The organism is Labrys sp. 22185 (genome assembly GCF_052045555.1).
GTDB lineage: Bacteria > Pseudomonadota > Alphaproteobacteria > Rhizobiales > Labraceae > Labrys > Labrys neptuniae.
In genome coordinates this window covers 1-56559 of the sequence record NZ_JBQEPH010000001.1, presented here as the reverse complement: position 1 = coordinate 56559, position 56559 = coordinate 1, and the positions used below count along the sequence as shown (strand labels likewise).

The following is a 56559-nucleotide window of genomic DNA, read 5'->3' as shown; positions in this document are numbered from 1 at the left end:
GATGGGGCCGAGAGTGATCTCCTCCCGGCTGGGGTGATCGTCCTGGTTGGATATTGCCGCCTCCCTTGCCATCCGCCCCCTGTCGAGAGGGGATCCTGCATTGGTCGATTGCCAATCGAACCGCTTCTAGGTATGAATAATATCATACTTAAATGACATCGCCGACGCGATAATTACCCAAGAAGAGATTTCATCATGACCAGTCTGCAGCCGGCCGTACCGGAACCATGCAGCACGGGAAGCGAGACGACTTGGACCTCCACGGCGGAACCGGCTGGTTCCGGCCTGCGAAGGCCGGTCCGACCGGCGGCCCGCCTGGCCGCTCTCAGCCTTGGCGTCGCGCTGGTGCAGCTTGACGTCAGCATCGTCAATGTCGGGCTCGACCAGATGCGTGGCCTGATGGCGGACGGCGTCGCTGGGCTGCAATGGGTGGTCAACGGCTATACGCTCGCCTTCGCCGGCCTGCTCCTCACCGGCGGTGCGCTCGGGGACCGGTTCGGAGCCAAGCGTCTCTACCTTCTCGGCCTGGCGCTGTTCACCCTGGCCTCGCTGGCCTGCGGCCTTGCGCCGAGCGGCACCGCCCTGATTGCCGCGCGCGTGCTGCAAGGTATCGGCGCCGCTCTGCTGATGCCGCCGTCGCTGGCCCTGGTGGTCCATGCCTATCGCGACCCGTCCGAGCGCGCCAAGGCCATCGGCGTCTGGGGCTCCGTCGGTGGCCTGGCCATGGTGGCAGGCCCCGTGCTCGGCGGCCTGCTGATCGCCCTGTTCGGCTGGCGCAGCATCTTCCTGATCAATCTGCCCGTCGGCCTGCTCGCACTGTGGATGGCACTGCGCTTCACCGAGGAGACGACCGAGCGCCATGCGCGCGCCATCGACCTGCCGGGCCAGATTCTCGGCATCCTTACGGTGGTGGCGCTGACGGCCGCGATCATCGAGGGCGAGCCCCTGGGCTGGAGCCATCCCGCCATTCTCGGCGCCATCGCCGTCTTCCTCCTGGCAGGTGCGCTATTCCTGGCCGTGGAATCCCGGACGGCCGAGCCCATGATGCCACTCAGCCTGTTCCGCAACCCGATCTTCACGGCTGCAGCCCTGATCGGCACCCTGCTCAATGTCAGCTTCTACGGCGCCATCTTCCTGCTCAGCCTGTATTTCCAGGATGGGCTCGGCATGTCTCCCTTGAGCGCTGGACTTGCCTTCCTGCCGATGACCGGCCTGATCGCGATCACCAACATCATGTCCGGACGCGTCGCCGTGCGTTGGGGCAACCGGCTGCCCATCGTGCTCGGCCTCGCCATCGACACCTTCGGCTTCGTCGCCCTGGCGCTGCAGCTGCGGGGGGATGCCGGCTACGCTCATATCTGGTGGCCGCTGCTGCTCATCGGCTTCGGCATGGCGCTCGCCGTGCCTGCCATGATCGGCGCCCTGCTCGCCACCGTGGAGAAAACCCGGGCCGGTATCGCCTCCGGCGTTCTCAACGCCCTCCGCCAGACCGGAGGTGCGGTCGGCGTTGCGGTGTTCGGCGTGATCGGTGCCGGCGGCAGTTCCCTTTCCGGCATGAGCACGGCCATGTGGGTCGCCGCGTTCGGTCTCCTCATCGCCCTGCTGCTCGGCGCGCTGTGCATCAAACGCATGCCGACATCGTAAGGCAGCCTCCAGGCATGTGCGACGGCGAGCGTCCCGCCGCACCGGCAAACCGTGAAAAAAGGGTGGGCAGCCTGGATGAAGCCCACCTCGAATCCGTTGCCAAGAGGCCGTTTGGCCGCAACGCCTATTGTTCTGGGTCTGTGAAAGTGTGACCGTCTCAGCATTGCCATCAGATGGAAATTCGATACCCAACCGGGGATGTTTGGCGTATCCACAACCAGACTCGCCATGATCATGACAATTGCTGACTGATAAGGGATCACCATGAACGACAAGGCTGAAGCCGGACATTCGGCCACACGCGTGGCACGCGGCGGCCTGCTCGTCGCGCCCGAGCTTGTGTCCTTTCTGGAGCAGGAGGCACTGCCCGGCACGGGGGTAGAGGCACAGACTTTCTGGGATGGCTTCTCTGCGCTGGTTCGTGAGTTCGGACCGCGCAACAAGGCGCTCTTGCAGCGGCGCGACGAACTGCAGGCCCAGATCGATGCCTGGCACCTCGCCCGCCGTGGCCAGCCTCATGACCGCAATGCCTACAAGGCTTTCCTCACCGAGATCGGCTATCTCTTGCCCGAGGGCGACAATTTCACCATCGCGACCGAGAATGTGGATCCGGAGATCGCCACGGTCGCAGGTCCCCAGCTCGTGGTGCCGATCACCAATGCACGCTTCGCGCTGAACGCCGCCAATGCGCGCTGGGGCAGCCTCTATGACAGCCTCTACGGCACCGACGCGGGCGGCGGCCCGCCGCCCGCCGGCAGCTACAACCGCGGCCGCGGCGCGCGCGTCGTGGCAAGGGCGCGGGTTTTCCTTGACGAGGCCTTCCCGCTCGAGGGTACGAGCCATGCGGATGCCCGGCGCTATCATATCCGCAACGGCGCACTTCTGGTCGACGACATGCCGCTGCTCGAACCGGAGAAATTCATCGGCTATCGCGGCCATCCGCGCGCGCCCGACGCCGTGCTCCTTCGCAACAACGGATTGCACGTCCAGCTGATCTTCAACCGGGCCCACTCGATCGGCAGCCGCGACCAGGCGGGCCTCGCCGACATCCGGCTGGAAAGCGCCATCTCGGCGATCATGGATTGCGAGGATTCGGTTGCCTGCGTCGATGCCGAGGACAAGGTGGTCGCCTATCGCAACTGGTTGGGACTGATGCAGGGTGGCCTGACGGAGACCTTCCGCAAGGATGGTGTCGAAATGACGCGCAAGCTCAACCCGGACTTGACCTTCACCGCACCGAATGGCGGCGAAGTCTCGATCAAGGGCCGGGCGCTGATGCTGGTGCGCAATGTCGGCCACCTCATGACCAATCCGGCCATCCTCGACCAAGATGGCGGAGAGATCTTCGAAGGCCTGATGGATGCGATGGTGACCACGCTGATCGCCATGCATGACCTGAAGAAGTCCGAGGGCCTGCGCAATTCGGTCACCGGCTCGGTCTATGTGGTCAAGCCCAAGATGCACGGGCCTGCCGAGGTCGCCTTCGCCGACGAGGTCTTCACCCATGTCGAAACGGTGCTCGGCCTGCCTAAGCATACCGTCAAGCTGGGGGTGATGGACGAAGAACGGCGCACCAGCGTCAACCTCAAGGAATGCATCCGGGCGGCGAAGCATCGCATCGTCTTCATCAATACCGGCTTCCTCGATCGTACCGGGGACGAGATCCATACCTCGATGGAGGCCGGCCCGTTCAGCCGCAAGGACTTCATCAAGCGCAAGGATTGGATCGGCGCCTACGAGAACCAGAACGTCGACATCGGCCTGCAATGCGGCTTTTCGGGCAAGGCCCAGATCGGCAAGGGCATGTGGGCGATGCCGGACAAGATGGCGGCCATGCTGGAAACCAAGATCGAGCATCCCAAGGCCGGCGCCAATTGCGCCTGGGTCCCCAGCCCGACGGCGGCCACGCTCCACGCCCTGCATTACCACAAGGTCAACGTCTTCGCGGTGCAGGCCGCGCTGGCGAAAGGCGGCAGGCGAGCCTATGTCGAAACGATCCTCGAAATCCCGGTCGCAAGCTACCAGAAGTGGACGCCCGAGCAGATCCGCCGCGAGGTCGAGAACAATGCGCAGGGTATCCTCGGCTATGTCGTGCGCTGGATCGACCAAGGCATCGGGTGTTCGAAGGTACCCGATATCAACGATGTCGGACTGATGGAGGATCGCGCGACCTGCCGCATCTCGGCGCAGCATGTCGCCAACTGGCTCCACCACGGCATCGTGAGCGAAGACGAGGTCAGGCAGATCATGCGTCGCATGGCGGAGGTCGTGGATCGCCAGAACGCCGGCGATCCCCACTACCGTGCGATGGCTCCTGGTTTCGACGGGATAGCCTTCCGGGCGGCATGCGATCTGGTCTTCGAGGGCCGCTCGCAGCCATCGGGCTATACCGAACCGCTGCTCCACGCGCATCGGCGCGAATTCAAGGCGGCGCAGGCTTAGTTCCGTCGAGCTGTAAAATGAGAACTCACCCTCCCCTGAAAGGGAGGGTGAGGAACGACGATTACCCCAGTTCGGCCAGGCTCCGCCGGGCCTCGTCATGCCCGGGATCGAGCTCGACCAGCTTCTCGAAAATCTTGCGAGCTTCCTCGGTTTTGCCGAGAGCGCGGGCCGAACGGCCGAGGCCGAGAATGGCCTCCAGCGAGAAGGGCCTCAAGGCTACGGCCTGCTGGTAATGGGCGGCAGCCGGCTCGGCCCGTTCGCTGTGCAGGAGGAGGTCGCCCAGGCCAATATGGGCTTCGACATGGTTGGGTTCGAGCTTCAGGCAGGCCAGATAGGCCTGCAGCGCCTCGTCACCGCGCTCGAGCGATGCCAGCAAATTACCATAATTGTAATGGGTATCGGCCGCCTTGGGGTCGAGCTTCAGGGAGGAGCGGAAGCAATATTCCGCACGCGACTCATTGCCGAGGCCACGATTGGCGAGCCCCAGCCGCATCTGAGCGTCGGCGCTGCCGGGATTGACCTCGACTGCCCGGCGAAGCACCTTCTCGGCCTCGTCATTGGCGCCCCGCTGCAGCAGGAGCGTGCCGAGCAGGTTCAGGGCGTTGAAGTCCCCGGCGCGACCGGCCAGGATCTCGCGATAAACGGCCTCAGCGGCATCGAGCCGGCCTGCGCGATGATGCTCGACGGCTTTCTTCAACTTTGCTTCGGCGGCCATGCTGCGTTGTCCGGATGGGGCGGGAGGAATTGCCGGACCTTGTGGCGGATCGGGCTACAAAGGTCAATCCAGGCCCGCATCAAGGCGTTTTGCGATTTGGTAGATTCGCCGAAAATTGCAAAAGGACGGCGAAACAAGAGCTTAGAACAAATGGACGCCAACTATCGAGCGCGTTTCGCTCAGAGGGCGTCGAATGCTTTGTTCAATGCATCCTGCCTGGCATAGAGATCCTTCAGGATGCCTTGCATCTGCGCCAGGATCGCCGGATCGTCGGTGAGCAGACCGCTGCCTTGCACCTGGATCTTGCTCTGGTTCTGTCGCACGAAGGCCACGAGCTTCTTCATCTGGTCGGTCACGCCCGTCCATTGCGGCTCCAGATTTGCCCAGTCGCGACCCCGCTTGGACACGGTACGATCATAGGCCTTGTCATAGACGGCCTTCAAATCATCCGGCAATTGCAACCGGGCCTTGGCCGCATCGGCCGTGTCGACCAAAATCTTGGTTTCCCTAGCCCGTTGCAGGAAGCTCGCGCTGAACCTGTCGAGCAGGCTCGGATCCTCGATCAGCGCCGGCACATCGGGCAGCGACATGGCACTTTTGGCGGCGTTGCGACCGACACCGGTGCGTTCATTCATGCCGTCAAAGAACGTCGCCATGATCTTGAAGCTGTCCACATAGGGGCCGAACGCCTCCTCCTGCCGGCTTGTCATCGCCGGAAACGTCGTTTCGTCCTTGTTGTCGATTATCCGCGATTGCAAAAACTCAATGTAGGCTTTGCGCTGTTCCGGCTCCTTGCTGAAGCAGGCAGCGAGAAACAGGGCAAGTCCGATGGACAGCCACAATGGCGCTTTGCGAAGCATGGTTTTTACAGGATCGTTGATTGGAAACAAACAGGCGAGGCTATGCAACAGCCACACTTGTTTTGGCAATAGGGCCAGCCGTCGGAGCGCTTGTCCAAGTACGGAAGGCGTTTCTTGGGGAACTGCCTTTACGAAATTATCTCATCAATTCTCGGGCATGACACGGAACGCGTGTATCTTTCCTGGTCCCAAAACACGCAACACCGTCAGATGTGCAAAAGCAAATCCACATCCTGCCGAAGCATGCCTTCGTCCGGTAAAGACGGCGTATAATCCATGCGTTTTCCCACGAAATCTGGATGTAACGCGCGTGACTCCACCTTGTCATCCGAGCCGCTAGGATAGTTCACGTCACCACGTCCAACCGCCGGAACACATATTCACTTCTATTGAATTGTGTTGGCATCTCGTTCGTATAGGCTGGCCCCAATGCGTTCCGGATATGGCCGCGAGCAAAGGAACACGCATGTCAGTCTCTTCGCCTTCGACCGATCATTCAGGCCGCGCTCCTCTGGGGATCGGGCAGATCATCGCCGATGCTTTCGGGGTCAGCCTGAGGAATTACGGCTGGGTGTTCCTGCTCCAGTTGGCAATCTTGGCCATTTTCTTCGGCTTGCTCGGCTCGTTCTTCTGGGCGGCCTTGAACGGTGACCAAGTGGCGGCCCAGTTGGCCATCAAAAGAAATTTCGCCCTGTTCTACCTGCTGCTCCTGGCCGCCGGTTTCCTTTCGCTCGCCTTCTATTGTGCGATGATCCGTTTGATCCATGATCGTTACGTCGATCCGGCAAAACCCTTCATGGCAACCTGCATGGCCGGCGCCAAAAGGTTCCTGGCCGTCTTCGGCCTCTTGTTGATCTATCTCCTTGCCTATATCGCGCTCTACCTGGTTGCCGCTTTGCTCGGACTGGTCTTCTTCGGCATTGGCGCCCCTCCCGGCTTCGTCATCGTCGCCATGCTGATCGCCGGTATTTTCGCCCTCTATCTGGTCTTTCCCTATCTGCTTTCCTTCGTCATCTGCATCAACGAGGATATCGGACCGATCCGCGCGCTTGGCCGCAGCCGCTATCTCAGCGCGGGATATCGCTGGCCTCTGTTCGGCATGATGCTGCTGACCTGGGTGATCTGGTTCGCCTACCTTCTGGTCGTGAATGTTCTGGCACGGATATTCGGGCCCAGCGGCGGCATTGCCGCCTTGATCATGATGCTGCTCGTCCTGCCGCTGATGTATGCCTGGCTGATCGGGGTCTATTCCATTGCCGCCTATCGCCTGCGGGTGCTCAAGGATGGCGTCGATTTGACCGGCAGCGTGGCTGATGTGTTCGACTGAGGCCGTACTGAAAAAGCTCTATCCCCGGCGCCGCAAAGCCGTTGCGGCGTTCGCGGCCTCTGCCCTATCCAACGATCTTTCAGGCAGGCTCCATCCGATTCCCGGTGAATGCCGCGCCTGCACGGGAATGACGATGCGCTATCTGCTGACATGGGCCATGGCCGCCGCGATGACGGTGGCGGTCTCTTTCGTGCCGGCCAAGGCCGACAATACGGCCTCGGCCCTGTTCCAGAGCTATCTCGGCAAGGGCCGCATCAGCGAGGCGGACGAACAGATGCTGGCCCTCGCCACCAAGGCCAGCGGCAATGCCGACGCCAGGCTCGGCCTCGGCATGGTACGCACCGCCCGCGCGCTCGAACATCTGTCGCAGGCCCTCTACAAATATGGCTTCGCCACCGAAATACCGGCCATGCGCCTGCTCGGCCTGTCGGGCACCGTCTTCAGCACCAATCCCGAGCCGCAGCCGATCACCTATCAGGACTTTCGCGGCATCCTCGCCACGTTCCTGGCCGATCTGGAAAAGGCCGACCAGACCCTGGCCGAGGTCGGCGATAGCCCTGCCAAGCTGACGGTCGATCTCTCCGTCACCCGTTTCGACTGGAACGGCGACGGCACCATCGACGAACGCGACCATATCGGCGCAGCGATCTCGGACCTCGACGATGCCGGCAAGCCCAAACCCTTCATCGTCGCCTTCGACACGGCCGACGCCAAATGGCTGCGCGGCTATTGCAACTTCCTGATGGCCCTGACCAAGACCCTCTTGTCACACGACATGTCGCGCAGCTGGGACGCCGGCTTCGGCAGCCTGTTTCCGCGCGCCGTCAGCGGCCTTGCCAAGGCCAATGGCGTCGATGGCGACGACGGACTGGGCATGACCCTGTTCGGCACCAGCAAGCGCGACACCGATGCCATCGCCGACCTGATCAGCCTGGTGCACACCATAGACTGGCCGGTGTCCGACAAGGCGATGTGGCTGGAGGTACGCGGTCATTTCAAGACGGTAATCCGGCTCAATCGCGAGACCTGGGCGCTGATCGCCAAGGAAACCGACGACGACCACGAATGGCTTCCCGGCCCACGGCAAAAGAGCGGCGTGCTCCCCTCCCTCGAAGTGACGCAGGAGCGCATCGACTCGTGGCTCGCGCTGCTCGGGCAGGTCGACGAGGTGCTGGACGGTAAGCTCTTGATGCCGCATTGGCGCTTCGCCAAGGGCATCAATCTCGCCAGGGTGTTCGAGCAGCCCGGCAACTTCGACCTGGTGCTGTGGATCACCGGCCCGGGGGCCCTCCCCTTCCTCGACAATGGCAAGGTGATGGATGCCGAGGCCTGGGGACAGGCCACGCGCATCTTCGGCGGCGACGTCGCGAGCTACGCCTTCTATTTCAATTGAGCGAGCGCCCGGCTGCGGCATCCGGCGCGAGCAGGTGCCGCTTCAGGCGAACGATCGCCTCGCGCTGCAAATCGCTGGCCTCGCCATAGGCATTGGCGACCTCGGTCAGCATGTCGATGAGCTGCTGGCGCTCGGGCAAAGACAGGCGGGCGCGGAAAAGCGGCACCAATTCTTCGGCAACCGGCGTGAACACCCGGCCGCGATCCGTCAATTGCAAGGCCTGCTCATAGATACGCTCGCGGTCGCCGATCCCGAGCGGGTCGCTCATCAGGGCGAGGATGGTGTCCCGTTCGGCCCGGGTCAGCAACCCATTGGTGCGGACGAGCTGGATCATCAGGACGACGGCAGCGAGCCTGGGATCATCGATGGCCTTGAGCGAGACACGCTCCAGCGCCTGAGGCCGGACCGTGTCGGCGCCCCGGTCGAGCGGGAGGGGAACCACCTTCGGCACGGCCTCGAGCCGGCGTGCTGCCGCCGGCTTGCGGGCCTTGCCGCGCAACAGCCAGAACAGGCCGACGACGGCGGCCACAAACGCTCCGATCAGGATCGCCCTCGGCCCCTCCAGCAAGACCAGGCTGGTGATCAGCAAAGCAATGATCCAGATCGCATTCTTACGCAGGAAATCCATCGGCCGTCTCATCCGATCGGGACAGTGCGCATCCTGCGCCAGCCATCCTATGAACCTGCATCTCCCATAGCGGCCCGCATGGCGGCGAGCAAGGGATGGCCGGGCTGCCGGCCGTCCCAGCCGTCGAAGCTCAGCACAGCCTCCGGCGGCAGGCGCTGGCGCCAGCCCTTCACCTCCAATTCGGGTCGGGCATAGGCTTCGTGCACATAGCCCAGGCACAGATAGGCAACCGGAACCACCCGCTCGGGAATGCCCAGCGCCTCACGCAGGCGCGCCGGATCGACGATACTGACCCAGCCGACCCCGACCCCCTCGGCCCGTGCAGCCAGCCAGATATTCTGCACCGCGCAGACGGTGGAATAACGGTCCATCGCCATGTCATGGGTGCGGCCAAGCACCACCGGGCCGGCGCGGTCGGGATCGCAGGTGATGCATAGATTGACCGGCGCATCGATGATGCCTTCCAGCTTCAGCGCGCGATATTGCGCCTGCTTTTCAGGCGGGAACATTGCCACGGCCTCGGCATTGGCTTCCTCGAAGAGAGCCTGCACCTTGCGCCGGGTTTCGGGGCAGCGCAGCACGAGAAAACTCCAGGGCTGCATGAAGCCGACCGAGGGCGCGTGATGCCCGGCCGTGAGGATGCGGGCGAGGACATCATCAGGCACAGGCTGCGGGCTGAACTGGCTGCGAACGTCCCGCCGGGTGAAGATAGCGCGATAGACGGCTTCACGTTCGGCCGGCGAGAACGGCCCCGAGGGCGCGAGCGCCTCGTTGGATGGGTCCATCGTCATTCCCCTTGCGATGGCAATCGCCGCGCCGTCCGCGCACGCCGATCTATCGCCTCCGGCCGGTCTTCTGACTCGGGATCCACCCACCCGGACGCCTTCCCCGCAGAGCGAGTGGCTGAAACCTGCCCGGATAGTCCCCCTTACAGCGTTGGGCACGTCGCGGCCTCAAACCGCATTCCCGATTCTCCCGCAAGCGGGCACCGAAGGTCTTACGGATGTAGCATGGGAGACGCCGGCTGCCCAGCCGTGCGGGACGGCCATACCGGTCGACGGGCGGCAAAGTGGACAGGGCACGGGCTTGTGGCCTAGAATCGCCAGCCAGGCCCTCGGGCGATAGGCATCCTGGCAATCTCTGAATGAACAAAATCGATCTCAAACGGCGCGCCGGCGATCAGCCCGATCCCCTGGAACAGGCCAATCCCGTGCGGCTCGGCACCCGCCTTCGCCTGGCCCGGCAGACGAGGGGCTTGACGCTAAAGGCCCTGGCCACGGCCGCGGAGTGCTCGGAAAGCCTGCTGTCCAAGATCGAGAACGGCAAGGCCTCCCCCTCCCTGCCCATGCTGCATCGCCTGGTCGAGGTGCTCGGTACCAATATCGGCTGGATGTTCGAGGAATCAGACAGCGAGGAGGGCATCGTCTTTCGCGCCGGCACGCGCCCGCTGATCTCGCTGGACCCGCTCCGGCGCGGCGAAGGCATTTCGCTGGAACGGGTGATCCCCTATTCGCCCGGCCATCTTCTCCAGTGCAACATCCACCATATCGAAGCCGGCGGCGAGAGCGCCGGGCCGATCCAGCACCAGGGCGAGGAAGTCGGCTATGTGCTGGCCGGAACCGTGGAGCTGATGGTCGGCGAGCGCACCTTCAAGCTCTCCGTCGGCGATACGTTCGTGTTCAAGTCCGAACTGCCGCACTGGTATCGCAACACCGGAACCGAGCGCGCCAGCATCTTCTGGGTCAACACGCCCGCCACCTTCTGAGGAAACCTCGAGGAGCCAATAAAACACCTCTGCCATTCCCGGCGCCGCCGAAGGCGGCGGGAAGAGAATCCAGGGGCAAAAATGGAGCCCCTGGCCCTGGATCCCCTTCCCGGGGCCTTTGGTCCCGCCGGGGATGACATAAGCACTTCTTCTCCAGGCTCTGTGCCGTCGGCTTTTCAAGAATCCCTCAAACCATCATTCAAGTAACTTGACATGAATTCAAGTCTCTTGAATGATGCGGATGTCAGAACTGAGAATGAGCCCGGCACGGGCCATCCATGAAGGGAATTGAAATGCGGCTTTCAAAATATCTCGCCGGCTGCGCGGCGGCGGCAGCCCTGGCGCTGTCCCTCGGATCGGTGTCCGCTTCGGCCGACACTTTCGCCCTGGTCACCATCAACCAGCAGGCCCTGTTCTTCAACCAGATCAACGAAGGCGCAGAGGCCGCCGCCAAGGCGGCCGGCGCCAAGCTCGTCATCTTCAACGCCAACAATGTTCCAAGCGCCCAGAACGACGCGATCGAGAACTACATCACCCAGAAGGTCGACGGCATCATCCTGATCGCCATCGACGTCAACGGCGTGAAGCCCGCCATCACCGCCGCCAAGAAGGCCGGCATTCCCGTCATCGCCATCGATGCCCAGATTCCCGACGGCGACAATGTCTCCTTCGTCGGCGTCGACAATCTCAAGGCGGGCGAGGACATCGGCAAGTTCTATGCCGACTACGTCAAGGCCAAGCTGAATGGCACCGCCAAGATCGGCGTGGTCGGCGCCCTCAATTCCTATATCCAGAACCAGCGGCTGGACGGCTTCAAGAAGGCGGTGACGGCCAGCGGCCTCAAGGTCACCTTCCTCGACACCGTCGACGGCCAGAACGTGCAGGACGTGGCGCTGAGTGCCGCCGAGAACCTGATGACGGCCAACCCCGACATGACCACGCTCTATGCCACCGGCGAACCGGCCCTGCTCGGCACCGTCTCCGCCGTGACCAGTCAGGGGCGCACCGACGGCGTCAAGGTCTTCGGCTGGGACCTGACCAAGCAGGCCATCGAAGGCATCGACCAGGGCTGGGTGACCGGCGTGATCCAGCAGGACCCGGCCGGTGAAGGCAAGGCTGCGGTGGAAGCCCTGACCAAGCTCAAGAAGGGCGAGAAGATCGAGCCGATCATCAACGTTCCCGTGACGATCGTCACCAAGGAGAACGTCGACAAGTTCCGGGGCATGTTCAAGTAACGGGCCGACGGCGATTTCCTGATTAAGGTCGCGCTGCCCCTCACCTTACCTCTCCCCGTAAGAACGGGGCGAGGGGACTGCGATCGCGCATTTCATACCGAAAAGATCTCATCTCGCCCAACCGTTGGGCGAGATGACAGGGCTCAAGAATCGATCACAACGCTTGCGCCCCCTCGCCCCGTTCTTACGGGGAGAGGTAAGGTGAGGGGCAGCGCGAACTTTCGAGATTTGTGAAGTCTCATTCCCGAAGCCTCGGGACGGACTTTTCATTGCCAGGCGGAACCATGATGGACAGTGGCGAACCCTACCGCGTCAAGATGACCGGTATCTCCAAGCGATACAACACGATCCAGACCCTGGACGACGTATCGCTGATGCTCAGGCCCGGCGAGGTGCTGGGACTGGTCGGCGACAACGGTGCCGGCAAATCGACCCTGAGCAAGGTGCTCTCGGGCGCCGTGATCCCCGATTCCGGCACAATCGAGATCGACGGCAAGGTGCAGTCCTTCGCCTCCCCCGCCGATGCCCGCGCCGCGCGGGTGGAGATGGTCTATCAGGACCTGTCGCTGTGCGACAGCGTCGATGTCGCCGGCAATCTCTTCCTCGGCCGCGAGCCCCGGCACCGCATCCTCGGCGTGCCCTTCCTCGACCAGCGCCGCATGCATGGGCAGGCCCGTGACATGCTCGACAAGCTCGGCATCGTCATCGCCGATACCAGGCTGAAGGTCGAGAACCTCTCCGGCGGCCAGCGCCAGTCGATCGCTATCGGCCGCGCCGCTTCCTTCAACCCCTCCGTACTGATCATGGACGAGCCCACGGCTGCCCTGGCCGTCGCCGAAGTCGAGGCGGTGCTCGAACTGATCCGCACCGTCAGTGCCCGCGGCGTCAGCGTCATCCTGATCACCCACCGCCTGCAGGACCTGTTCCTCGTCTGCGACCGCATCCAGGTGATGTATGAGGGCCGCAACGTCGCCGAGCGCCGGATCGAGGCCACCAATATCGAGGAGGTGGTCAACCTCATCGTCGGCCGCAAATTCAACGCCCGCTCCGCCGGAGCCCCCAAGGACAACGCCTCCAAGGACAACGGAGCCCGCGCATGACGGCCTCATCCACCACCCCCGCCCATCGCCCCCGCGTCCACAAAGCCCGCTGGCGCGACAAGGCGATGGCGAACGGCAGCATCATCTCGATCGCCCTGTTCTTCATCTTCGTCTGCCTGGTCTTCTCGATCTGGACCGACGCCTTCCTCACCGCCCCCAACCTCCTCAACATCGTGCGCCAATCGGCGCCACTGCTTATCGTGGCGGCCGCGATGACCTTCGTGATCACCACCGGCGGCATCGATCTTTCGGTCGGCTCGGTGCTGGCGCTGGCGGCGACGCTGTCGGCGGCCTCGCTGCAGGCCGGGATTCCCTGGCCGCTCGTCATCGTGCTGATGCTGGCGATGGGCGGCGTGATCGGTGCCATACAGGGCTTCTTCATCGCCTATGAGCGCATCCCAGCCTTTATCGTCACGCTGGCCGGCCTGTCGGTGATCCGGGGCCTAGCTCTCCTGATCACCGCCGGCTATTCGATCCCGGTCGAAGCGCAAAGCCCCTTCACCGCGATCGGCCGGGCCTGGTTCCTCGGCATGCCCGTGCCGGCCCTGATCGCCCTCGCAGTATTGGTGATCGCCTTTCTCGTCTTCAACCGGACGCCCTTCGGCCGCTATGTCACCGGCGTCGGCGCCAATGCCGAGGCCGTCAGGCGCGCCGGCATCAACACCCGCTTCGTGGTGCTGTGCGTCTACATCCTCTCCAGCATGGCGGCATCCGCCGCCGGCGTCATCCTGGCGGCGCGCCTCGGCTCCGGCTCCTCCAATGCCGGCCAGGGTTTCGAGCTCGACGTCATCGCCGCCGTGGTGCTGGGCGGCACCAGCCTGTTCGGCGGGCGCGGCACCGTTGTCGGCACGGTGCTGGGGGCGCTGACGGTGGCGGTGATCGCCAACGGCCTGGTGCTGGCGCATATGTCGCCCTTCCTGACACCCATCGTCACCGGTTCGATCATCCTGATCGCCATCTGGCTCAATTTCCGCCTGTTCAAAGGCGCCATGAGAAGCCATTGAGCATGGAGCCACTGAGCATGGATCACCTGTTCCAGCCCCGTCCCACTGAGCGCAAGCCGATCGGCATCCGGTCCGGCACCGCCATGACCGTGCTCGGCCCGGTGCCGGTGGGCGACCTCGGCATCACCCTGATGCACGAGCACATCCTGCTCGACGGCGCCCGCACCTGGAAATGCCCGTGCCACCCGGACGAGAAGGCAATCGCCGAGCAGGCGGTGAATATCGAGATCATCGGCGAGCTCAGGATGAATCCGTATATGAACCGCGACAATGTCTCACTCGACGACAGCGACCTCGCTTTGTCCGAGCTCAAGCGCTTCCAGGGGCTCGGCGGCCATACGGTGATCGAAGCCACCAATATCGGCATCGGCCGGGCGCCCGAGAAGCTCGCGCGCATTTCCCGCGCCTCCGGCATGAAGATCATCATGGGCACCGGCTTCTATCTGGAGCCGACCCATCCGGACTGGCTGAAGGCGATGGATGTCGAAGCGGTGACGCAGTTCATCGTCAACGATGTCGGCGGCGGCGAGGAGCAACCGCAGATCATGGCGGGGATCATCGGCGAAGTCGGCGTCAGCAAGGATTTCACGGCCGAAGAGGAAAAGTCGCTGCGCGCCTCGGCGCGCGCGGCCAGGATTACCGGCCTGCCGCTCTCCATCCATCTGCCCGGCTGGGAGCGCCTCGGCCACCGTGTGCTCGACATCGTCGAGGCCGAGGGCGCCGATCTGCGGCACACCGTGCTCTGCCACATGAATCCGAGCCATGCGGACCTCGACTATCAGCGAGCCCTGGCCGAGCGCGGCGCCTTCCTGGAATACGACATGATCGGCATGGACTATTACTTTGCCGACCAGGACGCCCAGTCCCCCTCCGACGAGCAGAACGCCACGGCGATCCGCGCGCTGGTCGACATGGGCTTCACCGACCGCCTGCTGCTTTCGCAGGACGTCTTCCTGAAGATCATGCTCACCCGCTATGGCGGCTTCGGGTACGGCTTCATCCTCAAACATTTCGTGCCCCGCCTCCTGCGCCACGGCGTGGAACAGGCCGCCATCGACCGCATGCTCGTCGACAATCCCAAATCCGTGTTCTCCGCCACTGCGTGAGCCCACGCCTTCCCCCCCTTTCCCCAAGGAGTGACCATGTCCAAGAAGAAGATCCTGCTCGCCGGCGAATCCTGGGTCTCGACCTCGACCCACATCAAGGGCTTCGACCAGTTCCCGACCGCGACCTATCACACCGGCGCCGATGAACTCCTCGCCGCCCTGAAGGACAGTGCCTTCGACATCACGTTCATGCCCGCGCATGAAGCCCAGCGCCATTTTCCGCAAAATATCGAGGCGCTTTCCGCCTATGATGCCGTCGTGCTGTCCGATATCGGCGCCAACACGCTGCTGCTCCATCCCGATACCTGGATCCACTCCAAACCCACCCCGAACCGTCTGCGCCTCCTGCGCGACTATGTGCAGAGCGGCGGCGGCCTGCTGATGTTCGGCGGCTATTTCAGCTTCCAGGGCATCAATGGCGGCGCGCGCTACCGCAAGACGCCCGTGGAAGACGTGCTGCCTGTCGAATGCCTTGCCTTTGACGATCGTGTGGAAGTGCCGGAGGGCTATACCCCCGTCGTCACCGGCACAGCCGATCACCCGATCCTGCAGGGTCTCGGCACGCAATGGCCTATCCTGCTCGGCTATAACGAGGTGACGCTCAAGCCGGGCGCCGAGGTGCTCGCCACCGTCTCCTCTGACTACGGTTCCCAGCCACTGCTGGTGACCGGCACTCATGGCAAGGGCCGCACCGTGGCCTGGACCTCCGATGTCGGCCCGCATTGGCTGCCGCCGGGCTTCATCGCCTGGGACGGCTACAAGAAGCTGTTCGAGCAGATGCTGGCTTGGGCGACAGAGAAGAATTGGGCGACCACAAAGGGCTGAACCATGGCGGTGCATGTCGTCGGCAATGTCTGCGTCGACACGACCTTCCGGCTGGAGCGTTTCCCGGTTCCCGGCGAAACGCTCAATGCCGCCGGTCACGCCGACGGCATCGGCGGCAAGGGCGCCAACCAGGCCATTGCCACTTCACGCACGGGCGCGGACGTGACACTGTGGGCGGCAATTGGCGACGACGCAGCGGCAGGCTGGATCACCGACCGCCTAGCGGCCGAAAGTCTCGCCTGCCGCCTCACGGCCAAGCCCCTGCCCACGGACCGCTCGGCGGTACTGGTCGACACCAGCGGCGAGAACATCATCGTCACCGGAAGCCTGTGTGCGGAAGCCTTCAATCCACTCGCGGAAACGGATATCGCCGAGCAGATTGAGCTCGGCGACATCATGGTAATGCAGGGCAATTTGTCGCCCCGGGCCACCGCGGCCTGCCTGGATCTGGCCCGGCATCGCGGCGCCCGCACCATCATCAACCCCAGCCCGCTACCCGCCGCAGCAGGCCCGGCACTGCCGCCGGCCGATATCGTCATCGTCAATGAGGGGGAAGCCCAGGCGCTGACCCGCTGCGAGGACCCCGATCAAGCCGCCATGGAACTGCTTCGGCAGGGAGCCGGCATCGTTCTCGTCACCCTCGGCCCCCGGGGTTGCCTCATTGCCGAGGGAACGACGGGAAGCAACCGCCGCCTGCCGGCCCCGGTAGTCACCGCCGTCGATACCAGCGGCGCGGGTGATATCTTCTGCGGCATCTTCGCCGGCGGCATCGATCTCGGCATGACGCCAGTAGAGGCCGCCAGCCTTGCCATTGCCGCCGCCGCCATCGCGGTCGGCCGCAGCGGCACCTCGGAATCCTGCCCCAGCAAGGCGGAGATCCGCGACCTCATCAGGACATTGGAAACGGAAAAGCCATGACACCCTCCTCCAAACCCATCGGCCAGGCTGCCGGCGATGCGCTGACCAGCCTCTATGGCAGAACCAAGGTCGTCATCGGCGTGGTGCATCTGGCCCCCCTTCCCGGTTCCCCGCGCTATCAGGGCGAGGCGGTGGAGGCGATCTATCAGCGCGGCCTCGACGATGCGAAGGCCTATCTGCATGGCGGCTGCGACGGCGTGATCGTCGAGAACCACGGCGACATCCCCTTCGCCAAGCCCGACGACATCGGCCCGGAAACCTCGGCCTATATGGCGGTGGTCTCCGACCGCATCCGGCGCAAGCTCGGTCGTCCCATCGGCATCAACGTGCTCGCCAATGCCGCCATCCCGGCCCTTTCCATCGCCAGCGCCGCCGGCGCGGGCTTCATCCGGGTCAATCAATGGGCCAATGCCTATGTCGCCAATGAAGGCTTCATCGAGGGCGAGGCCGCCCGCGCCATGCGCTTTCGGGCCAGATTGCGCGCCCATGGTATCCGCATCTTCGCCGACGCCCATGTCAAGCACGGCGCCCATGCCATCGTCGCCGACAGGCCGGTGGAGGAACTGGTCAAGGACCTCGTCTTCTTCGAAGCCGATGCGATCATCGCCACCGGCCAGCGCACCGGCCATGCCGCGGATCTGAGCTATATCCGCATGATCAAGGAAGCTGCCGGCCTGCCGACTCTGGTGGGCAGCGGCGTCACTCCTGATAATGCCAACGACATCCTCTCCATCGTCGACGGCGTGATCATCGCCAGCGCCCTCAAGCATGACGGCGTGTGGTGGAACCCGGTCGATCCCGCCCGCGTGACCGCCTTCATCGCCGGGCTGGCGCGATGACATCTCCGGCAATCAAGGCTGAGCGGCTGCAGCAACGGCTGGAGGCCTTCGCCCGTATCGGCGCCACGCCGGCGGGTGGCGTCAACCGCCAGGCCCTCAGCCCGGAAGACCGGGAAGCGCGACGCTTGCTCGCCGAACTGGCACTGGCCCGGGGCTTCCAGGTCTTCCAGGACGCCATGGCCAATCTCTTCATCCGCCGCAGCGGCCGCGACGACAGCCTGCCGCCCTTGCTGATCGGCAGCCATCTCGACAGCCAGCCGACCGGCGGCCGCTTTGACGGGGCCCTCGGCACGCTCTCGGCCTTCGAGGTTCTCGAAGCGATGGAGGATGCGGGGTTGCAGACACCGGGACCCATCGAGATGGTGGCCTGGACGAATGAGGAAGGCAGCCGTTTCGCACCTGGCGTGATGGGGTCGATGGCCTTTGCCGGCGCGGCCGATCCGGCGCAATGGCAATCCCTGGCCGGCAGCGACGGCGCCTCCTTCATCGACGAACTCGCCGCAACGCTCTCCGCCCTGCCTGAGGCGGTGATGCGCCCGCTCGGCACACCCGTCTCCGGCTATATGGAGTTGCATATCGAGCAGGGACCGTCCCTGGAAAAGGAAGGCCTCGCCATCGGCGTGGTGACGGGTGTCCAAGGCACGCGCTGGCTCAAGGTGACCGTCACCGGCGAGGCCGGCCATGCCGGCACCACGCCCCTGCCCTATCGCCGCGACCCGATGGTGGCGGCCGTCGGCATGATGCATCAGCTCCAGGCCAGCGTGATGCCCTCCGATGCCGACGCCAGGCTGACGGTGGGGCGGATCGCCACCATCCCGGGTTCTGTCAATGCCATCCCCAAGGCCGTGACCTTCAGCCTTGACCTCCGCCATCCCTCGGCTATCAGGCTCGATGCCATCGAAGGCGAGGTGCGGGCCATCTGCCGCATCGAGGGCGAGAAGCAGGGCTGTTCGGTCGAGATCAGCATGGCCTTCGACATGCCGCCGGGCCTCTTCGCGCCCGGGATGATCGACACCATCGAGGCCGCGGCCGGCCGCCTCTCCTTGCCCAGCAAGAAAATGGTCTCGGGCGCCTTCCACGACGCGCTGTTCCTTGCCCGCGTCGCGCCGACAGCGATGATCTTCGTGCCCTGCCGGGACGGCATCAGCCACAACGAAGCCGAATATGTGGAGCCCGCCAGCATCAGGGATGGCGCCCGGCTCCTGCTCGAAGCGACGGTCGCGGTGGCGTATGGGGCTGCGATGACATCGGGAGGAGAGCGCCCGTAGGATCTAGGGCGTGCCATCGGCTAAGTTTGCGCCTTTGTTAGCATCATGGTAGGAAAAAGTAGCAAGATCCATGATCTTCAACAAAGGGATATGCCCTGATGGCCTCCGTGGAAAAAGTAAGCATCGCCCTGACGGTCAAGCAGATTTCGAGCCTCCGAGGTGCCGTCGAGGCCGGTGAATATGCGTCGACTTCGGAGATCGTGCGGGAAGCCCTGCGCGATTGGGAGGTCAAGCGGGAAATGCGCCGTAACGAGATCGAGCGCCTGCGCCGGGCTTGGGACGAGGGGATTGCCAGCGGACCCGGCCGAAGCATCGACTTTGAGGCTGTAAGGGCCGAAGGCCGTCGCCGCCTCGCAGCAATCAAAGCTAAGCCCTGATGGCCGCCACGCTGATCTGGACACCGCAATCGGAAGAAGATCTGCTCGATATCTACGTAGCCATTGGCCTCGACAGTCTTGCCGCAGCAGACAAGATCTATGATCGCTTGAAGGATGTTGCCCAATTGCTGCGCGATAACCCTCGTCTTGGAACCGCCCGTCCAGAAATCAGGGAATTTGCGAGAGTCCTAGTGATTGCACCCTATCTCGTCGTTTATCGGCTCAAGCCGGACGATGAGATCATGCCGGTAAACGAAGTCGAGGTCATCCGTGTCGTCGACGGAAGGCGCGACCTCACATCCCTCTTCTGATATCCTTGCCGGCGATCTGGCAGCCACGTGTGACGCACCCTTACTCCGCCAGCACCCGCGTCGAGGGGAAAGTAACCTCGACCAGCGTCCCCGAATTCTTGGTGGACTGGATGGTGAAAGCTGCCCGGTTGGCCTCCACCAGCGCCTTGGTCAGCGGCAGGCCGAGGCCGGTGCCACCCAGTGTGGTCGAGGCGACCTGGCGGAAGGGCTCCATGGCGATGGCGAGTTCGCGTTCGGTCATGCCGACGCCGGTGTCGCGCACCCTGAGCACAGCCTCGCCGCGCTCCGACAAGGTGGTGGAGATGATGGCCTGGCCGCCGGCCTGGGTAAACTTGATCGAGTTCGACAAAAGGTTCAGCACGATCTGGCGCATGCTGCGGCCGTCGGCCACCACATTGGGCAGGTTTCCGGCCAGCGCCATGCGGATGATGATGCGGTCGCGGCTGGCCTGGGGCTGCATCAGGCTGACGGACTGCTGCACGACCTCGTTGAGATTGACGCTGGAGAAGCTGAGGTCGAGCTTGCCGGCTTCGATCTTGGAGAGATCGAGCAGATCGTTGACCAGGCTGATGACATGCTCGCCAGAGGTATGGATGTCGCGGGCATAGGAGCGATAGCGCTCATTGCCCATCGGGCCGAAGCGCTCCTCCATCATCACCTCGGCAAAGCCGATGATGGCGTTGAGGGGCGTGCGCACCTCGTGCGAAATCTTGGCGAGGAAGTCGGATTTTTGCGAGGAGGCCTCCTCGGCCTGGCGCTTGGCGGCCGTCAATTCGCTCTCGGCCTTCTTGAAGCTGGTGACGTCGCGCAGCACGGCACAGAAGCGCTTGGCCTCCTCGCCCGTCCTCTCGCTGCCGAGCCGGCCGATGGTCATGAACAGCGGCACCGAACCGCCCTGGCGCACGCGCCCGATTACCTCGCGGCCGTCGTTGAGCAGACTGGCCACACCGTTGGAGCGCAGGCTGTCGAGATAGTCGAAGGCGGCCCGATGGCTCTCCGGCGCAAACAGCAGCAGGAGGTCCTTGCCGATGATCTCGCGCTGCTCATAGCCGAACAATGCCTCGGCGCTGCGGTTGATGCTGACGATGCGGCCCTGCCCGTCGAGAATCACCACGCCGTCCGTGGCGGTATCGAGCACGGCCTGGAGCTCGTCGGCCCGGCGTTCCGCCGCGTGCAGCTTGTCGGCACCGACCTCGCCGAGCGGGCGGCGAACGGAAATGAGCAGGGCGCTCTCCCCATCCCAATGCGTGGTCTGCACACGGCCGTCGACGGCAATCGTCTCGCCCGAAGCCGTTTTCAGGAGCACGCCGGGATTGGCCTCCTCGCCCGGGGGAACGGGGTCGCTGCCCGCAAAGACATGGTCGAGGCCGCCGACCTGGCGGATCGCTTCGACATCGGGATAGCCGAGCAGTTCGAGCATAGTGCGATTGGCGAATTGCAGGTCCTCGCCGCGAGCGATGAAGATACCGATCGGCAGCCGATCGATCAGGGCGACCGGCACCTTGTCGAGACGTCCGAGCTTGACCGGGCGTGCCACCGGTTCCGGCGCGCTTGCGGGCACCGTTTCGCCCGGGCCGGCCTCCGGCTCCGAAGCGGCATCCTCCAGCCAGCGGATCTCGTCGGCACTCAAGGCCGGCGTGACCACGTGTTCGGCGGGCTCGGGATCCGGTTCTACAGGAGGGATCGCCGTGTCAGGCTTTTCGGCGCGCGTTTCCGATTCCGACGCAGTTGCAGCCTTCTCGCGATCGGCATGATCGGGCTCGGCCGCGGGGCGGACCTCCTGCCTTGCCGGCTCCTCGCGGCGCTCACCCTCGATACGAGCGCCGAGAGCCTTGGCGATCTCGTGGAAGGCGATGCGCTCCGTCGGCGTCAGGCTGTGCCGTTCGAGAGGTGAACGCTCCGAGGTGGGTCTTTCAGATACAGGCCGCTCGGAGGCCGGTCTTTCTTGGGAAGGCTTGTTCGGCAGGCGCACCACATTGCTGTCGGTATTCCCTGCGGTCGCGCGAAATGTCGGCTCTTCAGGAACGGACGCTGGCGCCGGTTCCTCTTCCTCCGCCGGATCGGCGTCCTGCCAGACGATCGTGGCTTTCGGCGGCGGTGCTTCGGCCTCGACCGGGGTCGATAGCGGCCGTGGCAGGCCGGCCATGCCGAAGCCACGGAATCCGGCAAACTGCCCCTCGCCCTGGAATTGCGGCGACGCGCTCAAAGTGACCGGCGTTTCCTGGCGCGCGACTGAATCGGGCCACAGGAAGGACAGGCCGGTCCAGGTGCGCTGGCCGGCAAAGGCCCCGATGATGGCCGTGGTGTCTCGCAGGCCATGCGCCGCAGCGATGTCGGCGAAGCGCCGACCAGTCCAGTCCGCAGCCTTCCGGCCCAGGGCCTGCGCCAATTCGGTCGAAACGGAGACGAAACGTCCCTCCGCATCGGTCTGGAAGACAAAGCGCAAAGGCTTGCTGCGAGCCACCGGCGAGGGCTCGGATGCCTGGCTCCGAACGGGCTCCGGTGGCGAAGACAGCGGCGCATCGGGCCTCATCGGTTCCGCACGTTCGCCATCGGCCTCGACCCAACGCCAGGCACCGCTCTGCTCGAAGGGCTTGGCGGCGGGCGATCCACCGGACGGGATCGAGGCCGGCTCCGTGCCCGGCAAAGGCGGCAGCGTATCCGCGACCGAGGGCGGGGCCCAGCTGTGCTGGCGCCGTCCGCGCGGAAGATCGAGCGATTGCACCAGCAGCCCGAGAAATCCTTCCGTACCGTCAAAGGACCGGCAGGCACAGGACAGGGTATCGAGCGCCCCCATGCCGGGCAGGCGCAGGCGGTCGAGCCGCATGGCGCCCGGCCTCGGCAGTTTACGGGCGATGGCCGCGATCTGGGGCGAGAGCGAGACCAGGGCCGGGCTCGATTGCTGGCGCAGGATATCGGCGGGCAGCAGCCCCAGACTCTGGGCTCCGGCGCGATTGGCCCAGGCGAGCGCACGCCCGTCCAGATGCCAGACAAAGGCCGGGCGCGGGTCGTCCATCAGCGCCTGCAGGCGCTGATCGGCCATCAAAGCCGTCCGCAACATCGCCTCGATCATGCCGTTTTCCAAGAACCTGCCGAAATGACTAACAAAGTATGAATACAGATGGAAAACAAAAGGGTAAATCGCCGCTCCCCCGTCATCCCCCGCTGATCTGGGGCATGGTTAAAACGGCAAGCCTGCGCTATCGTCACCCGCACCGTCACCGGCCTGGGGACGGGGGCAACGGAGGAGACGCCTATGACAACCAAGCCGCCGAACTTCGAAATTCCGTCCGAGATGCGCGACCTGGCGGAAAAGAGCGTCGATCAGGCCAAGAAGGCGTTCGACGGTTTCATGGGGGCGGCCTACAAGGCAGCCGGTACCATCGAAGGCACGAGCGATGCCATCCAAACCGGCGGCAAGGATATCGGTCGCAAGGCCCTGACCTATGCCGAGCAGAACGTCGCGGCCGCGCTGGACTTCGCCTCGAGCCTGGTCAAGGCCAAGGACCCCCAGCAAGTGCTGCAACTGCAGAGCGATTTCATCAAGGCGCAGCTCCAGGCTTTCGGCGAGCAGGCCAAGGATATCGGTGCCACGGCCAGCAAGCTGGCTTCTGACGTCACCAAGCCGAAGAAATAGGGCCTCGTCGAATCGCGTTGCCGGGATTGCCCGTAGAGGCAGCCCGGCAAGGCCGTAGCCCGACCTCGACTCCAGGAAATGCGAGGGATTTCTTCCGGCCTCTCGGGGGGAGATGCGGGCAGGACCTCACGCGAGCATTGATTTGGGGCTTTCGGCATGGAAGCTTGCCCGGCGCGAGGTAAAATACTGCTTGAAATCTGCGTGTTAATAATTCCAGACAACTGAACTATTCTTGCCGTCACCGCAAAAAGACAGCCCTGTCTTGCATTCACGGCATATCTCTTCGTCGAGACCGCAAGCAATACTTTCCCTTGCGTAATGCAGGCCTTGCCTTCTGGACGTGAAGAGCACCGATTTGGCGGGGAATTGTCACAAAAATGCCTATTGCAACGCAATATCGAGCAAAACTCCGTCGATCCCCGCGGTTTTGACCACAAACAAAAATTCACCGATAGGCATAATTTTGGGCATGAATCGCTTAAAATTTGTGCTTTTATCGGACGATTGTGCACTGCAACAGAGTTATTGCATCGCACAAGGGCATTTGATATAGATTGTGGCAGGTGAGGTCGCCCCACATCGCGGCATGTCATGCCGAAGGCTCCTCAAGACGTTTCGTTAAGTCCACTGATCCAATTTCACCCTTACTCCCAAGGAGCGTTCTATGGTTGCCGCCAAGAACAAGACTGAAACTGAACTGGCCTTCGAAAATCTCTCCAAGCTGGAAATTCCTGCTTCCGTCCGTGACTTCGCCGAGAAGGGCGCTGCCCAGGCCAAGGACACCTATGCCAAGATCAAGGTTGCTGCCGAAGAAGCTTCCAGCGCTTTCGAAGGCGCCTACAGCACCGCTTCCAAGGGCGTTTCGACCCTCGGCCTGAAGGTCCTGGAGTCCGCCCGCACCAACACCAACGCTTCCTTCGACCATGCCATCGCCCTGTTCGGCGTGAAGACCTTCTCGGACGTGATCGAGCTCAACACCGCTTTCCTGCGCAAGCAGGCCGAGACCTTCTCGGCCCAGGCCAAGGAATATGGCGAGCTCGCCCAGAAGGTCGCCAATGAGACGATCGCTCCGGTCAAGGCTCAGGTCGAGAAGACCTTCAAGAGCGTTGCCTGATTTTTCAGCTCCGCTGACGTTTCGAGGCCCGGACTTGGTCCGGGCCTTTTTCTTTGATTGGGGGCGAATGAAAAAATCCCCTGCCTGCACACTTGAAATAGCGGAACGATCCCGCTAAACGCATGCCCAGATGCAGTTGTAGCTCAGTTGGTTAGAGCGTCGGATTGTGGCTCCGAAGGTCGGTGGTTCGAGTCCACCCAACTGTACCATCGCACGGCCTTGGTGCCGGGATGGTACAGATCTTCATTCCATGCTCCCGGAATGCTGCTCGCCCAGACATTGTCAGGCTGATTGTGCCGACCGGTCATAGGGTTTCTCGAACGCACGATTCGCGGCAGCATCGGACGCGATGCCGAGATATGGCCGCCGGTTCAAATCTTGCCGCTCTCGCGACTCATGTCGATGCCCTGAAGGCCGGCCCGCCTTCCTCGACATCTTCGCTGGCCATCCGGTAAGAATACGGATCTTCATCCTCGGATCATCGAACGGCCCAGCAGCGCCATTTCCGCTGCCATGGTCCCTGTCGCTTGCACCCGTCGAAAACCGCTCCTTGCAGCCCGATACTGGGGAGCCGATTCGATCCAGCGCCCCCTTTCAAACAAAAACGCCCCCGGTGCGACCGGAGGCGTCAAATGGGCTTTCACCCATCCTAACTCAAATTCAGGCGCGTCCCGGGACGCGACCGCAGGACTTAGGAAGCCTGCAGGCGATCAGCTGCCAGCTTGCCGGAACGACGGTCCTCGGTCAGCTCATAGGTGATCTTCTGGCCTTCCTGCAGGTCGCGCAGGCCGGCGCGTTCCACCGCGCTGATGTGAACGAAAACGTCCTTCGAGCCGTCATCTGGCTGAATGAAGCCGTAGCCCTTCTGGGAGTTGAACCACTTAACAGTACCTGTGCTCATGACGAACCTTTCCTATGGGCACGATCGAACTTCCTGCAACCGACCGGCGGCACGAAGCTCCATGGGTCGAAATTGGTAGGAAGGTCATCAGCAAGCGTGGCCATGAGACCACACAGCCAAAACGTCCGGCCGAGATCGATGGGCTTTTATGCTGGCATCGGCGCAGAAATGCAAGCGCAGCCGCGCCCGTCATATTTGACATTGAATTTACGTCGATTTGAGCCGTTTCAGGGTCAAATCGGGTCGAGATAGGGGTGTAACTGCGACGGAGCAAGTGCGGGCAGATCGGCGAGCCGCGCCGGATTGTCGTCCCGCGAGCACCTCAAATGGCTTTCGAGGGCGAGCGCCGCCTCTTCCACCCGCCCCCCGGCAAGGTGCTCGAGCACGGCTTTGTGCATGCCGATCATCTGGGGAATGTCGGTGCGCTCGCCATAACTGCCGAACGACAGATGCACCGAAATCAGCGGCAATTGGCAGCGATAGAGCGTGGCGCGCAACTCCTCATTGGCGCAGCGCAGGACGACATCCTGATGCAGATCGGTTTCGAGCCGGTGCAGCAGCGAGGCATCCGACCGCGCCTCGGCAGTATGGGCCTGTGACACCCGGTCGAGCCTTTCTTCGATGACCGACGGTTCGAGTCCTCGTACCGACTGCCGCAGAGCCGCCGGCTCCAGCAGGATGCGCATTTCGTAGAGCTCGTCGATTCGGGTCGGTGTCAGCGGGCCGGCATACCAGCGTGCATTGACTTCCTGGCGCACCAGACCGACGCGCTCGAGCCTCAGCAGGAGCTCGTGGGCGATGGTCCTGCTGACACCGAAATGCTCGGCGAGCGCCGGGGTGCGGATCTGGAAGCGCCCGAACAGCAGGCAAGAGGCCACCTGGCGCTCCAGGGCGGGATAAATCAGGCTGCGCCAATTGCGCTGCCTGAGTTCGCGCCCAAGGCCCTCGGGCAGGGTGACATGCCCGGCCAGATCGCCCGGCCTCGCCGGCACCGTACGGCTGAGGCCGACGACCACGCCCCGCAACGCCGGCCTGCGATGGACCAGGCGTTCGGCCTCCAGACGGGCCATGGCGACCACGGCCGGCATGCGACCGACACCGAAGAGATCGGTGACCGCCTTTTCCCGAATGACGAAGCCGGCCGGCAGCGCCCCCGAGCGGATATGGGAGGCCAGCGTTTCGCCGACGATCTCGTTCAATCGCCGTCTTGTCGCCGGGATGCCCATGCCGCCCCTCCCCTCGCCTCCAAGCAGACTTTTCCGGCGAGGGTCCACCTTGGCCCTGCCTGAAAAGCCCGCTCATGTTCGACATTTCTACAGCGTCTCCTCGATCGCACTCGTGACGCAACCGGAAGGAAGCCGCCTGGCCTTAGCCCCTCAACGATAGCCCGCTTCCGACAGAACCCGAATCCGGGATGCATTGGCACGGTCGACGATCGCGGCTCCGGCATCGAGGCTTGCCGGCATCAAGCCATAGCGCAAATTGAGCACGAGCTGAATCACCGGATAGAAGCCCTGGGCATAGGGTTGCTGGTCGATGGTGAAGGCAAGATGTCCCGCTTCGACCAGGCGCAATATGCCAGGCGACAGATCGAAGCCGGCGGCATAGAGCGTGCGGCCCGTTCGTTCCACCGCCACCCCGGCGCCCTCGGTGTCGGCCTGGCCGGTGGCCAGGATCGCCGAAATACCGGGCTCGCCGGCCAGGATCGCCTCGACGCGCCGGGCGGCCTCCTCGACCTGATGGCCTGTTATCGTCTCGACCCACGCGATGTCGTGCCCCTCCAGGGCCGCCTTGATGCCGTCGCGGCGTTCCTCCAGCGCCGAGATACCGGCATCGTGGAGGGTAAGCAGCACGCGGCTGCCTGGCGCGATGGCGGTTGCCGCGCGCCGGCCAAGGGTCCGGCCCGCGCCGCCGAAATCCTGCGCGATACCGCTGAGCGTACCGGCACGGCCCTTGCCCTGGTCGATGTTGAAAGCCACCACCGGAATGCCCTTGGCATGGGCCTCGGTCACCACAGGCGCAAAGGCGGCGCCATCAAAGGCAACCAATGCCAGCCCGTCGATGCCATCAGCCATGGCCTGGCGTGCGAGCACGGCCATCTCCCCGGCGTCCACCCCCTTCGTCCCCGTGAATGTAGCCTCGACATCCATCAGTGCGGCAGCATCCGCCATGCCCTTGCGGACCGGACGGAAGAAATCCTCGTCACAGGTCACGGCGATGAATTGCAGCTTGAGCCGCCTTGCCATGACAGTCCTCCCTCCATCAGCGAGCCGTGATGCGCCTGGCCGAGCCCTCCGCCTGCAAGGTGGCGAGCGCCTGTTCGTCCCAATCGATCCCCAGGCCCGGCTCCTGCGATGGCAGCGCATAGCCGCCCTCGATGCGCATTGTATTGCCGGTCACGCCGTCGAGTTGGGGAATATATTCCACCCAGCGCGCATTCGGTACGGCGCAGCACAGGCCGACATGCAGTTCCATCAGGAAATGCGGGCAGACGGCGACATTGAAGCTCTCCGCCATATGCGCCACCTTGAGCCAGGGCGTGATGCCGCCGATGCGAGCGACATCGACCTGCACCACCGAACAGGCGCGCCGCTGCAGATAGTCGCGGAAATGCGAGGGGCTGTAGATGCTCTCGCCGACCGCGATCGGGATCGAGGTGGAGGCGACCAGCCTGACATGCCCGTCGACGTCATCGGCCGGCAGAGGCTCCTCGAACCAGCCGATATCCGCCTCGCGATAATGATGGGCGCGCCGGATCGCCTCGTCCACCGCGAAGGCCTGGTTGGCATCGGTGAAGATCTCGAAGCCCTCGCCGACGGCCTCGCGCACGGCGAGGAGGCGGCCCACATCTTCGCGCACCGGACGGCCGACCTTGATCTTGCAGCCGCCGAAACCATCGGCCTTTGCCTGGAGCGCATCGGCGACGATTGCCGCCGTGTCGAGCTGCAGCCAGCCCCCCTCGGTGGTGTAGAGGCGGACCCTGTCCTGGGCACCACCGGCCATGACATGCAGGGGCAGGCCGGCCTTGCGGCAGCGTAGATCCCACAACGCCGTATCGACCGCGGCAAGCGCAAGCGAGGTGATGGCCCCCACCGAGGTGGCATGGCTGAGGAAGAGCAGGTCGCGCCAGATCTGCTCGATCATGGCGGCCTCACGCCCGATCAGGGCCGGTGCGAAGGTGTGCGCCAGCAATTCCAGCACGGAATGCCCGCCCGTACCGATCGTATAGCTATAGCCGATGCCGACGGCCCCATCGGCATCGAAGATGCGCACGATCGGCGTCTCCTGTGCCACGAAGGACTGGATGGCATCGACGCGCTTCACCTTGGGCTCGAGCACCACCATCGACAATTCGATGCGTTCGATCCTGGCCATGCTGGGCTCCCTGTATCCCGCCAAGGCATGCGCATATTCCTGATCCCGGTCGCGGGGGGCCACGGCAGGAACAGGAATACATCCTGGCTTTCTCTTCAGGTCATCAGAGCGGCCTGCCCGGGCAAAGTCAAGCATAGTGCATGGAATATGCATTATAGAGTTGCCGCCGAGACGAACCCGCAGGATTCGGCGGATTTGCTGGTGCGCGGGCCATGCAACCGGTTCCGTCTCAACAGCCGGCGGCGTATAGTCGTGAGCGCTATCCGATCATCCGATAAGAGAGGGGACTGACGTGATGCATGCTACCCCGATTACCGGTGCGCAGATCCGGGCTGGCCGTGCCCTGCTGCGCTGGACTGCCCAGAAGCTGGCGGATGCCTCCAGCCTCGGCGTGGCGACGATCCGGCGAGCCGATGCCTTTGACGACGTTCCGCAAATCACCAGCGCGAACGCCGCTGCCATCCGCCGGGCGCTCGAGACCGGCGGGGTCGAGTTCATCTCGGAACATGGCCGGGGCGTCGGCGTCCGGCTAGCCCGGCATCGCCTGCTGCAAGGGGCACAATTCGATCATGTCAGCGACGGGAATGAAGGGTGAGTAAGTTCCATCTGATTCTAAACAGGCTCCTCCCGATCGGGTCGGGGACACGACCAGGAGGGGTCTGCAAGCGACCGGACCGTCCTGGAATTGCCCGACAAGGTCCACGCATGAGTCGCGTCGGGGCGCTCTGCCTGGCAGCGGCAGCTGCCTTCATCACCACGTCGTCCGCCCGGGCCTATGACTATATGGCGCTCGGCGTCGGCACGATGCCGTGCAAATATTGGCTCTCCACCACACGCCTCGAAGGCGAGGGCAATAGCTGGATTCTCGGCTGGTGGACCGGGCTCAACAGCCGCAACGACAATCATTGGGTCGGCAGTCGCACGGACGGCAACGGCATCATCCTGGCGGTGAAGGGCGTCTGTCGGCACCAGCCCGACATGCTGCTGATGAACGCCATAGACAGCGTGTTCAGAAAAATGGCCAACCCGAGCAAATAGGCGACCCCTGGCGAGAATTCTAAAAATTTACCACGCATGCCGGCGCATGTGCGCATTTATGCCTGAATAATTGCCACGCATTGACACTTTTCGCCCTCTTCCATATACCCAACGACGTAACATTCCCCTACGTTATGTTGGTTGGCGGGCTGCTAATATTCACCTACGGAGACGGACGGATACTATGTTAAGAATTGTAAAGATCGCTGCCGCACTTGGATTTATTGCTGTGGCATCGGGCGCAGCGCAGGCCATGCCTGCCTCCACCCCGATGACGAAGGGCTCGTTGGTCGTCGACGAAATTGCCTTCCGCTGCGGACCGGGCATGGAACGCAACCGCTTCGGGCGCTGCGAATTCCGCCGCGCAGACCGTTTCCAGCGTCCCGGCCCGGCCTATCGCCGCCCGGCCTGCCCTCGAGGCACGCACCCCGCCTCGTCCGGCCGGCGCTGCGTTCCCAATCGTTTCTGAAAATAGGCGTCGGCTGTCCGACATCGGCATTGCGAGGGGGCATGGCGGACCATGCCCCTTTTTTCATGAATGTTTTCCAGAAGAGCCGAGAGGCTTCTCGACCTGGAAAACGCACCCATGCAAAGCGTTGGAGAGAAAGTGCGACATGTGGAAATCGCACTTTGCCTCAATTACTCGGCGCCGGTGTGCCAAGGGCCGTGATGGGCACCGGGCTGGTCGATGCGCTCAAAGCCGTGGGCGCCGAAGATGTCGCGCTGGGCCTGCACCAGGTCCACGGTGGCCCGGCTGGCACGCAATTGCTGCAGATAATTGAGCGCCGAGGTCAGCGCCGGCACCGGATGGCCATTGGCCACGGCAAGGCCGAGGATTTTCCGCGCAGCCGGCAGGCTCGCCTTGAGCTCGCCGGCGAAATCGGGGTCGAGGATCAGCGATTCGGGCGACGGCGTCGCCGAATAGGCGCGCGACATGGCATCGAGCATGCGCGAACGGATGATGCAGCCGGCGCGCCAGATCTTGGCGATCTCGGCGAGCGGCAGGTTCCAGCCGAATTGCTTGGAGCCGGCCGCCAAAACGTCGAAGCCCTGGGCATAGGCCAGGATCTTGCCGGTGAGCAGCGTCTTCTCGATCTCGGCGATGATCTCGGGCGTCGCCGTACCGATTGCGGCCCGTTCGGCATCGCCGAGGGCGCCGTTCACCGCCTGGCGCAAGCTGCGCATGCTGGACAGGCCACGCGCCTCGACCGCCGCGGCGATGGCGCTCGCCGGCACGCCGAGATCGAGTGCCTCTATGGCCGACCAGCGGCCCGTGCCCTTCTGGCCGGCACTGTCGAGAATGATGTCGACCAACGGCTTGCCGGTCGAGGGATCGGTGCTGCGCAGGGCCTGTACGGTGATCTCGGTGAGATAGGAGGCGAGCGGGCCCCTGGTCCAGCCTTCGAACACATCGGCAATGGCCGACGGCGCCATGCCGAGGCCGGCCCGCATCAGGCCATAGGCTTCGGCGATCATCTGCATGTCGGCATATTCGATGCCGTTGTGCAGCGTCTTGACGAAATGGCCGGCGCCGGCCGGGCCCATATAGGCACAGCAGGATTCGCCCTGATAGCGCGCGGCGATCGCCGTCAGCACGGGCTGGACGCGCTCCCAGGCCTTCTGGCTGCCGCCGACCATGATCGACGGGCCGTGGCGGGCGCCTTCTTCGCCGCCGGAGACGCCGACGCCAAGGAACTCGAAGCCCTCGGCCGACAGGGCCTGGTCATGGGCGACGCTGTCGCGATAATTGGCATTGCCGGCATCGATGATGATGTCGCCCTTGGCCAGATGCGGCTTGAGCTGGGCGATGGTCTCGTCGACGGCGGCGCCCGCCTTCACCATCAGCAGCAACGCGCGCGGCGGCTTGAGGGCGGCGACCAGTTCCTCGATCGAGCGGCAGGCGATCATGTTGCCGGCGAGATCGCCGGCTTCGACCAAGGCTTCGTCGGTACGGGCCGAGGAACGGTTGTAGACGGCGACCTTGAATCCCTTCTCGGCAATGTTCATGGCGAGGTTGCGCCCCATGACTGCCATGCCGATGACTGCGATATCTGCCTGTGCCATTTTTTCGGCTTCTCCCTGTTTGCCCGGGAGTCCCGAGCCCATCGATGCTTTCCCTGCGCTATGCCGCCTTTGGCCCCGGATGTACAGGCCTCCCGTTCTCAGGAAGCGCCTAATATTTGTGCAATCGCGCCGTAAAGTCTTTCCAGCAAACCGACAAGTCGCGTGCCTGTTCGCGAGGCAACTCGAGTGAATTGACAAGATACGGCATTTGCCGCCAGTTCCGGCGTATTGCTACCGGAATGCGGGGCTCACCGCGTGGATCTGACCGCCATCGCCAAAACCCTCGCGCGGGCGCTCGCAGCCCTCGCCGTGATCGTCGTGCTGGCTTCCCTCTCGCTGGGGCTGGCAGACGGCCTGCGCCGACCCGAGGCCATCAAGGAAGCAGTCCGGCAGGCCTTTGCCAGCCAGTCCTTCGGCGATCACGAAGCGTTCGAGCGCATCGGCCGGCACCGGCTCAGCCATTTCAGCGAATGCGTCGGCCTGTCGACGGCAATCGCGCCAGGGGCGACCAACCCGATCACTTTCACGCTGCAGTCCCCGGCCCTGCTGTGGCAGCCGCCGAAGTCAATCTGCGACAGCCTGCGCGACCAACTCGCCGGCTCCGAACAGCCACATTACCCCTATTCGCGCTACTGGCACGGCTATCGCCTCATTACCGAGCCATTCCTGTCGTTCTTCTCCTATCGCAGCCTGCAGCTCTGGGGCGGCGCCCTCCTCTTCCTGTGCGCCTTTGTGGCGCTGGCACCGTTCCTGCCTCCCGTCCTCCGAGGCACGGCGAGCCCGGCGCGGGTCGCCACGCTCCTGGCCGTGACGGCCCTGGGCCTGGTGATGACGGACCTGCCGATATCAGGCCTGACGCCGACCCACACGATTTCCCTCTCGGTCCTCCTGCTGTGCTGGACGGTCGCCTTGCGCAAGCGGGGGCCGATGGAGCTGCTTGGCTTTGCGCCCTGGGCCTTCGCCATGGGCGCGGTCTACAATTTCTTCGACTTTCTCTACAATCCCGACCTGCTGGCCTATGTGCTCGGCTGGACCCTCCTGCTGCGCGCCGTGCTGGCGGAGCAGCGCCCGCTCGGCGCCAGCCTGGTGCAGGCTATCCTCCTGCAGGCCATTGTTATAGCCGGCTATTTCGCCATGTGGGCGACGAAATGGGGCCTGGTGGTCCTCGCCGGACGGATCTTCGGGGAACAGACCTCGGTGCCGAGCCAGGATTTCGCCCGCTGGTTCGGCGGCGGCGACGGGGTCTACCGGCCTTTGCGGGCCCTCTACGAGATGCTGCTGGAAAGCGCGGCCATGCCTCTGGGCTGGTGGCCGATCGCGGCCTGCCTCCTGGCCTGGCTCGTGCTGTTCTCGCTGGCGCTGCGGCGCGGCCGGGCGGCCGGCGCGCTCGCCGTTCTGGCGCTGACGCTCCTGCCGATGCTGGTGGTGGAGCTCAAGGCCAACCACACCATCCAGCACGTCTCCTTCACCTTTCGCCTCATTCCCTTCGCCCTGGTGCTGAGCCTTGCAGGGATGGCAGCGATGCTGGGGCGCAGCGGTCCTGTCACCATATTTGCTCCGGGGCACGCGGGACGGGCTCCGTCCTGAAGCCGAAGAGATGGCGTGTCCTGATCTCCAGGGACTGCGCCAACTGCTCCATGGTATCGAGGGCACGCCGCAGCTCCGTGCCGGTGAAATAGGTGAGGAGACGCCCCGCAAGATCCGTCTCGCCGGCCTGGATCAGCACTGCGGCGCTGCGTGCAATTCGCGCCTGCTCCCCGATGAGCGTCGCCTCGATCGCCTGCCATAGTGCCAGGGCTTCGGGCAGGAAGGTTTCGTGGTGCTGGAAGAGCAGGTTGAGCAGCCGCTTGCCGGCGAGTCCGGCCGAGCGGGTCGATTCGATGCCCTGCGGCACCGCCGACAAGGTTTCGGGGCGCCCCTTCTCGGCATGGCGTGTGTCGAGGAAGCATGCGGCCTCCCCATCGCTGAGATAGCGATGCCGACGATATTCCTCCGGCACGCTCTCGATGCCCAGGAACACCGGCACGAACGGCGCCGCCACCGCACCGACCTGGGTGTGCCAGACGAGGCGCAAGGCTTCGGGCACCGCGCCCAGCAGCGGCACCACCTGGCCATAGCCGGCGGTGTCGCCGGTCAGCCTTTCCGTGCGCACGGCCCAGAAGACGTCCGCCAGGCCGATCTTCTCCGGCCGCCCCGCCCGTGCCGCCATCTCCGCTTCGATCCACTGCACGCCGGCCCAGCGGCCCTTGCCGTCGCCATAGACGGCATTGGCATCGAAGGGCGTGCCAGGCCGATGCCACCCTTGTTCCTGCGCGAAGGAGACGAAGTGCGGCGGATAGAGGAAATCCGCCCGGGTTGGATCCTCGATCGGCACCAGCCCGACATAGCCCGGCCGGGAGGCGCGAATGGCATCCGGCCCGAGCCGCTCCGCCACCCACAGACCCCGGCCACCCGAGAACTCGATCACCACCCAGGCCTCCTCGGCATCGGCGATCAGATGCGAATTGCCGCCATAGTCGGCATAGCCGTGGCGGGCGATCAGGTCGACGATGATATCGACGCCGTCGCGGGCCGTGCACGCCCGCTCCAGGACGAGGCGAGCAAGGTCGCTGTAATTGGGGCCGGTCTGATCCACCGGCGTCATCGCCACCAGGTCGGGGCGCGAAGATGACCAGATGTCGCGCACGGCGACGCCATGTTCGTTGAGGCCGCCATTGGTGAGCGGGCCCGGCACGCCCTTGTAGTAGCTGTAGCTGACGCGCAGATGCCGCGCCGTTTCGGAAACCTGCGGGATCTCGCTCATGCGGCCGGGCAGATCGGCCTGCGGCGTCACGCCGACCGGGATGCGCGCATCCGCCTCATGCCGGCAGCGAGGCAGGAGCTCGAGCCAATGGCTCGAGGGTTCATCGCCATAGCCGGCGAGATAGGCGATGCCGTCAGCCGTATGGTTCCTGCCGATATAAAGTCCGTAGCTCACCGTTTGTCTCCGCGCTGACGCTTGAGGGCCGGTAACAGGCACCGACAAGGTAGGCCGGCCTCTCCCGCGCAGCCGCGTGGCATCGTGCCGCGCATCCTGTGCGCTCGGTCACGGCAAAATAACGAGACATGCGTTAACGTTTGTGCAACCTAATCATCCCTAGCGTAAGGCTACCGGGCGGCGGGGCGCTGTAGGTGAACTGGAGTTCAACCAGGGAATGACAGATATTTCGCAAAACGCTCAGATTTCCAGCGACTGGTTCAGTTATTTTTTTAATTCGACCATGCTCAGCATGATCGTCCTCGATCTTATTGTAGCTCTCGTAATTTTAATTGCTCATCGCTGGTTTGTCTTGAACGAGCGGAAGATTAACGCCACGTCAACCACATCAGCAACTTCAACCGCGCCCGAAAAAATCGAAACTCGCCTTCCCGCCATCGCCATACGTCCTGCCGCGCTCGCCTGAGCGGGCATAGTCGGGCCGTCTCCTGATTCGGGACCGCCCTTCGCCTCGCCGCCATCGCGCCTGGCATCACAGACTTTCCTTGATGCGGCCTCATCATGGCCCCGGGCGAGGCGTACTCCCTCCAGACTAGTTCTTTCGGCGCAGGCCAACGCCTAATTGCTGACTTGGCCGCGCGACGCCTCGCTTTATCATGGCGATATCTGTTTCCCTTTCAGCCAATCGATTGCAATGACTACCGAACAAGCCAATCTTCTTCGCGCCTGCTATCTTTCCGGCCAGATGAGCGAAGCCCAATGGCAGGAGCATATCCGCAACGGCGACGTGACCGAGGAAGTGCCCTCTCCCGCCGCCGGCGCAAAGTCCCTGCCGGACATGCTGGCAGAGCTGGAAGCGATCTACGACCTGCGGCCACCGGCCAAGACACTGGTTCGCCCCGAGATTTGAGGCAGGATCGGCGTTCGCCAAGCCATAGGAAGATGTTTACGGGCCGGATCTCCGGCCCGTTTCTTTTGGCCGTCCTGCCCATCGCCCAAAAACATCGCCAGCGAATCCGCCTGACCGAAAGGTCTCGGATGCAGCGGCGCCCTGCGGCTTTCGGAGAGCCGTATCAAGGACAGATGCTTGAATGCGCAGCGCAAATCGCCGGAACGACGGCTTGAACGATCAGAAATTTCAGGAATTGAGATGGTGCTGCAAGAGAGGATTGAACTCTCGACCTCTCCCTTACCAAGGGAGTGCTCTACCACTGAGCTACTGCAGCTTCTGCCGAAGGACTTGCCCGGCGCGGCGCTCTAGTGCCACAAGGGAGGCGCCGGCGCAAGCCGGTTGCTGCATAAAGTCGTCATTTGATGAAAACACCCGTGAAAACCGAGGCCGAAAAGCGGGCCGAGCGCCTGGCCAAGGCCCTGCGCGCCAATCTCGGCCGACGCAAGAGCCAGTCGCGCGGGCGTGACGCCGGGCGCGGTGCATTATCGGGCGAAGGCCGGGAAAGTGCCGACGGCGATGCGAAAATGCCACAGGACGACAGCGAATAGGCCCTGCCGCGATTCTGCCCGGGCTTCGCCCTTGTCCGGCCTTTGCGCTTCGTTTACTCAAACCGGTTAACCTTATCTCTTACGCTGCTCGACTGCTTGCCTCCCGGCCGCCACTGCGCCGATCACGGGCGAGGCCGAAGCCATTCCGAAGGATCGACCATGGATCGAATCAAGATCACCGGCGGCGCGCCGCTCCACGGCGTCATTCCGATTTCCGGCGCCAAGAACGCTGCCCTGCCGCTGATGATCGCGAGCCTGCTCTCCGAAGACGTGCTCACCCTCACCAATGTGCCACGCCTGGCCGACGTCGCCCTGCTTGCCCGCATCCTCGGCAATCACGGCCTCGACGTCACCATTGCCGGCAAGCGCCCGGGCGAGCTGGAACTGACCGGCCAGACGGTGCGTCTCGATGCGCGCTCCATCGTCGATACCACCGCGCCCTACGAACTGGTCTCGCGCATGCGCGCCAGCTTCTGGGTGCTCGGCCCGCTGCTCGCCCGCATGGGCCATGCCCGCGTCTCCCTGCCCGGCGGCTGCGCCATCGGCACGCGCCCGGTCGACTTCCTGCTGATGGCGATGGAACGGCTCGGTGCCAAGATCGACATCGAGAACGGTTACGCCGTCGCCGAGGCGAAGAACGGCCTGAAGGGCGCCGAGATCGACTTTCCCAAGGTCACCGTGGGCGGTACCCATGTCGCGCTGATGGCCGCGACGCTCGCCGAGGGCACCACCGTCATCCACAATGCGGCGCGCGAGCCCGAGATCGTCGATGTCGCCGACTGCCTGATCAAGATGGGCGCCAAGATCAAGGGCGCCGGCACCTCCACCATCGAGATATCAGGCGTCAGCCGCCTGCAGGGTGCGCATCACCGCGTGATCTCCGACCGTATCGAGGCCGGCACCTATGCCATGTGCGTGGCGATGGCCGGCGGCGACGTCATGCTGGAAGGCGCCCAGCCCGAACTGTTCGAGAATGCGCTCGACGTGCTGCGCGAGGCAGGCGCCGAGATCGCCGCCACCAATGAAGGCATTCGCGTGCGCCGCAACGGCCACGGCATCGATCCCGTGGCCGTGACCACCGAGCCTTTCCCGGGCTTCCCGACCGACCTGCAGGCCCAGTTGATGGGCCTGATGACCAAGGCCAAGGGCAAGTCGCGCATCACCGAAACGATCTTCGAGAACCGTTTCATGCACGTGCAGGAATTGGCCCGCCTCGGCGCCCATATCCATCTCGATGGCCAGACGGCGATCGTCGAGGGGGTCTCGACCCTCAAGGGCGCGCCGGTGATGGCGACCGATCTGCGCGCCTCGGTGTCGCTGGTGATCGCGGGCCTCGCCGCCCAGGGCGATACCGTCGTCAATCGCATCTACCATCTCGACCGCGGTTTCGAGAACCTGGAACGCAAGCTTGCAGCCTGCGGCGCCCAGATCGAGCGAATCTCCGGCGAGGGCTGAGACTTTCCGCCTCGCAAAAGCGTTTTCCAGAAAAGTTGACAGACTTTTCGATTGAGAAAATGCGTAAAAACAGAGAGTTGGATCCGGCTTGCAATCGAATGACGGGGCGCGACCATGCCGGTTCGCGCCCTTTTGACATCAAGGGCTGCCCGGCATGCTGAAGATCTGGGGACGCCGAAATTCCTTCAACGTCCAGAAGGTGATGTGGCTGGTCGGCGAACTCGGCATCGCCCATGACCATATTCCTGCGGGCAGCGATTTCGGCGGCCTCGATACACCCGAATTCCTGGCGCTCAACCCCCATGGCCGGGTGCCGGTCATTGACGATGCCGGCGTCATCGTGTGGGAGTCGCACACGATCCTGCGCTACCTCGCCGCCCGCTTCGGCGCCGGGCGTTTCTGGCCTGACGATGCCGGCAAGCGCTCCCAATTCGAACGCTGGATGGACTGGTCGCAGACGGCGCTGCAGCCCGCCTTCCTCTCCGACGTGTTCTGGGGCTTCTACCGCACGCCGGAAGCCCAAAGGGACTGGCCGCGCATCCGTCGCGGCATCGAATGCTGCAGCACCCATTTCCTCCTGCTCGATCGCTGGCTGGAAGGCAGATGCCATATGCTGGGCGACGATCTCAGCCTGGCAGACATCGCCGTCGGCACCGCGCTCTATCGCTATTTCAACCTCGATATTTCGCGCCCTCACATTCCCAATGTGCAGGCGTGGTACGAGCGTATCATGGCGCGCACGCCATATCGGCAGCATGTGATGATTCCGTTCGACGATCTGCGGGGCCGTCTCGCCTATTGAGAGATGCCGATTGCCCTATCGCTCGGGCTGAAGCATCTCGCCGAGGTGCTCCTTCAGATAAGCATCGAATTCGCTGGCAAAGCGCTCCGCCACCTCGAGACGCACCTGGCTTGCCGAACGGATCATCTGGAAACCGGCATCGATGAAAATGCTGAAGGGGCGAAAGACGATACCCCGCCCCGCGAACTCGCTCGCCGATGCCGGATCGACCAAGACGATGCCCGCACCCTCGGCCACCAAGGTGAGGGCCGTGTAGGAGAGCCTTGTTTCAAGCGCGGCAAGGCGCGGCACGCCGGCCAGCGCCAATTCAACCCGCATCGCAAACAATGTGCCGGGATCCAGGTTGATGACGCGTTCGCCGGCAAAATCGCCGGGTGCGATGACGGTCTTGCCAGCCAGAGGGTGGCGCGCCGGCAGAGCGACAAGCGCGGCGGCAGGATAGGCCTCGACGAGGAAGCCGCTCCTGTCCAGCGGTTCATCCGCATAGCCGATATCGGCCTGGCCGACAGCCAGCGCCTCGATGACCATGGCGGAAGGCAGCGTATCCAGGGACACGTTCAGGCCCGGCTTATCGCGCAGGAAGCGGGCCAGGAAGCGCGGCAACAGTCCATTGCCCAAAGCGGGCATGGCAGCAATCCGCAAGGTTCCGGCCGAATGCCGCCCGATCTCCTGGGCGAGCAAAGCGATCCGGTCCAGGCCGACGAAGGAGCGTTCCACCTCTCGCATCAGATCGATCGCCGCGCGGGTCGGCCTGATCTGATTGCTCCTGCGCTCGAACAATATGAGACCGGTGGCGCGCTCCAGATCGGCGATCAGGCGGCTGACGGCCGGCTGCGTCACCGACATCAACTCCGCCGCCAGGGTCATCCGGCCGGTGCGCATGACGGCCCTGAAAGCCTCGACCTGTCTCAGATTGATCGGAGAAGCCATAACATCTGCTTATTCGCGAGCACGGAATTCGAATTTGCGCGAATACAGCGGCGATGCAAGTCTGCGTCAACCGAACAAGCTGGAGAGAGCGCATGGGCGCCCAGTCGCTTCTGACTTCGCTGTATGGCTACAAGGCCTGGGCCGACGATCTCCTGCTGGATGCGATGATCGAGCTGGAGTGCGCCGGCCCGCCCTCTGATTTCGGCCCGGCGCTGCGCATTCTCAATCACGCTCACATCGTCGATCGCATTTTCATGGCGCATCTTGAGGGGTTCAGCCATGGCTATGACAACAACGAGCCAGATGACCTGCCGTCGCTGAAGCCTCTCTCCGCAGATATTCGCCGGACGGACGGAGCCTATATCGACTATGTCGCCGGCCTGTCGGCGGAGGAGTTGCAGGCACCCATTCGTTTCAGGTTTACGGACGGACAACCCGGACGCATGTCACGCGAGGAAATGCTGGCGCATGTCGTCACGCATGGCGGCTATCACCGCGGCGAGATCGGCCGCCTGCTGCCGCAGATCGCGCGGGCTGCCTCGGTGGACGTTTTCGCGGGTTACCTTCACCGGTTCGATCCGGACCGTCGAACCTAGCGGGGAGTCGGCGCATTCCCCCGATCACGACGATCGATCGACATTCCGTCTCCTCGCCCATGGATGGTCGGCGTCAGGCCTTGCCAGCCCGTGCTCATTTCCCGTCGAGGAAGCCCAGCAGCGCCGCATCGAACAAGGCCGGATCCTGCAGGAAGGCAAAATGGCTGGCATTGGGCAGGATCAGAAGGCCGGCGCCGGGAATGGTGGCGGCGATATATTCGGTATGCTCGCGCTTGATCGCCTCGTCATGATCGCCATCGACCACCAGCACCGGTGTCTTGATCGCCTTGAGCTGCACATCGGTCCAGCTTGGCTGTGTCGCCCACATCTGGCTGATCTGCCCGACAAAGGCCTCATACTCCTTCGGTGTTGGCGACAGCTTGGCATATTCCTTGCCGGCCCGTTCGATATAGGAGGCGAAGGTTGGATTCTTGTCGACTCCGTCCTTGACGCCTGACGTCACGGTATTGGCCGCAAAGGCGAAGACCTTGTTGACACGATCGGGATGGCGGATGGCCAGATCGATACCGAGAATGGCACCGTCACTCCAGCCGACGATGTCGGCTTGTCTGATCTTGAGCTTGTCGAGCAGCGCGACGACGTCGTCGGCCATCAGATCATAGCCGTAGGGCTTGGTGTCCCGGCTCGAGCGGCCATGGCCGCGGCTGTCGACGAGGATCACCTTATGACGGCGTGCCAGGGCCTTGGCCTGCAGGCCCCAATAGTCGGAATTGCCGAGGCCGCCATGCAGCAGCACGACCGGCGCTCCCTTGCCGAGGGTCGCGTAATAAAGCTTGATGCCGTTGATGTCGGCAAAGCTGCCTTTGGCGAGGGGCGCCGGCGTCGGCGGCAGCGTCTCCCAGCGCTCAGCCGCCAGGACCGCGCCGAGCGAGGCGAAAACCAGGAAGCAGGCGGAAAAGGCGGCGAGGATGATGCGCATTGGAAGATCCATCGACTCGAAATCCGATCGAGTCGACGATTCATCATTTGGGCACCGGCGTCAAAGTCTATTGAAATTGTTAGCTATTATCGCGACGCATACCGATCCTGGCCTGCACCACCCCCGTCCGCATTCATCCCGAGCCAGCGATACCAGGCCTCGGCGCTGCCATTGAAGACGTTGAGGTCGATCTTCTCGCCCACGCCCTGCGAAAGGCCCGAGCCGGAATATTGCCAGAACACCCACTTTCTGCCCTCGAACACCTGGGAAGGATGGCGGGCGACGGAGCGCAGCCAGAACGGGTAATCGAGAAAAGCCCCTTCCAGATTGTCGTGGTAGAAGCCGGGCGCCGTGTAGATGATAGGCCGTTGGCCGTAATGTCTTTCGACGATGGTCAGGAAGGCCTGCATGTTATCGCGGATGTTGCTGGGCGAAGGTCGCCGCTTGCAGGCCGAATCCGCGTTCCATTCGACATCGAGCACCGGTGGCAGCGCTCCCGGGATGCGCGGCACGTTACGGATGAACCAGCGTGCCTGCTCGGCGCCGCTGCGGCACCAATAGAAGAAGTGATAAGCGCCGCGACGCAGGCCCGCCTCATGCGCGCCGCGCCAATTGCGCTTGAATAGGGGATCGAGATGGTCGCCACCGTCGGTGGCCTTGATGAAGACGAAGTTGGCGCCCTGCTGGCGCAAAGTCTGCCAGTCGATGTCGCCCTGCCAACGTGAGACGTCGACGCCATGGACCGCAAAGGCGCGCGGCGAAGCCCTGCCGAAATTGATCGGCTTGGCATCCCGGAAGCGGCGGCCATAGATGCGCTCGCGCGGACCCGACCTGACCATTGGCGCCGCCATGACCGCCGCCACCGGCTCGGGGGGTAACGCGACTGGCCGCAGTGGCGGCTTGGAAATCGGCGGCGGCATCATGGCTACCGTGTCCGGCGGCACGCCCTCGGGCAGAGGCTGCTGGATCGGTTCCGGCTCCGGTGGTGCCGGAATGGAGGAAGCGACCGAGCCCGTGGTCTCCGGCGGCCGGATGGGCCGGTCAGGATCGCCGCTGATGGCACTGCAACTCGCAAGAGCGAGACAGGCGACGAGAATGGCTGGCAGGCCCAGTACGCGCATGGATACTCACGTCAACAAACGCCGGAACGATCGGCCCCAGTCCCCCCGGAAGCCGTAACGAAACGTTTGTGCGTAAATCGCCAACAAAGATTGAATCAAAAGGCAGAGCCGTTGATTTCGGGCCACAAGGCGCGCCATTCCCGAAATATGGTAACTTTTCGGCTAGCAATCATGGTTACCGCTGCGGCCTGTTTTGGGCCCCGTCCCGTCTCGGCCCATGCCGCCGTCGCAAGCGCCACCACGCGCCCGCAACACGCCGGCGTGCTTCACGCGGTTCGCATGACGAGAAGCCGAATTTCGGAGACAACGCATTTCACTTGAGGAAGAAACGCTCCGATTTGTCATTGCCGGGCGTGACCCGGCAATCCAGCCCTCGCGGCCGGTTGCGCGTGCGGCTTCTGGATAGCCGGGTCAAGCCCGGCTATGGCAAGGTCGTGCGAACTCGAAGACGCCTCGGCGAACTGCAATTGCGTACCGGAGGCCGGCTTATTCCGCGGCGGCCCGCAGCCGGAAGGGCAGGTCGAGCTTGCGCCACACCGCCACCAGCGCCTTCGTCAGTTCGGCGATCAAGGCTTCGTCATGGAAAGGCGTCGGCGTGATGCGCAGGCGCTCGGTGCCGCGTGGCACGGTGGGGTAGTTGATCGGCTGGATATAGATGCCGTGCTCGGCGAGCAGCATGTCACTGGCGGCCTTGCAGCGTTCGGCATCGCCGACGATCACCGGCACGATATGGGTTTGCGAGATCGTCACCGGCAAGCCGGCATCCGCAAGCGCCGCCTTGGTGCGGGCCGCATTGGCCTGCTGGGCCGCGCGCGCGCTCTGCGAGGTCTTGAGGTGGCGGACCGAGGCCTGGGCCGCCGCCGCCACCGCCGGCGGCAGCGCCGAGGTGAAGATGAAGCCCGGCGCATGCGAGCGCACGGCATCGACGATGGGTGTGTTGGCGGCGATATAGCCGCCCAGCGTGCCGAAAGCCTTGGCGAGCGTGCCTTCGATCACGTCGACGCGTGCCATCTCGCCGTCACGCTCGGCGATGCCGCCGCCCCGCGCGCCATACATGCCGACGGCATGGACTTCGTCGAGATAGGTCATGGCGTTGTAGCGTTCGGCCAGATCGCAGATCCGCCCGATCGGCGCGATGTCGCCATCCATGGAATAGACGCTCTCGAAGGCGATCAGCTTGGGACGCTCCTTGCCGGCCTTGCGCAGGAGCTCCTCGAGATGATCGAGATCGTTGTGGCGGAAGATCACCTTCTCGCGGCCCGATTGCCGCACGCCCTCGATCATCGAATTGTGGTTGAGCTGGTCGGACAGGATCAGGCCGTCGGGCAGCAGCTTGCCGATGGTGGAGATTCCGGTCTGGTTGGACACATAGCCGGAGGTGAAGACGAGGGCCGCCGGCTTGCCGTGGAGATCGGCAAGCTCCTGCTCCAACATCACCACCTGATGGCTGTTGCCCGAGATGTTGCGCGTGCCGCCGGCACCGACGCCGAGTTGCTGGGCCGCCTCGACCATCGCCGCGATCGAGGCCGGATGCTGGCCCATGCCGAGATAGTCGTTGGAGCACCACACCACGATCTCGCGCGGACCATCGGGCGCATGCCAGAGGGCATGGGGAAAGCGCCCCGCGATCCGTTCGATGTCGGCGAAGACACGATAGCGCTTCTCGCGCCGGAGAGCGTCGACAGCCGTTTCGAAAATCGCAGTATAGTTCATCATTTCAACCCAAACTCGCCTTCGGCCGGCCCTGGCCGGCGATGGTCAATATCCGGCGACACCGGCCCCGAGAGACCGTTGCTCGCTTCGAATTCTTCCAATCTGGATCAGTCATAACCCGGATTTCGGGCCGATGCACCATGATGGACAGTAAAGACGGCGATTGGTCGCGGGTCCCTGCGCTTTCGCACGCAACGCAACCTCACGACGCAAAACTAAGGCAAAGGTGCCCGGCCGTCTTCCTCCGATTGCTGGAAAGTGCTTCCGGCAGGAGTGCGAACGGGTCGAGGACAAAGAAATATTTTCGACGCCCGATGGACGATTCACCCCCATCCTTATTAATGAAAGGAAACAAGATTTCCTGATGCACAGCGGCTACCCCGTGTTCCTCCCCGATATCGAGACCCGTGAAGCCCGCGAGAGGGATGGCGCCGCCGCCGGGCCCAGCGCCCCGGCAAAACTCCGAGGGCCGGTGCGGCCATGAGGAACGAGGCTTCGCTGCGCCCCATCCTGATGTCGGGACTGGGGGTGACCTTCCTGGCCTTTCTCGACACCGGCATGAAGGTGATCTCGACCACCTATCCCCTCATGCAGGCCATCACCATGCGCTATGGCGCCGGGGCCGTGATCGCCTTGGCGATCTATCTCCTCTTCGCCAAGGGCTGGCCGAGTCCGGCCGCCTTCAGGCGCAACGCCCTGCGCGCCGTGGTGGTGCTGGCGACGGCGGCCTGCTTCTTCACGGCAATTTCGCGGCTGCCGCTGGTCGAGGCGATCACCCTCACCTTCCTCGCCCCGTTGCTGATGGCACTGCTGGGGCGCATCATCCTGAAGGAGCCGATCGCCGTGCGGGCGCTGGTCGCCATCCTGGTCGGCTTTGCCGGCGTGCTGGTGATCGCCCGTGGCCAGGAGGCCAGCCAGGCCCATGCCTTCGACGTGATCGGCCTGTTGGCCGCGCTCGGCTGCGCCTTCTTCTATGCCCTGTCGATGGTGCTGATGCGCCAGCAGTCGAGCCAGGATTCGACCCTGACCATCGTGATGCTCTCCAATTGTTTCGCCTTCCTGTTCGTATTGCCGGCCGGGGTGTGGCAATGGCAACCAGTCAAGTTCGAGCATTGGGCTATTACGGCCACGGTGGGCCTGTTCGGCACATTCGGGCATCTGTGCCTCGCCTGGGCCTATGCGCGTGGCCATGCCGCGCGGCTCGGCATCATGGAATATACCGCCTTCGTCTGGGCGATGATCTTCGGCTATTACCTCTTCGCCGAAGTGCCGACGAACTGGACGCTCGCGGGCGCTACGCTGATCATGGCAGCCTGTCTCTTCGCCACTTTCAGCGCTCCGCGGGCCCGCCCGGCCTGAGGCCCGGCCGGGATTCGTCCCCGGTCCCATTCACCAAATTCACTTTGGTCGAAATTGTTTGCAGGGGCGCTCCTTGACAGTCCGCAGGGGGCTGACTAAATCCCGGTCAGTCGTTAGCACTCACCATTGCTGAGTGCTAACGGTCTATCATAAAATCCCTTCGATGTGGACCAAGGGGCCCCGCCCCTCGCACAAGAGGAAGACAACCATGAAGTTCCGTCCGCTCCACGACCGTGTGGTCGTCCAGCGCGTCGATGCCGAAGAAAAGACCAAGGGCGGCATCATCATCCCCGACACTGCCAAGGAAAAGCCCCAGGAGGGCAAGGTCATCGCCGTCGGCCCGGGTGGCCGCGACGAAGCCGGCAAGCTCACCCCCCTCGATGTCAAGGCTGGTGATCGCGTCCTGTTCGGCAAGTGGTCCGGCACCGAGATCAAGCTCGATGGTGAGGATTACCTCATCATGAAGGAATCCGACATCATGGGTATCGTTGCCTAATCGGCAGCTACCATTCTCCCCATTCATTCTGAGGACACCCACATGGCTGCCAAGGAAGTCAAATTCTCTACCGACGCGCGCGACAAGATGCTGCGCGGCGTCGACATTCTCGCCAATGCCGTCAAGGTCACGCTAGGCCCGAAGGGTCGCAACGTCGTGATCGAGAAGTCGTTCGGCGCGCCCCGCATCACCAAGGACGGCGTCACCGTCGCCAAGGAAATCGAACTTGCCGACAAGTTCGAGAACATGGGCGCCCAGATGGTGCGTGAGGTCGCTTCCAAGACCAACGACACCGCCGGTGACGGCACCACCACCGCTACGGTTCTCGCCCAGGCCATCGTCCGCGAAGGCGCCAAGGCGGTTGCCGCCGGCATGAACCCGATGGACCTCAAGCGCGGTATCGACCTGGCTGTCCAGGCTGCCGTCAAGGACATCGCCGACCGTTCCAAGAAGGTCGCGAACTCCTCCGAGATCGCCCAGGTCGGCACCATCTCGGCCAATGGCGACGCCTTCATCGGCGGCGAAATCGCCAAGGCCATGCAGAAGGTCGGCAATGAAGGCGTGATCACGGTCGAAGAGGCCAAGAGCCTCGACACCGAAGTCGACATCGTCGAAGGCATGCAGTTCGACCGCGGCTACCTGTCGCCCTACTTCATCACCAATGCCGAGAAGATGATCGCGGACCTCGAGGATCCCTACATCCTCATCCACGAGAAGAAGCTCTCGGGCCTCCAGGCCATGCTGCCGGTGCTCGAAGCCGTCGTGCAGACCGGCAAGCCCCTGCTCATCGTCGCTGAAGACGTCGAAGGCGAAGCCCTCGCCACCCTCGTCGTCAACAAGCTGCGTGGCGGCCTGAAGATCGCTGCCGTCAAGGCTCCGGGCTTCGGCGATCGCCGCAAGGCCATGCTGGAAGACATCGCCATCCTCACGGGCGGCCAGGTGATCTCCGACGACCTCGGCATCAAGCTCGAGACCGTGACCCTCCAGATGCTCGGCCGCGCCAAGAAGGTGTCGATCGAGAAGGAGAAGACCACGATCGTCGACGGCGCCGGCAAGAAGAAGGACATCGAAGGCCGCGTCTCCCAGATCAAGGCTCAGATCGAAGAGACCACCTCCGACTACGACCGCGAGAAGCTCCAGGAGCGTCTGGCCAAGCTCGCCGGCGGCGTTGCCGTCATCCGCGTCGGTGGTTCCACCGAAGTGGAAGTCAAGGAGAAGAAGGATCGCGTTGACGACGCTCTGAACGCCACCCGCGCGGCCGTTCAGGAAGGCATCGTCCCCGGCGGCGGCACGGCTCTGCTCCGCGCCAAGGCTGCGGTCGCCAAGCTCTCCTCCGACAACTCGGACATCCGCGCCGGCATCAAGATCGTCGAGAAGGCTCTCGAAGCCCCGATCCGGCAGATCTGCGAGAACTCGGGCGTCGAAGGCTCGATCGTCGTCGGCAAGATCCTCGAGAACAAGTCGAAGACCTTCGGTTTCGACGCGCAGAACGAGGAATATGTCGACCTGCTCGAGAAGGGCATCGTCGATCCGGCCAAGGTCGTGCGCACCGCGCTGCAGGACGCCGCTTCGGTGGCTTCGCTCCTGATCACCACGGAAGCGATGATCGGCGAGGCGCCGAAGGACAAGGCCGCTGCGGCTCCGGCAATGCCGGGCGGTAGCATGGGCGGCATGGACTTCTAAGAAGTCCCTTCGCCCAAAAGCGAAACATGCTCACGTCCGGCATGCCGGACGTGAGGGGCGGCATGGACTTCTAAGTCCGGTCTCCTCGTGAGAATCTCAAAGGGCGGTGCGCAAGCGCCGCCCTTTTTGTTTGCTTGGATCATGCTTGTCGAAGGGCGCCCTTGAACCGGGCCGCCAGAGCAATAAATCTGGAAGACGCCCGTCTCTTTCCGCGGTCTCCCAGCCCGGCCATTCGCGTTCTCGAGTGCCTGGCGTCCCAAGGGAATTGACCTCGCCGCTCTCCAATTGCATGAAGGCTCATGGAACATTCCAACGCCAGTTTTCTCCCCAGCCTTCTGCTTTTCCTCGGCGCCGCCGTCGTCGCGGTTCCCATCTTCAAGCGCATCGGCTTCGGCGCTATCCTCGGTTACCTGATCGCCGGCTTGGCGATCGGCCCTTCCGGCTTCGCGCTGTTCACCGATACCGTCACCATCCAGCATATCGGCGAGATCGGCATCGTCCTCCTGCTCTTCGTCATCGGGCTCGAGCTGCAGCTCTCGCGCCTGCTGGCGATGCGCAAGGATATTTTCGGCCTCGGCGGCCTGCAGCTCGTGGTCTGCGCCCTGGTGATCGGCGGCATCGCCCATGCACTCGGCCTGTCGGTGATGGGGGCGGCACTCACCGGAATTGCCCTTGCCCTCTCCGCCACCGCCATCGCCCTGCAGGTCCTGGGCGAGCGCGGCGAATTGCAGGCGCCCTATGGCCAGCGCAGCTTCGCGGTCCTGCTGTTCCAGGACATGTCGGTGGTGCCGATCCTGGCCTTGATCCCGCTTTTTGCTGTCGAAGCTACCCATGCGGCCAGTGAGGGCGGCGGCTGGACCCGCACCGGCATCATGATCGGCTCGATCGCCGTGGTGGTGCTGGCGGGGCGTTATCTGCTCAACCCGCTGTTCCGCATCCTCGCCACCACCGACGCCCGCGAGGTGATGACGGCCGCCGCCCTGCTTTTGGTGCTCGGCACTGCCCTCCTGATGCAGTGGGCCGGCATGTCGATGGCCCTTGGTGCCTTCCTCGCCGGCGTGCTGCTGGCCGAATCGAATTTCCGCCACGAGCTCGAGGCCGACATCGAGCCCTTCCGCGGGCTGCTGCTCGGCCTGTTCTTCATGAGCGTTGGCATGGACATCAATGGCGCCCTGGTGCTGCAGCACTGGCTGGCCCTGGTGGTGGCTGCCCTCGGCCTCATCCTGGTCAAGTCCGTCTCGGTCGCCGCCGTCTTCCGCCTCACCGGCTCCACCAAGCTCGATGCCATCCGCTCCGGCATCCTGCTCTCGCCGGCCGGCGAATTCGCTTTCGTGCTGATCCCGCTCGGACTGTCCTACGGCTTCCTCCAGGGCGAGCAGGCCGGCTTCGTCAAGGCATTGGCGGCCTTCACCATGCTGTTCGGCCCCCTGATCGCGGCCGGCTCCGAGCGATTGCTCACCCGCTTCGCCCCGGCCGAGTTGACCCGGGAGGAAGATTATTCCGACGCGCACGGCAAGGCTCTGGTCATCGGCTTCGGCCGCTTCGGCCAGGTCGTCTCGCAGGTCCTGCGCACCGCCGACATCGAGACGACCATCATCGACAAGGATGTCGAGATGATCGACGTCGCCGCCCGCTTCGGTGCCAAGGTCTATTTCGGTGATGGCGGCCGGCTGGACGTGCTGCGCGCGGCCGGTGCCGGCGAGGCCCGCGTGATCTGCGTTGCGATCGACGACCGCGCCACGGCGGTGAAGATCGTCGAGATGGTCAAGGCCGAGTTTCCGCTCACCGAGGTCTATTCCCGCGCCTATGACCGCCAGCACGTGCTGGCGCTGCTGAGTGCCGGCGTCGATTTCCACATGCGCGAGACCTATGAGAGCGCCCTCGCCTTCGGACGATCGACCCTGGAAGCCCTCGGTGTCGACAATGTCGAGGCCGAGGAGATCATCGAGGATGTGCGCGATCGCGACGCAAGGCGCATCGTGGCGCAGCAGCAGGGCGGCATCTATGCCGGCATGGACCTGGTCAATTCCAAGCGCCTGATGAAGCCCGAGCCGCTGGAGCGTCCCGACACCGTCGGCGTCACCCTGAACAAAGAAGCCATCGACGCAGCCGAGGAGGCGAAGGAAGACGAAGAGACCGGCTGACGCAGCTTCATCGCGCTAGAGCATGGTGCCGAAAGGCGGTTACCGGCTTTCGGCGAAGACGATGCATCAACAATCAATGACAGCGTCGTGACCGAGTCGGAGATCGGGCACGATGCCGTAGCCTGACGCCCATCGAAGCGCACAGTCAGGCGGCCAAGCCCATTGCCTTGGCCGCCATATGGGTATCGCAGAATTGCAGGAACTGCTTGATCCTGCCGTCGGCGATCTCCAACAGGTCCAGCGTCTCCGTATCGAAGCGCTGCCCGGTCGGCACGAACAGCATGGTGCCCTTGGCGTGGACGGCGACGCGATCGCCATCCACCAGGATGGCGTCGATCCGATAGTCCTTCCAGTCCCAGGCCGCCACCAATCGGCGCATCGCCTGCCGCAAATTGTCCTGCCCGCGGACCTCGGTCGTCAGGACACCCAGCACCTCATCGCCAGCGAGCCGGAAGCTCGGATCCGACCCGAAACATTGCATGATGCCGTCCAAATCGCCGGCACTGCGCCGCTCATAGGCCCGGCGCACCAGCTCTTCCACGCTTGCCCGATCGCTCATGACGTTTCCCTCCAGCCGCATCGCACCGCGCTGGAGAAGCCGGACGAGGCGGATACCGCTAGAATACGCCTGCGCCGGCATCGGCCAAAGCGGCACTTTCGGTGGTGGGCGATCGACAGGCCGTCGCCCCATGGGCCCTTGAGCTGTTCAAAATTGTTTGTAGACTAACGATCTCAAACCATCGGGAGGAGCACAGCATGGCGCATGAGGAAGCTAGGGACGGCGGGGCCAATGACAAGCTCGTCATTCGCAATATCGGCCTCATCTTGAGCGGCGACATCGCCAATCCCATCCTCGACGCCGATACCATCGTGGCGGTGGGCGGGCGCATCGCCGCCATCGGCCGGGAGAAGGATCTCGACCTTTCCGGTGCCACCCGCGTGATCGACGCTTCCGGCACCGCCGTCACCCCGGGCCTGATCGACAGCCATGTCCATCCCGTCGCCGGCGACTGGACGCCGCGGCAGAACCAGCTCGGCTGGATCGAATCCAACCTCCATGGCGGCGTCACCACCATGATCTCGGCCGGCGAGGTGCACACGCCCGGCCGGCCGCGCGACGTCACCGGCCTCAAGGCGATGGCGATCTACGCCCAGCGTACCTTCTCCGCCTTCCGGCCCAGCGGCGTGAAGGTCCATGCCGGCGCGCCGGTGATCGAACCCGACATGGTGGAGGACGACTTCAAGGAACTCGCCGCCGCCGGCGTCAAGCTGCTCGGCGAGGTCGGTCTCGGCGGCGTCAAGGACGGCCCTACCGCGCGCAGGATGGTGGGCTGGGCCCGCAAATACGGCATCCAGTCGACCATCCACACCGGCGGCCCCTCGATCCCCGGCTCCGGCCTGATCGACAAGGACGTCGTGCTGGAAGCCGACACCGACGTCGTCGGCCACATCAATGGCGGCCATACGGCCCTGCCCCTCGACCAGATCCGCTGCATCTGCGAGGGCTGCGGCCGTGGCCTCGAACTGGTGCACAACGGCAATGAACGCGCCGCCCTCTACACGCTGCGCACCGCGCGCGAGATGAACCAGCTCGAGCGCGTCATCCTCGGCACGGATGCTCCCGCCGGATCGGGCGTGCAGCCGCTCGGCATATTGCGCATGGTCTCGATGCTGTCCTCGCTCGGCGACGTGCCGGCCGAGATCGCCCTGTGCTTTGCCACCGGCAACACCGCCCGCATGCGCTCGCTCGACTGCGGATTGATCGAAGTGGGCCGGGCTGCGGATTTCGTGCTGATGGACAAGGCCCAGCATTCGGCGGGCAAGGACCTTCTGGACAGCATCCAGCTCGGCGACCTGCCCGGCATCGGCATGACGGTCATCGATGGCGTGGTGCGCACCCAGCGCAGCCGCAACACGCCGCCGGCGACGAAGATGCCGGTGATCGTCGGGCCCTGAGGGTCCGCGTCGCGCGCCGGCGGACGAATGCGGATCCTGTCACTGCCATAAGGCACCAGTGATACGGCCCGCCTTAGGGTAACAGCGGCGTATCCGCATCAACAAGGGTGCCCGCAGTCACATAGGCGGTACGCAGGTACTGTGCTTGGCTGGAGGCCCGCGCGCCCTCGATGCCTGTATCCCCTTGCATCCCTGTTCCGGGGTCCCAGCGTGCCGTGTTCGCGCAGCGGATCAAGGACAGGAGAGAGCCTCATCGGCTCCAGGAGGGGTAAAATGAAGCATATCGGCACCATATTCGCCATGGCCGCGCTGCTGGTGGGCGCGGCGGGACCCGCCCTCGCGGCCGATCCGGAAAATTGCAGGGCGGTGCGGTTTTCCGATGTCGGCTGGACCGACATCACCTCGACCACCGCCATCGCCTCGGTCATGCTCAAGGGACTGGGCTATAGGCCCGAGACGACCGTGCTTTCCATTCCGGTCACCTATGCCTCGATGAAGGCCAAGGATATCGACGTCTATCTCGGCGACTGGCAACCGAGCATGGAGAACGACCGTAAGCCCTATCTGGAAGACAAGTCGATCGCGGTCATCGGCGCCAATCTGCCGGTGGGTGCGAAATACACCCTCGCCGTGCCCGAATACACCTATGCCAAGGGACTGCACGACTTCGCCGACATCGCCAAGTTCCGGGATAGCCTGCAAGGCAAGATCTACGGCATCGAACCCGGCAACAACGGCAATCGCCTGGTGCAAGGCCTGATCGACGCGAACAAGAACGGCCTGAAGGGCTTCCAGGTCGTCGAATCCTCGGAGCAGGGCATGCTGGCCCAGCTCCAGGGTGCCGTTGCCCGCCAGGACGACATGGTCTTCCTGGCCTGGGCGCCGCATCCCATGAACGTCAACTTCAAGATCCGCTATCTTACCGGCGGCGACGACACCTTCGGGCCGGACTATGGCAAGGCCGTCGTCAATACCAATGTGCGTGCTGGCTGGGCCGAACAATGCCCGAATGCAGCCCGCTTCATCGCCAATCTGAAATTCACTGTGGAGCTGGAAAACCAGATGATGCAGATGATCACAGGCGACGGCTTGGACGGCCCGGCGGCGGCGGAAAAATACCTCAAGGGCAATCCCGGCGTGCTGGAAACCTGGCTCGCGGGAGTCACGACCTTCGATGGGCAGCCCAGCTTGCCGGCGATCCGCAAAAGCCTTGGCTTGTAAGGCCTGACCCCGGCGGGCGGGCGTCTTGCACCCGCCCTCTCAACCTTCACTTGACAGACTCCGGGACCTCGATAATTTATTAGTACACTAACAATTTCTCACTCCGCGAGGTGGGGATGTATCTGCGCCCCAGAACGGTGGACGAAGCCTGCGAGGCCCTCGCAGTTGAGCCGATGCGCATTCTCGCCGGCGGCACCGACATCTTCCCTGCCCTGGGCGACAAGCCCCTGACCGGCGCCGTGCTCGACCTGTCCGCCATTGAAGGGCTGTCGGGCATCGAATTCGGTGTCGACCTCATCCGCATCGGCGCCCGTACGACCTGGTCGGCCATCGCCAGGGCTGCATTGCCGCCGGCTTTGCATGCCTTGCAGCAGGCCGCCCGCGAGGTCGGCGCCATCCAGATCCAGAATGCGGGAACCATAGCCGGCAATCTGTGCAATGCCTCGCCCGCCGCCGATGGCGTGCCGCCTCTGCTCGCCCTCGATGCGCGCGTGGAACTGCGCTCGGCAAAGGGCACGCGCGAACTGGCCTTGGCCGATTTCATCACGGGCTATCGCAGAACCGCCCGGCGCCCCGACGAATTGGTGAGTGCAGTCCTGGTGCCGCGCAGCATCGAGGCCGGCCGTTCGGCCTTCCTGAAGCTCGGGGCCCGCAAATATCTCGTCATCTCGATTGCGATGGTGGCCGTCATCATCGCTTGCGACGATGAAGGTAGAATCGTCGAGGCGCGTATCGCGGTCGGCGCCTGTTCGGAGGTCGCCCGACGCCTCACCGCTCTGGAGACGGCGCTCGTCGGCACGAAAGCGGGGCCTGGCCTCGGCGCGATGATCGAACCCGAGCATCTCGCAGGCCTTGCGCCGATCGACGACGTCAGGGCCAGTGCCGAGTATCGGCGTGATGCGGTAAGAACCTTGATTGCCCGAACGCTCGATGCGACCTTGCAATAGGGAGGGGTGGATGGACCAGAGGCTGCCCGGCTTCATGCTGAATGGCGAAACCGCCACCGTCGCGGCGGCGCCCGGCACCCGCCTGAGCCAAGTCCTGCGCGAAGGCTTCGGGCTGACGGGTACCAAGGTCGGCTGCGATGCCGGCGACTGCGGGGCCTGCACGGTCCTGCTCGACGGCGAGGCGGCCTGTTCCTGCCTGGTTGCCGCGGCGCAGATCGAGGGGCGCCGGGTCGACACCATCGAAGGGCTCACCCGCAGCAACCCTCTCACCGGGGCCTTGCAGGCCTCCTTCCTGCGGCACGGCGCGGCGCAATGCGGCATCTGCACGCCCGCTATGCTCACGGCCGCCACGGCCTTGCTGCAGAGTGGAACCGAGGTGACGGAAGACAGCGTCGCCGATGCTCTCGGCGGCGTCCTCTGCCGCTGCACCGGCTATCGCAAGATCATCGCCGCCGTGCTGGCTGTGGCTGAAGGCCCTGCAACCGCCCTGCCTTCCAACCCCGAAAGCCCGGTCGGCTCGCGTATCGATCGTCTCGATGGCGCGGCCAAGGTGGAAGGGCGCGACATTTTCGGTGCCGACGAGACACCGCACGATGTCCTGGCCCTGCGTGCCATACGCAGCCCGCACCATCGGGCCGCCTTCGAGATCGGCAACGTCGACGCTTTCCTCGCCGCGTATCCCGGAATCGTCAGGGTCTTCACCGCCCGCGACGTGCCGGGCCGCAATTGCTACGGCGTCATTCCGGCCTTTGCCGATCAGCCGGTGTTCGCCAGTGGCGAAACCCGTTTCCGCGGCGAGGCAATTGCTGCCGTGGTGGGCGAGCCGGAAGCCATCCAGGCCCTCGACCTCTCGGCCTTCCCGGTCGACTGGACCCCGCTCACGGCCCTTACGGCCATGGACGAGGCCCTCGCCTCGACCGATCTCCTCCATTCCGCCCGCCCCGAGAACGTCCTGACCCGAGGCCGCGTCGTGCGTGGTGACGCCGAAGCGGCGCTGGCCGCTGCCGATGCCGTGGTGGAGGGTGAGTTCGAGACCGGCTTCGTCGAGCACGCCTATATCGAACCGGAAGCCGGCTTTGCCCGGCGAGTGGGCGACCGGATCGAGATCCAGGCCTGCACGCAGGCGCCCTATATGGATCGCGACGACGTCGCGGGCCTGCTCGGCATCCCGCCGGAGAATGTGCGCATCATCCCGACCGCCGTGGGCGGCGGTTTCGGCTCCAAGCTCGACCTCTCAGTCCAGCCCTTCATCGCCGTCGCCGCCTGGCAGCTCGACCGCCCAGTTCGCATGGTCTACTCGCGCTCGGAATCGATCTCGACCACCACCAAGCGGCATCCGGCCCACATGAAGCTGCGGGTCGGCGCCTCCAGGGACGGCAAGCTCACCGCCATGGATTTTTCCGGCGACTTCAACACCGGTGCCTATTCTTCCTGGGGGCCGACGGTGGCGAACCGCGTGCCGGTGCACGCCTCCGGCCCTTACTACATCCCGCATTATCGCGCCCTCGCCCGTGCCGTACACACCCATCTGGTACCGGCGGGCGCCTTTCGCGGCTTTGGCGTGCCGCAATCCTCGATCGCCCAGGAACAGCTCTATGACGCGCTTGCCGACAAGCTCGGCATCGACAGGCTGGAATTCCGCATCCTCAACGCCCTCACCAACGACCTGCCGACCGTGACGGGCCAGGTGCTCGGCAAGGGCGTCGGCATCAGGAGATGCCTCGAGGCTCTGCGCGCGCCGTGGCGGCGCGCACGTGAGGAAGCCGCCGCCTTCAATGGCAGCCAGCAAGCATCCCTAAGGCGCGGAGTGGGTGTCGCCGGCATGTGGTATGGCTGCGGCAACACTTCCCTGCCCAATCCGTCCACCATCCGGCTCGGGCTCAAGTCCGATGGGCGCCTGGCGCTGCACCAGGGCGCGGTCGATATCGGCCAGGGTTCCAATACGGTAATCACCCAGATCTGCGCACAGGCGCTCGGCGCCCCGGTGGAGGCCTTCGACCTCGTCTCCGCCGACACCGACCTGTCGCCCGATTGCGGCAAGACCTCGGCCTCGCGCCAGACCTTCGTCACCGGCAAGGCGGCGGAGCTCGCCGGGCGGGACCTGCGCGCGCAGATCCTGCGCCAGACCAATGCCGGCGAAACGGCCACCATCCGCTTCGGCGATGCCGTGCTGACGGTGGAGGACGGCGAAAGGGTGCGCACGCTCAGGCTGGCAGACCTGTCGGCCAACGATCTCGGCTATACTCTTGCGACCGAACAGACCTTCGATCCGCCGACCAGCCCCCTCGATGCGGACGGCCAGGGCGAGCCCTACGCCCTCTACGGCTTCGGCGCCCATATGGCCGAAATCGAGGTCGATTGCGAGCTCGGCACCATCAAGGTCCTGAAGATCACCGCCACGCATGACGTCGGCCGCGCCATCAATCCCACCTTGGTGGAAGGCCAGATCGAAGGCGGCGTCGCCCAGGGCCTCGGGCTTGCCCTGATGGAGGAGTTCCATCCCGGCCGCGGCGAGAACCTGCACGATTATCTCATTCCCACCCTCGGCGACGTGCCGCCGGTGGAGACGATCCTGATCGAGGACGCCTCGCCCGTCGGCCCGTTCGGCGCCAAGGGCGTCGGCGAGCAGGCCCTCATTCCCACCGCGCCGGCCATCCTCAACGCGCTGCATGACGCGGCCGGGATCAGGCTGCGCCGGGTGCCGGCGACGCCGGATCGGGTCCGGGCTGCGATTTTGGCGAAAGCGCGGACCTAGGACGCAGCCTCCCTGGGACCGCTGGCTTCCAGCCGGCTTCTTTTTGGGCCCGATACGGCTGGGATCAAGGAAGAGCCG

Annotated in this window: 52 protein-coding genes, 2 tRNA genes and 1 riboswitch (1 of these 55 only partly in view); of the genes, 36 read left to right on the top strand and 18 right to left on the bottom strand. The window is 64.1% G+C overall.

Features of this window, described 5'->3' with window-relative positions; genetic code table 11:
• Positions 1-72, bottom strand: the start of a protein-coding gene (locus tag ACTJKX_RS00270) for an ArsR/SmtB family transcription factor (RefSeq protein ID WP_440723992.1). Its footprint begins 273 nt before the window's first position; 72 of the gene's 345 nt are visible here — the first part of the coding sequence; its start codon is at positions 70-72; its stop codon lies off the left edge, out of view.
• Positions 73-195: 123 nt separating this feature from the next.
• On the opposite strand from ACTJKX_RS00270, the gene ACTJKX_RS00265 reads away from it, so the two are divergent.
• Positions 196-1644 carry an MFS transporter gene (locus tag ACTJKX_RS00265; protein WP_440723991.1) on the top strand — a complete coding sequence of 483 codons (1449 nt, stop codon included), beginning with the start codon at positions 196-198 and terminating at the stop codon, positions 1642-1644.
• A gap of 264 nt (positions 1645-1908) precedes the next feature.
• Positions 1909-4086 (top strand): malate synthase G, encoded by a 2178-nt coding sequence (locus ACTJKX_RS00260; RefSeq protein ID WP_440723990.1) that lies wholly within the window; start codon positions 1909-1911, stop codon positions 4084-4086.
• A gap of 61 nt (positions 4087-4147) precedes the next feature.
• Here the strand turns inward: ACTJKX_RS00260 and ACTJKX_RS00255 are convergent, their stop codons facing one another.
• Both ACTJKX_RS00255 and ACTJKX_RS00250 read right to left on the bottom strand, forming a co-directional pair.
• Positions 4148-4801 (bottom strand): tetratricopeptide repeat protein, encoded by a 654-nt coding sequence (locus tag ACTJKX_RS00255; RefSeq protein ID WP_440723989.1) that lies wholly within the window; start codon positions 4799-4801, stop codon positions 4148-4150.
• Positions 4802-4980: 179 nt separating this feature from the next.
• Positions 4981-5709, bottom strand: coding sequence for a DUF3053 family protein (locus ACTJKX_RS00250; protein ID WP_440723988.1), 729 nt, complete (start codon positions 5707-5709; stop codon positions 4981-4983).
• A gap of 418 nt (positions 5710-6127) precedes the next feature.
• On the opposite strand from ACTJKX_RS00250, the gene ACTJKX_RS00245 reads away from it, so the two are divergent.
• Positions 6128-6988 carry a DUF975 family protein gene (locus ACTJKX_RS00245; protein ID WP_440723987.1) on the top strand — a complete coding sequence of 287 codons (861 nt, stop codon included), beginning with the start codon at positions 6128-6130 and terminating at the stop codon, positions 6986-6988.
• Positions 6989-7121: 133 nt separating this feature from the next.
• Entirely contained in the window at positions 7122-8381 is a 1260-nt protein-coding gene (locus ACTJKX_RS00240; RefSeq protein WP_440723986.1) for a hypothetical protein, read from the top strand.
• Here the strand turns inward: ACTJKX_RS00240 and ACTJKX_RS00235 are convergent.
• Together ACTJKX_RS00235 and bluB are read right to left on the bottom strand one after the other, a co-directional pair.
• Positions 8374-9009, bottom strand: coding sequence for a TerB family tellurite resistance protein (locus tag ACTJKX_RS00235; RefSeq protein ID WP_415080408.1), 636 nt, complete (start codon positions 9007-9009; stop codon positions 8374-8376). The two genes, ACTJKX_RS00240 and ACTJKX_RS00235, sit on opposite strands and share 8 nt — an antisense overlap.
• 47 nt (positions 9010-9056) lie before the next feature.
• Positions 9057-9794, bottom strand: coding sequence for a 5,6-dimethylbenzimidazole synthase (gene bluB, locus ACTJKX_RS00230; RefSeq protein WP_440723985.1), 738 nt, complete (start codon positions 9792-9794; stop codon positions 9057-9059).
• Positions 9795-9837: 43 nt separating this feature from the next.
• Positions 9838-10017: riboswitch (cobalamin riboswitch) on the bottom strand.
• Between the two features lie 136 nt (positions 10018-10153).
• Between bluB and ACTJKX_RS00225 the strand changes: the two genes are divergently transcribed.
• The 11 genes from ACTJKX_RS00225 to ACTJKX_RS00175 all read left to right on the top strand — a co-directional run bounded on the left by ACTJKX_RS00225 (position 10154) and on the right by ACTJKX_RS00175 (position 19757).
• Complete coding sequence (locus ACTJKX_RS00225) at positions 10154-10774, top strand: cupin domain-containing protein (RefSeq protein ID WP_149253982.1); 621 nt, start codon at positions 10154-10156, stop codon at positions 10772-10774.
• 293 nt (positions 10775-11067) lie between these two features.
• Positions 11068-12009, top strand: a complete 942-nt coding sequence (locus ACTJKX_RS00220; RefSeq protein WP_311942541.1) for an ABC transporter substrate-binding protein — start codon at positions 11068-11070, stop codon at positions 12007-12009.
• 284 nt (positions 12010-12293) lie between these two features.
• Complete coding sequence (locus tag ACTJKX_RS00215; protein WP_440723984.1) at positions 12294-13109, top strand: ATP-binding cassette domain-containing protein; 816 nt, start codon at positions 12294-12296, stop codon at positions 13107-13109.
• On the top strand, positions 13106-14113 hold the full coding sequence (locus tag ACTJKX_RS00210; protein WP_440723983.1) for an ABC transporter permease: 1008 nt from the start codon (positions 13106-13108) through the stop codon (positions 14111-14113). The genes ACTJKX_RS00215 and ACTJKX_RS00210 overlap by 4 nt, the downstream gene beginning before the upstream one ends.
• A 17-nt stretch (positions 14114-14130) precedes the next feature.
• Positions 14131-15219 carry a phosphotriesterase family protein gene (locus ACTJKX_RS00205; protein WP_440723982.1) on the top strand — a complete coding sequence of 363 codons (1089 nt, stop codon included), beginning with the start codon at positions 14131-14133 and terminating at the stop codon, positions 15217-15219.
• A 36-nt stretch (positions 15220-15255) separates the two neighbouring features.
• Positions 15256-16044: a glutamine amidotransferase gene (locus ACTJKX_RS00200; protein WP_440723981.1), complete on the top strand. Its 789-nt coding sequence runs from the start codon at positions 15256-15258 to the stop codon at positions 16042-16044.
• Positions 16045-16047: 3 nt separating this feature from the next.
• Positions 16048-16962: a PfkB family carbohydrate kinase gene (locus ACTJKX_RS00195; protein ID WP_440723980.1), complete on the top strand. Its 915-nt coding sequence runs from the start codon at positions 16048-16050 to the stop codon at positions 16960-16962.
• On the top strand, positions 16959-17801 hold the full coding sequence (locus tag ACTJKX_RS00190; protein WP_440723979.1) for a BtpA/SgcQ family protein: 843 nt from the start codon (positions 16959-16961) through the stop codon (positions 17799-17801). The genes ACTJKX_RS00195 and ACTJKX_RS00190 overlap by 4 nt, the downstream gene beginning before the upstream one ends.
• Positions 17798-19069, top strand: coding sequence for a Zn-dependent hydrolase (locus tag ACTJKX_RS00185; RefSeq protein WP_440723978.1), 1272 nt, complete (start codon positions 17798-17800; stop codon positions 19067-19069). Before ACTJKX_RS00190 ends, ACTJKX_RS00185 begins: the two co-directional genes overlap by 4 nt.
• 98 nt (positions 19070-19167) lie before the next feature.
• Positions 19168-19446 (top strand): ribbon-helix-helix domain-containing protein, encoded by a 279-nt coding sequence (locus tag ACTJKX_RS00180; RefSeq protein ID WP_394310585.1) that lies wholly within the window; start codon positions 19168-19170, stop codon positions 19444-19446.
• Positions 19446-19757, top strand: a complete 312-nt coding sequence (locus ACTJKX_RS00175; RefSeq protein WP_440723977.1) for a type II toxin-antitoxin system RelE/ParE family toxin — start codon at positions 19446-19448, stop codon at positions 19755-19757. The genes ACTJKX_RS00180 and ACTJKX_RS00175 overlap by 1 nt, the downstream gene beginning before the upstream one ends.
• Positions 19758-19797: 40 nt before the next feature.
• Here ACTJKX_RS00175 and ACTJKX_RS00170 read toward each other — a convergent pair whose 3' ends face one another.
• Positions 19798-22830, bottom strand: coding sequence for a PAS domain-containing protein (locus tag ACTJKX_RS00170; RefSeq protein WP_440723976.1), 3033 nt, complete (start codon positions 22828-22830; stop codon positions 19798-19800).
• Between the two features lie 183 nt (positions 22831-23013).
• Between ACTJKX_RS00170 and ACTJKX_RS00165 the strand changes: the two genes are divergently transcribed.
• The 3 genes from ACTJKX_RS00165 (at position 23014) to ACTJKX_RS00155 (ending at position 24717) form a co-directional block, all read left to right on the top strand.
• The gene (locus ACTJKX_RS00165) at positions 23014-23394 is read left to right on the top strand and encodes a phasin (protein WP_311942575.1); all 381 of its coding nucleotides are present in this window, start codon (positions 23014-23016) and stop codon (positions 23392-23394) included.
• 664 nt (positions 23395-24058) lie between these two features.
• Positions 24059-24508 carry a phasin gene (locus ACTJKX_RS00160; protein ID WP_068286655.1) on the top strand — a complete coding sequence of 150 codons (450 nt, stop codon included), beginning with the start codon at positions 24059-24061 and terminating at the stop codon, positions 24506-24508.
• A gap of 132 nt (positions 24509-24640) precedes the next feature.
• Positions 24641-24717: transfer RNA gene (locus tag ACTJKX_RS00155), tRNA-His, on the top strand.
• Positions 24718-25199: 482 nt separating this feature from the next.
• Here the strand turns inward: ACTJKX_RS00155 and ACTJKX_RS00150 are convergent.
• From ACTJKX_RS00150 to ACTJKX_RS00135, 4 genes are all read right to left on the bottom strand, one after another.
• Positions 25200-25409: a cold-shock protein gene (locus ACTJKX_RS00150; RefSeq protein WP_068286658.1), complete on the bottom strand. Its 210-nt coding sequence runs from the start codon at positions 25407-25409 to the stop codon at positions 25200-25202.
• Positions 25410-25642: 233 nt separating this feature from the next.
• Positions 25643-26635, bottom strand: a complete 993-nt coding sequence (locus ACTJKX_RS00145; protein ID WP_394310590.1) for a GntR family transcriptional regulator — start codon at positions 26633-26635, stop codon at positions 25643-25645.
• A 150-nt stretch (positions 26636-26785) separates the two neighbouring features.
• Positions 26786-27655, bottom strand: coding sequence for a substrate-binding domain-containing protein (locus tag ACTJKX_RS00140; protein ID WP_440723975.1), 870 nt, complete (start codon positions 27653-27655; stop codon positions 26786-26788).
• Positions 27656-27671: 16 nt separating this feature from the next.
• Positions 27672-28784, bottom strand: coding sequence for a mandelate racemase/muconate lactonizing enzyme family protein (locus ACTJKX_RS00135; RefSeq protein WP_367625130.1), 1113 nt, complete (start codon positions 28782-28784; stop codon positions 27672-27674).
• 295 nt (positions 28785-29079) lie between these two features.
• On the opposite strand from ACTJKX_RS00135, the gene ACTJKX_RS00130 reads away from it, so the two are divergent.
• The 3 genes from ACTJKX_RS00130 (at position 29080) to ACTJKX_RS00120 (ending at position 30291) form a co-directional block, all read left to right on the top strand.
• Complete coding sequence (locus tag ACTJKX_RS00130; protein WP_068286669.1) at positions 29080-29379, top strand: hypothetical protein; 300 nt, start codon at positions 29080-29082, stop codon at positions 29377-29379.
• A gap of 110 nt (positions 29380-29489) precedes the next feature.
• Positions 29490-29822, top strand: coding sequence for a hypothetical protein (locus ACTJKX_RS00125; protein ID WP_311942589.1), 333 nt, complete (start codon positions 29490-29492; stop codon positions 29820-29822).
• Between the two features lie 253 nt (positions 29823-30075).
• Complete coding sequence (locus ACTJKX_RS00120; protein WP_311942592.1) at positions 30076-30291, top strand: hypothetical protein; 216 nt, start codon at positions 30076-30078, stop codon at positions 30289-30291.
• Between the two features lie 170 nt (positions 30292-30461).
• Here ACTJKX_RS00120 and gndA read toward each other — a convergent pair whose 3' ends face one another.
• Positions 30462-31886 carry an NADP-dependent phosphogluconate dehydrogenase gene (gene gndA / locus ACTJKX_RS00115; protein ID WP_440723974.1) on the bottom strand — a complete coding sequence of 475 codons (1425 nt, stop codon included), beginning with the start codon at positions 31884-31886 and terminating at the stop codon, positions 30462-30464.
• Between the two features lie 255 nt (positions 31887-32141).
• Here gndA and ACTJKX_RS00110 point away from each other — a divergent pair, with 255 nt between their 5' ends.
• A complete protein-coding gene (locus ACTJKX_RS00110; protein WP_440723973.1) occupies positions 32142-33473 on the top strand; it encodes a hypothetical protein in 1332 nt (443 codons plus the stop codon).
• On the opposite strand, the gene ACTJKX_RS00105 is transcribed toward ACTJKX_RS00110, so the two are convergent.
• On the bottom strand, positions 33430-34863 hold the full coding sequence (locus tag ACTJKX_RS00105) for a C69 family dipeptidase (RefSeq protein WP_440723972.1): 1434 nt from the start codon (positions 34861-34863) through the stop codon (positions 33430-33432). The two genes, ACTJKX_RS00110 and ACTJKX_RS00105, sit on opposite strands and share 44 nt — an antisense overlap.
• Positions 34864-35080: 217 nt before the next feature.
• On the opposite strand from ACTJKX_RS00105, the gene ACTJKX_RS00100 reads away from it, so the two are divergent.
• Positions 35081-35329 carry a hypothetical protein gene (locus ACTJKX_RS00100; RefSeq protein ID WP_311942602.1) on the top strand — a complete coding sequence of 83 codons (249 nt, stop codon included), beginning with the start codon at positions 35081-35083 and terminating at the stop codon, positions 35327-35329.
• Positions 35330-35557: 228 nt separating this feature from the next.
• On the top strand, positions 35558-35773 hold the full coding sequence (locus ACTJKX_RS00095; RefSeq protein ID WP_440723971.1) for a hypothetical protein: 216 nt from the start codon (positions 35558-35560) through the stop codon (positions 35771-35773).
• A gap of 241 nt (positions 35774-36014) precedes the next feature.
• On the opposite strand, the gene ACTJKX_RS00090 is transcribed toward ACTJKX_RS00095, so the two are convergent.
• Positions 36015-36089, bottom strand: a tRNA-Thr gene (locus ACTJKX_RS00090).
• A gap of 100 nt (positions 36090-36189) precedes the next feature.
• Here ACTJKX_RS00090 and ACTJKX_RS00085 point away from each other — a divergent pair.
• From ACTJKX_RS00085 to ACTJKX_RS00075, 3 genes are all read left to right on the top strand, one after another.
• Positions 36190-36363, top strand: coding sequence for a hypothetical protein (locus tag ACTJKX_RS00085; protein WP_440723970.1), 174 nt, complete (start codon positions 36190-36192; stop codon positions 36361-36363).
• 159 nt (positions 36364-36522) lie between these two features.
• On the top strand, positions 36523-37818 hold the full coding sequence (gene murA / locus ACTJKX_RS00080; RefSeq protein ID WP_311942611.1) for a UDP-N-acetylglucosamine 1-carboxyvinyltransferase: 1296 nt from the start codon (positions 36523-36525) through the stop codon (positions 37816-37818).
• Positions 37819-37972: 154 nt separating this feature from the next.
• The gene (locus ACTJKX_RS00075; protein ID WP_440723969.1) at positions 37973-38620 is read left to right on the top strand and encodes a glutathione S-transferase family protein; all 648 of its coding nucleotides are present in this window, start codon (positions 37973-37975) and stop codon (positions 38618-38620) included.
• A gap of 15 nt (positions 38621-38635) precedes the next feature.
• Here ACTJKX_RS00075 and ACTJKX_RS00070 read toward each other — a convergent pair whose 3' ends face one another.
• Complete coding sequence (locus ACTJKX_RS00070; RefSeq protein WP_440723968.1) at positions 38636-39550, bottom strand: LysR substrate-binding domain-containing protein; 915 nt, start codon at positions 39548-39550, stop codon at positions 38636-38638.
• A 92-nt stretch (positions 39551-39642) separates the two neighbouring features.
• On the opposite strand from ACTJKX_RS00070, the gene ACTJKX_RS00065 reads away from it, so the two are divergent.
• Positions 39643-40146 carry a DinB family protein gene (locus ACTJKX_RS00065; protein WP_440723967.1) on the top strand — a complete coding sequence of 168 codons (504 nt, stop codon included), beginning with the start codon at positions 39643-39645 and terminating at the stop codon, positions 40144-40146.
• Positions 40147-40240: 94 nt separating this feature from the next.
• Here the strand turns inward: ACTJKX_RS00065 and ACTJKX_RS00060 are convergent, their stop codons facing one another.
• The 3 genes from ACTJKX_RS00060 to hemA form a co-directional block, all read right to left on the bottom strand.
• Positions 40241-41098: an alpha/beta fold hydrolase gene (locus ACTJKX_RS00060; protein ID WP_440723966.1), complete on the bottom strand. Its 858-nt coding sequence runs from the start codon at positions 41096-41098 to the stop codon at positions 40241-40243.
• 74 nt (positions 41099-41172) lie between these two features.
• Positions 41173-42207 (bottom strand): glycoside hydrolase family 25 protein, encoded by a 1035-nt coding sequence (locus ACTJKX_RS00055; protein ID WP_440723965.1) that lies wholly within the window; start codon positions 42205-42207, stop codon positions 41173-41175.
• Positions 42208-42693: 486 nt separating this feature from the next.
• Positions 42694-43920: a 5-aminolevulinate synthase gene (hemA, locus tag ACTJKX_RS00050; protein WP_440724489.1), complete on the bottom strand. Its 1227-nt coding sequence runs from the start codon at positions 43918-43920 to the stop codon at positions 42694-42696.
• Positions 43921-44400: 480 nt separating this feature from the next.
• Between hemA and ACTJKX_RS00045 the strand changes: the two genes are divergently transcribed.
• The 4 genes from ACTJKX_RS00045 to ACTJKX_RS00030 all read left to right on the top strand — a co-directional run bounded on the left by ACTJKX_RS00045 (position 44401) and on the right by ACTJKX_RS00030 (position 49602).
• Complete coding sequence (locus ACTJKX_RS00045) at positions 44401-45279, top strand: DMT family transporter (protein WP_440723964.1); 879 nt, start codon at positions 44401-44403, stop codon at positions 45277-45279.
• Positions 45280-45487: 208 nt separating this feature from the next.
• On the top strand, positions 45488-45775 hold the full coding sequence (groES, locus tag ACTJKX_RS00040) for a co-chaperone GroES (RefSeq protein ID WP_311942632.1): 288 nt from the start codon (positions 45488-45490) through the stop codon (positions 45773-45775).
• Positions 45776-45817: 42 nt separating this feature from the next.
• Positions 45818-47458 carry a chaperonin GroEL gene (groL, locus tag ACTJKX_RS00035; RefSeq protein WP_440723963.1) on the top strand — a complete coding sequence of 547 codons (1641 nt, stop codon included), beginning with the start codon at positions 45818-45820 and terminating at the stop codon, positions 47456-47458.
• 299 nt (positions 47459-47757) lie between these two features.
• Positions 47758-49602 carry a monovalent cation:proton antiporter-2 (CPA2) family protein gene (locus tag ACTJKX_RS00030; RefSeq protein WP_311942637.1) on the top strand — a complete coding sequence of 615 codons (1845 nt, stop codon included), beginning with the start codon at positions 47758-47760 and terminating at the stop codon, positions 49600-49602.
• Positions 49603-49747: 145 nt separating this feature from the next.
• Here the strand turns inward: ACTJKX_RS00030 and ACTJKX_RS00025 are convergent, their stop codons facing one another.
• Complete coding sequence (locus ACTJKX_RS00025; protein ID WP_440723962.1) at positions 49748-50161, bottom strand: nuclear transport factor 2 family protein; 414 nt, start codon at positions 50159-50161, stop codon at positions 49748-49750.
• Between the two features lie 197 nt (positions 50162-50358).
• Between ACTJKX_RS00025 and ACTJKX_RS00020 the strand changes: the two genes are divergently transcribed.
• From ACTJKX_RS00020 to ACTJKX_RS00005, 4 genes are all read left to right on the top strand, one after another.
• Positions 50359-51558, top strand: a complete 1200-nt coding sequence (locus ACTJKX_RS00020) for an amidohydrolase family protein (RefSeq protein WP_440723961.1) — start codon at positions 50359-50361, stop codon at positions 51556-51558.
• A gap of 273 nt (positions 51559-51831) precedes the next feature.
• The gene (locus ACTJKX_RS00015; RefSeq protein WP_440723960.1) at positions 51832-52779 is read left to right on the top strand and encodes a choline ABC transporter substrate-binding protein; all 948 of its coding nucleotides are present in this window, start codon (positions 51832-51834) and stop codon (positions 52777-52779) included.
• 116 nt (positions 52780-52895) lie between these two features.
• Positions 52896-53726 (top strand): FAD binding domain-containing protein, encoded by an 831-nt coding sequence (locus ACTJKX_RS00010; RefSeq protein ID WP_440723959.1) that lies wholly within the window; start codon positions 52896-52898, stop codon positions 53724-53726.
• Between the two features lie 10 nt (positions 53727-53736).
• On the top strand, positions 53737-56481 hold the full coding sequence (locus ACTJKX_RS00005; protein ID WP_440723958.1) for a molybdopterin-dependent oxidoreductase: 2745 nt from the start codon (positions 53737-53739) through the stop codon (positions 56479-56481).
• Positions 56482-56559: the final 78 nt, after the last annotated feature.

Coding starts and splice junctions, on each gene's coding strand:
- ACTJKX_RS00265 (WP_440723991.1), top strand. CDS start 196: ATGACCAGTCTGCAGCCGGCCGTACCGGAACCATGCAGCACGGGAAGC.
- ACTJKX_RS00260 (WP_440723990.1), top strand. CDS start 1,909: ATGAACGACAAGGCTGAAGCCGGACATTCGGCCACACGCGTGGCACGC.
- ACTJKX_RS00255 (WP_440723989.1), bottom strand. CDS start 4,801: ATGGCCGCCGAAGCAAAGTTGAAGAAAGCCGTCGAGCATCATCGCGCA.
- ACTJKX_RS00245 (WP_440723987.1), top strand. CDS start 6,128: ATGTCAGTCTCTTCGCCTTCGACCGATCATTCAGGCCGCGCTCCTCTG.
- ACTJKX_RS00240 (WP_440723986.1), top strand. CDS start 7,122: ATGCGCTATCTGCTGACATGGGCCATGGCCGCCGCGATGACGGTGGCG.
- ACTJKX_RS00235 (WP_415080408.1), bottom strand. CDS start 9,009: ATGGATTTCCTGCGTAAGAATGCGATCTGGATCATTGCTTTGCTGATC.
- bluB (WP_440723985.1), bottom strand. CDS start 9,794: ATGGACCCATCCAACGAGGCGCTCGCGCCCTCGGGGCCGTTCTCGCCG.
- ACTJKX_RS00225 (WP_149253982.1), top strand. CDS start 10,154: ATGAACAAAATCGATCTCAAACGGCGCGCCGGCGATCAGCCCGATCCC.
- ACTJKX_RS00220 (WP_311942541.1), top strand. CDS start 11,068: ATGCGGCTTTCAAAATATCTCGCCGGCTGCGCGGCGGCGGCAGCCCTG.
- ACTJKX_RS00215 (WP_440723984.1), top strand. CDS start 12,294: ATGATGGACAGTGGCGAACCCTACCGCGTCAAGATGACCGGTATCTCC.
- ACTJKX_RS00210 (WP_440723983.1), top strand. CDS start 13,106: ATGACGGCCTCATCCACCACCCCCGCCCATCGCCCCCGCGTCCACAAA.
- ACTJKX_RS00205 (WP_440723982.1), top strand. CDS start 14,131: ATGGATCACCTGTTCCAGCCCCGTCCCACTGAGCGCAAGCCGATCGGC.
- ACTJKX_RS00200 (WP_440723981.1), top strand. CDS start 15,256: ATGTCCAAGAAGAAGATCCTGCTCGCCGGCGAATCCTGGGTCTCGACC.
- ACTJKX_RS00195 (WP_440723980.1), top strand. CDS start 16,048: ATGGCGGTGCATGTCGTCGGCAATGTCTGCGTCGACACGACCTTCCGG.
- ACTJKX_RS00190 (WP_440723979.1), top strand. CDS start 16,959: ATGACACCCTCCTCCAAACCCATCGGCCAGGCTGCCGGCGATGCGCTG.
- ACTJKX_RS00185 (WP_440723978.1), top strand. CDS start 17,798: ATGACATCTCCGGCAATCAAGGCTGAGCGGCTGCAGCAACGGCTGGAG.
- ACTJKX_RS00180 (WP_394310585.1), top strand. CDS start 19,168: ATGGCCTCCGTGGAAAAAGTAAGCATCGCCCTGACGGTCAAGCAGATT.
- ACTJKX_RS00175 (WP_440723977.1), top strand. CDS start 19,446: ATGGCCGCCACGCTGATCTGGACACCGCAATCGGAAGAAGATCTGCTC.
- ACTJKX_RS00170 (WP_440723976.1), bottom strand. CDS start 22,830: ATGATCGAGGCGATGTTGCGGACGGCTTTGATGGCCGATCAGCGCCTG.
- ACTJKX_RS00165 (WP_311942575.1), top strand. CDS start 23,014: ATGACAACCAAGCCGCCGAACTTCGAAATTCCGTCCGAGATGCGCGAC.
- ACTJKX_RS00160 (WP_068286655.1), top strand. CDS start 24,059: ATGGTTGCCGCCAAGAACAAGACTGAAACTGAACTGGCCTTCGAAAAT.
- ACTJKX_RS00150 (WP_068286658.1), bottom strand. CDS start 25,409: ATGAGCACAGGTACTGTTAAGTGGTTCAACTCCCAGAAGGGCTACGGC.
- ACTJKX_RS00145 (WP_394310590.1), bottom strand. CDS start 26,635: ATGGGCATCCCGGCGACAAGACGGCGATTGAACGAGATCGTCGGCGAA.
- ACTJKX_RS00140 (WP_440723975.1), bottom strand. CDS start 27,655: ATGGCAAGGCGGCTCAAGCTGCAATTCATCGCCGTGACCTGTGACGAG.
- ACTJKX_RS00135 (WP_367625130.1), bottom strand. CDS start 28,784: ATGGCCAGGATCGAACGCATCGAATTGTCGATGGTGGTGCTCGAGCCC.
- ACTJKX_RS00130 (WP_068286669.1), top strand. CDS start 29,080: ATGCATGCTACCCCGATTACCGGTGCGCAGATCCGGGCTGGCCGTGCC.
- ACTJKX_RS00125 (WP_311942589.1), top strand. CDS start 29,490: ATGAGTCGCGTCGGGGCGCTCTGCCTGGCAGCGGCAGCTGCCTTCATC.
- ACTJKX_RS00120 (WP_311942592.1), top strand. CDS start 30,076: ATGCCTGCCTCCACCCCGATGACGAAGGGCTCGTTGGTCGTCGACGAA.
- gndA (WP_440723974.1), bottom strand. CDS start 31,886: ATGGCACAGGCAGATATCGCAGTCATCGGCATGGCAGTCATGGGGCGC.
- ACTJKX_RS00100 (WP_311942602.1), top strand. CDS start 35,081: ATGACAGATATTTCGCAAAACGCTCAGATTTCCAGCGACTGGTTCAGT.
- ACTJKX_RS00095 (WP_440723971.1), top strand. CDS start 35,558: ATGACTACCGAACAAGCCAATCTTCTTCGCGCCTGCTATCTTTCCGGC.
- murA (WP_311942611.1), top strand. CDS start 36,523: ATGGATCGAATCAAGATCACCGGCGGCGCGCCGCTCCACGGCGTCATT.
- ACTJKX_RS00075 (WP_440723969.1), top strand. CDS start 37,973: ATGCTGAAGATCTGGGGACGCCGAAATTCCTTCAACGTCCAGAAGGTG.
- ACTJKX_RS00070 (WP_440723968.1), bottom strand. CDS start 39,550: ATGGCTTCTCCGATCAATCTGAGACAGGTCGAGGCTTTCAGGGCCGTC.
- ACTJKX_RS00065 (WP_440723967.1), top strand. CDS start 39,643: ATGGGCGCCCAGTCGCTTCTGACTTCGCTGTATGGCTACAAGGCCTGG.
- ACTJKX_RS00060 (WP_440723966.1), bottom strand. CDS start 41,098: ATGGATCTTCCAATGCGCATCATCCTCGCCGCCTTTTCCGCCTGCTTC.
- ACTJKX_RS00055 (WP_440723965.1), bottom strand. CDS start 42,207: ATGCGCGTACTGGGCCTGCCAGCCATTCTCGTCGCCTGTCTCGCTCTT.
- hemA (WP_440724489.1), bottom strand. CDS start 43,920: ATGAACTATACTGCGATTTTCGAAACGGCTGTCGACGCTCTCCGGCGC.
- ACTJKX_RS00045 (WP_440723964.1), top strand. CDS start 44,401: ATGAGGAACGAGGCTTCGCTGCGCCCCATCCTGATGTCGGGACTGGGG.
- groES (WP_311942632.1), top strand. CDS start 45,488: ATGAAGTTCCGTCCGCTCCACGACCGTGTGGTCGTCCAGCGCGTCGAT.
- groL (WP_440723963.1), top strand. CDS start 45,818: ATGGCTGCCAAGGAAGTCAAATTCTCTACCGACGCGCGCGACAAGATG.
- ACTJKX_RS00030 (WP_311942637.1), top strand. CDS start 47,758: ATGGAACATTCCAACGCCAGTTTTCTCCCCAGCCTTCTGCTTTTCCTC.
- ACTJKX_RS00025 (WP_440723962.1), bottom strand. CDS start 50,161: ATGAGCGATCGGGCAAGCGTGGAAGAGCTGGTGCGCCGGGCCTATGAG.
- ACTJKX_RS00020 (WP_440723961.1), top strand. CDS start 50,359: ATGGCGCATGAGGAAGCTAGGGACGGCGGGGCCAATGACAAGCTCGTC.
- ACTJKX_RS00015 (WP_440723960.1), top strand. CDS start 51,832: ATGAAGCATATCGGCACCATATTCGCCATGGCCGCGCTGCTGGTGGGC.
- ACTJKX_RS00010 (WP_440723959.1), top strand. CDS start 52,896: ATGTATCTGCGCCCCAGAACGGTGGACGAAGCCTGCGAGGCCCTCGCA.
- ACTJKX_RS00005 (WP_440723958.1), top strand. CDS start 53,737: ATGGACCAGAGGCTGCCCGGCTTCATGCTGAATGGCGAAACCGCCACC.